This is a genomic window from Streptomyces sp. NPDC107471 (assembly GCF_055582845.1).
On the sequence record NZ_JBVJPC010000006.1, the window covers coordinates 55,459 to 110,455 of the forward strand.

The following is a 54,997-nucleotide window of genomic DNA, read 5'->3' on the forward strand; positions in this document are numbered from 1 at the left end:
CCGCGGTGACGGCCCCGCCACAGGGGCGGCCGGGTCCGGGATGCGGCCGGTGAGCGCCTACGCGGCCGTCGGGCCCGTCACCGTCCAGCCGGGGGCCTGCGGGTGGGACGTCAGGTCGTCGTGCACCACCGTGTCGCGGCAGGCGGAGCAGACGACGACGGGCTCCAGTTCATGGCCGCAGGCGTGCTCCAGGACCATCGGCCGGTCGCCGTCCGTGCGCAGGTGCCGGTCGCCCCACGCCATGAGCGTCAGCAGCACCGGCTCCAGTTCCAGCCCCGCTTGGGTGGGCCGGTACTCGAAGCGCTGCGGCCGCTCGCTGTAGACCCGCTTGGTCAGGATCCCGGCGTCGACCAGCCGCCGCAGCCGGGTGGCCAGGATGTCGCGCGGGGCCCCGATGTTGCGCACGAGCTGGTCGAAGCGGCCGTTGCCCAGGCAGACCTCGCGCAGCACGAGCAGGGAGTACTTCTCGCCGACGAGCGCCAGGGCGTCGGCGATGGAGCAGGGGCGCGGGTCTCGGGTGGCGGCCATGATGCCCAGTCTAGGGGAGGGTTTGGTTCTCCAACTCAAGGGTTTGATTTTCCAACTTACGAGGCTATGGTGAGTTCGGATTTCCTACTCACCAGTAGCAGCCCTCACTGATGGAGGCCCGCACCATGCGTGACGCAGTCATCGTCGAAGCCGTACGCACCCCCGTGGGCAAGGGCAAGCCGAAGGGCTCCCTCGCGCACGTGCACCCCGTCGAACTCCTCGCCCACACCCTGCGCACCCTCGTGGAGCGCTCCGGCGTCGACCCGGCCCTCATCGACGACGTCATCGGCGGCACCGTCGACCAGGTCGGCGAGCAGGCCATGAACACCACCCGCTACGCGGCCCTGTCGGCCGGCTTCCCCGAGACGGTCCCGGCGACCACCGTGGACCGCCAGTGCGGCTCCTCCCAGCAGGCCGTGCACTTCGCCGCGCAGGGCGTGATCGCGGGCGCCTACGACATCGTCGTCGCCTGCGGCGTCGAGTCGATGAGCCGCGTGCCGATGTGGTCGAACGTCCCCGAGGGCAAGGACCCCTTCGGCCCCGGGATCGCCGCACGCTACGAGGAGGGCCTGGTCCCGCAGGGCATCAGCGCCGAGCTCATCGCCGCCAAGTGGTCGATCACGCGGGAGCAGATGGACGCGTTCGCCGTCCGTTCGCACCGGAAGGCCGCGGACGCCTGGGAGCGGGGCCTGTTCGACGCCGAGGTCGCGCCCCTGGAGGGCGTCACGCGCGACGAGTGCGTACGCCCGGGCAGCACCCCCGAGATCCTCGCCGGCCTCAAGCCCGCCTACTACGACCCGCACTTCGCCGAGCGCTTCCCCCAGATCGAGTGGAACGTCACCGCGGGCAACGCCAGCCCCGTCAACGACGGCGCCTCGGCGGTCCTCATAATGGCGGGCGAGACCGCCGAACGGCTGGGTCTGCGCCCCCTGGCCCGCCTGCACAGCTTCGCCGTCACCGGCTCCGACCCCGTCCTCATGCTCACCGGAGTCGTGCCGGCCACGGAACTGGTCCTGCGCCGGGCCCGCCTCACCCTCGACGACATCGACCTGTTCGAGGTCAACGAGGCGTTCTCCAGCGTGGTCCTGGCCTGGCAGCAGGAGACGGGCGCCGACCTGGCCAAGGTCAACGTGCACGGGGGCGCGATCGCGATCGGCCACCCCCTGGGCGCGAGCGGCACCCGTCTGACGACGACGCTGGTGCACGCGATGCGGGAACGCGGGGCCCGGTACGCCCTGCAGACCATGTGCGAGGCGGGCGGGCTGGCCAACGCGGTGATCCTCGAAAGGGTGTGAGGAGCGCGCCCGGCCCCCTCCGGTCAGGCGCTCATCGGGGTCCGAGCCGGTGCCGCTTGCGCCATGCCACGATCGCCCCCGCCAGACCCGGCAGGGCGATCGCGGCCATGGCGATCACGAACGCCGGAGAGGTGGGCGCCGAGGCGCGCGCCCCGGCGACGACGTACGCGGCGGTGTTCGGGATCGACCCGAGCGCCGTCGCGGCGAGGAACGGGACACAGCCCATCCGGGAGACGGCGGCGCAGTAGTTCGCCGCGGCGAAGGGCACCCCGGGAAACAGCCGGGCCGCCAGCATCGAGCGGAAGCCGTGCCGGCTCAACTGCCCGTCGGCCGCCTTCAGCCACCGCCCCCGCAGCAGCGGCCGCAGCGCGTCCTGCCCGAGCACCCGGCCCAGGCCGAAGGCGATGCCCGCCCCGAGGACCGTGCCGGCGAGCGCCGAGGCGAGCCCTAGCTGCGACCCGAAGAGCGCGCCGGCGGCGAGGTTGAGCAGCGGTCGCGGCACGAACGCCACCGTGCACAGCCCGTACGCCACCCCGAAGACGACCGCGGCCGCGAGCCCGCCGAGCTGGGGCGGCCAGCCGTCCGAGAGCAGTCTCTGCGGCTCGAACAGCAGCACCGTGGACGCGGCGCCCGCGAGGAGCGCGACCAGCAGGGAGAGCCGGAACCACGGCGACAGCAGCACTCTCGTGCAGCGGGCGGTGAGACGCACCGGAGCGGGGACGGGGAGAACGAGCTCCGTGGCGAGGGCCGGGGGAGTGGCCGTGGCGGTGCCCCCAGAGCGGGTGGTGGCATCGAGCATCCTGTGACGGTAACCGACACGGAGGGGTGATCGCCGTACGGATGCCGCCGGTTGTGCGGACGTACGGTGACGGGTGGCCGCAAAAAACCGTTCGACGTGGGACGACGCGTCGGACATGATCTGCGTCATGTTCCGGTACGCCTTCGCTCTCGCAGCATCCGCAGTCGCGGATGCGCCGAAGGCTGCCGTTCCCGTTTTCCCGGCCGCCGCAGACGGCGCCCGAAGCTGACCCTTCCCGGATCGTCCGGCGGACCCCGCAGGGGGAGGGTCGGCGAGTCCTCGGGGTCCCCGTTCTTCAGCGAACACGAAGAGGCTTCGAGGTACAGCCATGTCCAAAACCGCTTACGTGCGCACCAAGCCGCACCTGAACATCGGCACGATGGGACACGTCGACCACGGCAAGACCACCCTGACCGCCGCCATCACCAAGGTCCTCGCCGAGCGCGGCAGCGGCACCTTCGTGCCGTTCGACCGCATCGACCGGGCTCCGGAGGAGGCCGCGCGCGGGATCACCATCAACATCGCGCACGTCGAGTACGAGACCGACACCCGGCACTACGCGCACGTGGACATGCCGGGCCACGCCGACTACGTCAAGAACATGGTCACCGGGGCCGCGCAGCTCGACGGGGCGATCCTCGTCGTCTCCGCGCTCGACGGGATCATGCCGCAGACCGCCGAACACGTGCTGCTCGCGCGGCAGGTGGGCGTCGACCACGTGGTGGTCGCCCTCAACAAGGCGGACGCGGCCGACGAGGAACTGGTCGAGCTCGTCGAGCTGGAGGTCCGTGAGCTGCTCACCGCGCACGGCTACGGCGGCGACGCCGTGCCCGTCGTACGGGTCTCGGGGCTCAGGGCCCTGGAGGGGGACCCGCGTTGGACGGCGTCGATCGAGGCGCTGCTGGACGCGGTGGACACGTACGTGCCCATCCCCGAGCGGTATCTGGACGCGCCCTTCCTGATGCCCGTCGAGAACGTGCTGACCATCACCGGCCGGGGGACCGTGGTGACCGGCGCGGTCGAGCGGGGCACCGTGCGGGTCGGTGACCGGGTCGAGGTGCTCGGGGCCGCCGTGGAGACGGTGGTGACCGGCGTCGAGACCTTCGGCAAGCCGATGGAGGAGGGGCAGGCCGGGGACAACGTGGCGCTGCTGCTGCGGGGTGTTCCCCGGGACGCCGTACGCCGCGGGCATGTCGTGGCCGCGCCGGGCAGCGTGGTGCCCAGTCGTCGCTTCACCGCGCAGGTCTACGTGCTGTCGGCGCGGGAGGGCGGGCGTACGACGCCGGTCGCCACCGGGTACCGGCCGCAGTTCTACATCCGTACCGCGGACGTGGTGGGCGACGTGGACCTCGGTGAGGTCGCCGTCGCGCGGCCCGGGGAGAAGGTCGTCATGACCGTGGAGCTGGGCCGGGACGTGCCGCTCGAGGCCGGGCTCGGGTTCGCCATCCGCGAGGGCGGGCGGACCGTGGGCGCGGGCACGGTGACGGCCGTCGGCTAGGCGGCGGAGTGGGTGGGGGACCGCGGGCCGGTGGTGGCCGGTCGCGCGGTTCCCCGCGCAGGCACAATTGCCGGATGACCGAGTCTCGTCCCGTCGCCCGTGCCGTCGACCACGGGTTCGCCAAGCTGATGCCCGACGTCGATCGGGACCGGGCCTGGCTGCTGACCGTGGACGGGGCTCCGCAGTCGTACGTCGACCTGGACGAGCCGACACATCTGGAGTTCGAGTACGCGCGGCGGCTCGGGCACGTCCTGGACGGCGTCGGGGAGCCGGGCCGGGCCCTGGACGTCGTCCATCTCGGCGGGGGCGCGCTGACCTTGCCGCGCTATCTGGCGGCCACCCGGCCGGGGTCGCGGCAGGACGTCGTCGAGTTCGACCGGGGGCTGCTGGAGCTGGTCGCCGAGCATCTGCCGCTGCCGGAGTCGGCGGGGATCGCGCTGCACGCGGCCGATGCGCGGACGTGGCTGGAGAACGCCCCGGCCGAAAGCGCGGACGTGCTGGTCGCCGACGTCTTCGGCGGCTCGCGGGTCCCGGCGCACCTGACGTCGCTGGAGTACGCCCGCGAGGTCGCGCGGGTGCTCCGGAGCGACGGCGTCTATCTCGCGAACCTCGCCGACGGGGCGCCCTTCGCCTTTCTGCGGTCCCAACTCGCCAACTTCGCCGAGGTGTTCGAGGAACTCCTGCTGATCGCCGAGCCGGGGGTGCTGCGCGGGCGGCGGTTCGGGAACGCGGTGCTCGTCGCCGCGCGCCGACCGCTCGACACGGCGGCACTGTCCCGTCGTACGGCGGCCGACGCGTTCCCCGCCCGGGTCGAACACGGCGAGGGCCTGAGCAGATTCATCGGCCCGGCCCGCCCGGTACGCGACGAGGAGTCCGTGCCATCACCGGAGCCCCCTGAGGGGGCGTTCGGGGTCGGCTGAGTGGGTCCGTCGAGGGGGCTGGCACGGTGGAGCCGGGCTCCCTGACCGGGCGGTCGGGATCGGCTGAGGCGGTGGGTTATGGAGGGCCCCGGAGGCGTAGGGCCTTGAGCCGGGCTTCCCGGTGGGGCGGTCGGGATCGGCTGGGGCGGTCGGGCGGTGGCGGTGGCCAGCCCGCGGCGCGGGTGAGTCGCAGGTGTCCGGGGTGCGTGAAACCGTCAGCCGGGGTCTGGGGTGGGGTGGTCGGACTGGGGTGACGTGGTTGGGGACTTGGTGATCTGTTTGGTGTTGCGGCGCAGGTTGCGGACGTCCGGGACGCACAGGACGGCTGCCGTGACGGCCGCGATCAGGCCGGAGCAGCCCCACAGCGCGGTGTCGCGGCCGAACGCCGACTCCGCGGGGCCGGCCAGCGCGGCCGCGAGTGGCATGAGGGCGACCGAGCCGAACCAGTCGTAGGCCGAGACCCGGGACAGCTTGTCCTCCGGTATCTCCTGGTGCAGGGCGGTCATCCAGGAGACGCCGAACACCTCGACGGTCGCGCCGGCCACGAACATCGCCGTGCACAGGAGGGGCACCGAGACCGGCACGGCCAGCGCGGCGGACGGCAGGGCCAGCGGGAACACGCACAGGATGCCCGTGAACAGCAGGCGCCGCGGCTTCCAGCGGGTCATGAGGAGGGCCCCCATGACCGTGCCCGCGCCGAAGAAGCCGAGGGCCACACCCCAGGGGCCCGCCCCGCCCAGGTCGTCCCGGGCGACGAGCGGGCCGTAGACGGCGTCGGCGGCGCCCAGGACCGCGTTGGCGACCGAGAACTGGACGACGATGCCCCACAGCCACGGCCGCCCCGCGACCTCCCGCCAGCCGTCGCGGAGGTCGGCGAGGAGGCCGGCACCCGGTGCGCGGGCCGGAATGTGGCTGACGTCGAGGAACGCGCGCAGCGAACCGGCCGCCGCGAAGGCGACGGCGTCCGCCGCCAGCACCCAGCCGGGGCCGACGGCCGCGACCATCGCCCCGCCGAGCGCGGCACCGCCCAGCGCCGCGCCCTGCATCGCCATCCGGAACACCGCGAAGGCCCGGCCGGCCTGTTCGCCGCTCACCGAGGACAGCAGCATGCCCTCGGCCGCCGGGCTGAAGAACGCGTGGCCCGTTCCGCCGAGCGCGGTGAGCAGCATCATCTGCCACAACTGGGGCTCACCGGTCAGGACGAGGACGGCGAACGCGCCCTGCGACAGGCAGTTGAGGGAGTTGGCCGCGACCATCACGCGGTGCCGGGGCAGACGGTCCGCCACGGCCCCGCCGATCAGCAGGAACACCACCAGCGGGAGGGTGCGCGCGGCGGCCACCAGACCCACGTCGGCGCTGTCGCCGCCCGCCTCCAGCACGGCGAACGCGGCGGCGATCAGGGCGCCGTTGCTGCCGAGGTTGGTCACGAAGGCGGCCGCGGTCAGCAGGCCGTAGTTGCGGCTGGCCCAGGCGGGTCTGCGGGAGCGGGGGGAAGCGGCGGAGGGGGTCACCGGCCGACTATCGCCGCCCGGGTGCCGCCTTGCCAAACCGTTTGCAGGCCGGACCGGGCGAACCGGCCGCCGGTGCCGACCTCGTCCGCGTCCGTCGCGAGGAGACGCCGATCACTGGCGCCGGACCTGGTCAGCGCGATCTACTGACGGGTAACCTCCGAGCATGAGCGCAGACCAGATGTCCGTCGGCGAGATGCTCGCCGCCACCGTGCCCATGGTGCGGACCCTGAACCTCGAGTTCCTGGAGACCGGCCCGGAGAAGGTCGTGGTCGCCCTTCCCGACCAGGGGGAGTTCCACAACCACGTGGGCGGACCGCACGCCGGGGCGATGTTCACGCTCGCCGAGTCGGCCAGCGGGGCGGTCGTCCTGGCCGCGTTCGGCGACCAGCTCTCGCGCGCGGTACCCCTTGCCGTCAACGCCGAGATCGCCTACCGCAAGCTCGCGATGGGCCCGGTGACCGCCACCGCGACCCTGGGCCGCCCGGCCTCCGAGGTCGTCGCCGAGCTCGACGCCGGCAAGCGCCCCGAGTTCCCGGTCACGATCGAGATCCGCCGCGGGGACGGGGCGGTCACGGGCGAGATGACGGTCGTGTGGACACTGCGGCCGAACGGCTGAGCAAGACAGCCGAGTTGGGGTGACCGGTGTGCACGGGGCGGCAGGCCCGCCCCGGCCCGGTCACCGCCGTCCTTCGTTGCTCAGTGCACCGGCCGCCCGCTTCCTCCGTCGTTCAGGCCGCCAGCCGCCGCCGTACGACCCCTTCGCCGCTCTCCAGTTCCGCCACGAACCCCTTGAGCCAGTCGGTGAACTCCGGGCCCAGGTCGGGGCGGGCGCAGGCCAGGCGGACCACGGTGCGCAGGTAGTCCGCCTTGTCGCCGGTGTCGTAGCGGAGGCCGTCGAAGACGACGCCGTGGACCGTGCCGTCGGCCGCGAGGGTCTGGAGGGCGTCGGTGAGCTGGATCTCGCCGCCGCGGCCGGGCGGAGTGTGTTCGAGGACGCCGAAGACGGCGGGGTCGAGGACGTAGCGGCCGATGACCGCGTAGGCGCTCGGCGCGTCCTCGGGGGAGGGCTTCTCGACCAGGCCGGTCACGCGGACCACGCCCTCCTCCGCAGTCGGCTCCACCGCCGCGCAGCCGTAGAGGTGGATCTGCTCGCGCGGCACCTCCATGAGGGCGACCACGCTCCCGGAGTGCCGTTCGCGGACGTCGAGCATCGTGCTGAGCAGGGTCTCGCGCGGGTCGATCAGGTCGTCGCCGAGGAGCACGGCGAACGGCTGGTCGCCGACATGGCGGCGGGCGCACAGCACCGCGTGGCCGAGGCCGAGCGGTTCGCGCTGCCGGATGTGGTGGATGGCGGCGAGGCGGGCCGGGTCGCGCACCGCGTCGAGGCGCACCGCGTCGCCCTTGGCCGCCAGGGCCTGCTCCAGCTCGAAGGCGTTGTCGAAGTGGTCCTCGATGGCCCGCTTGTGGCGGCCGGTGACCATCAGGACGTCGTCGAGCCCGGCCGCGGCGGCCTCCTCGACGACGTACTGGATGGCCGGCTTGTCGACGACCGGGAGCATCTCCTTCGGCGTCGCCTTGGTCGCCGGCAGGAACCGGGTGCCGAGCCCGGCGGCCGGGACGACCGCCTTGCGGACGGTACGGGCGGGGGCGTCTGTCGTGTGGGGGACGATCATGCCGGACATGCTGCGTCACGGGGATGAGAGCGCCCCGGGAGAAGCCTGGGAGCCCGCTGTGGGCCCGGCGTTGCGGACCCGGCCGGAAGGGGAACTTTCGCGTGCCGGGCATCGGACCGCCGGGCCCAACTCGACGCCCGACTCCCGCTTATTTCGAATGCGGGTGCGGATACCGGCGGTAACTTTTCTGAACTCGCCTCTTTTTGAACATGGGTCACCCCATCTTCTTGTTTGCTGTGCGTTCATTGTGCGAAGGTGAGCGCCCCCCGACCGCCGGGTCTCATCAGACGCGGCAAAGGTACGCACCAATCAGGCGCCTGCTTTCCGAGGACGCGCATATTCCATGCGGTCCTGCGGCTTGGAAGGAATTGGTCCCGTGCAATCCGCTCACCCCCCACGACCCCCTTACCCGCCACGCCCCGGATCCCTTCCGGCGGAGTCCGACCGCAATCTCCTGGCGAGGCTGGGGGAGAACCGCGTGGACGGCCATGCCGTCGCGCTGCTGATGGCGCGCCACTGGCAGGCGACGTACGAGTACTCGGTCATCTGCCTGGCCTCTTGGTCGGGTTCGGCCTCGATGGCGGCCGCCGCGGCTTTCCACCGTGTGCTCGGTCGGGCGGGCCACGGCGCACTGCGACCTCAACTTCTCGTCGCCGTCCGGGAGTTCGTCAAGGAGTGGGCCGCGGACGATGAAATCGCCGCCGTGCTGCCGGAACTTCGCAAGACGATCGGCGGCCGCGGTCTGCGCGCCGCGAGGTCCGTCACCCCCGAAAGGCGACTGCTCGCCGAGCGCGCATTCCGGGCCCTTCCCGGTGCTTCCCAATGTCTTCTGTGGCATGCCGAGGTCGAGGCCGAACCCATATCCGTACCGGCTGGTCTGCTGGGAGTGGACACGGCCCGCGCGACGGCCGCCCTGGAACAGGCGCGCGAGCAATTCCGCAGCGGCTGCGTCCGCGCCCACCGCGAACTCGCACCCACCAGTGAATGCCGTTTCTACAATCGTCTCCTGGATGTCCCGATTCGTCGGGGCGGGGACCTTCTGCCCGATGTCCGCAAGCATCTGGCGGAATGCCGTTACTGCCGTCATGCCGCCGAACAGCTCAGCCATTTCGAGAGCGGCCTCGACGTGCTGCTCGCCGAGACGGTCCTCGGCTGGGGCGCCCACCGCTATCTCGACTCACGGCCCGCGCGTGCCGCCGGACGTCCGGCCCCGGCACCGTCCGGCGCGGCCCGTGCCAAGCCCGGCGGACGGCACCGCCCCGTCCCGGCGGGCCTCCTCTCGCAGCCGCGCAGGAGCACCCGGGCCGTGCTCGTGGGCGCCGGACTGACCTCCCTGGTCCTGCTCGCGACGGTGCTGGCCACCAAGGGCTGGTCCGACGACGGCGGTGTTCCCGGGCCCGGCGCCACCTGGGGCGCGGTGAGCGGCAACACCGTACGGCCGAGCCCGTCGCAGGTCTCGCGGGACGCCGGTTCCCCGTCCGCCGCCTCCATGGGCAACCCCGTCGAGGTCGGTCACGGCACGCTCCGCAACGCCGACGACGGCCGGTGCCTGGACGCCCGGGACGCGGGGAGCGCGGACGGCACACGGGCCGTGCTCGCGGAGTGCTCCTCCGCCGCGACCCAGCAGTGGACCTACCAGCAGGACGGACTGCTGCGCAGCGCGGCCGACCCCCGGCTCTGCCTCGACTCGGACACCGGGAAGCGGTCGGTCGTGGTCGCCGACTGTCTCACCGGGAGGGGAGAGGTCCGCTACGACCTCACCGTGCGCGGCGAACTGCTGCTGCGCCGCGGGAAGGGGCTCCTGGTCGCGCCCGGCAAGGGGGAGACCGTCATCGTCACCGAGCGCGACGGGTCGCGGGGGCAGAGCTGGCTGCTGGAGTCCGCCGACGCGGGCGCGCCGGACCGGCGGGGCACGCGCTCGCCGCAGGACACGGGGCCGGGCCTGACCCCGGGAGGGCCGGGCGGGAACCCGGACGCACCCGGTCTCGCCCCGTCGGCGCCGCAGTCCCCGCCCGCCGGTTCCGACGCCCACCGGGACGAGGACTCCGGCCGGCCGCCGGAGCAGCACGAGGGCCCGCCCGACCAGCACGAGAGCCCGCCCGAGCAGTACGGGACCCGGGTCGCCCAGGTCGGCCACAGCGACGCCGGACCGGCCGTCCCGGTCGAGCGGGCCGGAGCGGCGGTGGGCGCGGTCCTGGACACCACGGCGTCGGTGACGGGGTCCGGAGCGTCGGCCCTCGGCGCGCTCGCCACCGGTGCGGGGGCTGCCATCGGCGGGTGAGTCCGTGCCCCCGACGCCGGTTCTCCCGAACCGGTAGGCTTCCCGGGCGTGCGTCGGAAGGTGACGCACGCCGGGAACGCGACTTGGGAGGAACCGGCGTTGCACGTCCAGGAATGGCTCGACACCGTGCCCCCGGCCGCCGTCTACGCCCTGGTGGGCCTGGTCATCGGCCTGGAGAGCCTGGGCATCCCGCTGCCCGGCGAGATCATCCTGGTCTCCGCCGCGCTGCTGTCCTCACAGCACGCCGGCATCAACCCGGTGGTCCTCGGCGCGTGCGCCAGCGTCGGTGCGGTGGTCGGCGACTCCATCGGCTATGCGATCGGACGCAAGGGCGGACGGCCGCTGCTCACCTGGCTGGGCAACAAGTTCCCCCGGCACTTCAGCGAGGGCCATGTCGCCACGGCGGAGCGGTCCTTCGAGAAGTGGGGCATGTGGGCGGTCTTCTTCGGCCGCTTCGTCGCACTGCTGAGGATCTTCGCCGGACCGCTCGCCGGTGTGCTGCGGATGCCGTACTGGAAGTTCCTGATCGCCAACGTCCTCGGCGGGATCGTCTGGGCCGGCGGCACGACCGCGGTCATCTACTACGTCGGCATCGTCGCGGAGTCCTGGCTGAAGCGGTTCTCGTGGCTCGGGCTCGTTTTGGCCGTGCTCATCGGGCTGACCTCGATGCTGGTGCTCAAGCGCAAGGCGGCCAGGGCCACGGCGACGGCGGCGGCCCAGAGGCAGGCGGCCGAGCCGGAAACCGTCCCGGCCGCCGACTGATCCTCACGGCGTCTCGTGCACCTCGTGGTGGGCCTTGGCCAGGTCCGCGTAGAGCGTGCCGTTCAGGGTGACGCCCTGCCGCTCCTCCTCAGTCAGCTCCCGCCGCACCTTCGCCGGTACGCCCGCGACCAGTGAACCCGGCGGCACCCGCATGCCCTGCGGCACCAGGGCCTGGGCCGCGACGAGGGAACCCGCCCCGATCACCGCGCCGTTCAGCACCGTCGCGCCCATGCCGATGAGGCAGTCGTCCTCGACCGTGGCACCGTGGACGACCGCGTTGTGCCCCACGGACACGCGCTCGCCGATCGTCACCGGGAAGCCGGGATCGGCGTGCAGCGTGCAGTTGTCCTGGATGTTGCTCCGGGCGCCGACTGAGATGCGTTCTACGTCGCCGCGGGCCACCGCGCCGTACCAGAGGCTCGCCCCCGCCCGCAGCGTCACGTCTCCGATCACCGACGCCGTGGGGGCCACGAAGGCCTCCTCGTCGATCTGCGGTTCCCTTCCGCCGATGCCCGTGATCAACGCCTTGTGCGCCATTCCGCCTCCTGGTTCGTGATATCCCGCACCGTACGCCACCCGGTTGGGGCGAAGATCACAAGCCCGCGGTCTCATGCGGACGGCGTGCGCTCAGTACGGTGAGCTCGTGCCGAAGAGCAAGAACACGTTCTCATCCTGGCGGGGCCGCCTCGTGCAGCGTGCCGTCCACGCGGGCTGGGCCTGGGTGCAGCGCACCGGCTCCGTCACCGCCGAGCGCCCGGGGCGCTTCCGCTTCGGCGCGCTGGGGGCGCACACCCGGCTGGCCTTTCCGCTCGGCACGGTGTTCGGCGAGCCGTGGATCCACGTGGGCTCCCACTGCATCGTCGGCGAACAGGTCACCCTGACCGCGGGACTGATGCCCGACCTGGACCTCGGCCCGGAGCCGATCCTGCGCATCGGCGACGGGGTCGTGCTGGGGCGCGGCAGCCATGTCATCGCCGACACCACGGTCACCATCGGCAGCGACTGCTACTTCGGGCCGTACGTCTACGTGACCTCGACGAATCACTCCTACGACGATCCCCACGAGCCCATCGGCAAGCAGTGGCCGCGGATGGAGGCGGTGGAGATCGGATCGGGCTGCTGGATCGGGACCGGCGCGGTGATCCTGCCCGGCGCGCGGATCGGGCGGAACGTCGTCGTGGCCGCCGGTGCCGTCGTACGGGGAGTCGTGCCGGACCACGCAGTGGTCGCGGGGGCGCCCGCCCGGGTCGTCCGGCGATGGACGGCCGACGAGGGGTGGCAGCCGCCGCTGCGCACGCCGGCTCCGGTTCCGATCCCTCCGGGGGCGACGGCGGAGGAGCTGAGCGCGTTGGCGGGGTTGGACGAGGAGACGGTGGCGAGGTTGGCTGAGCTGGACTGAGGGTGCCCACGGGGGTGTCGCGGAGGGTGGTCGGGGGGCAGTCGGCCGGTGGGGGCTTGTCGCGCAGTTCCTCGCGCCCCTGTGGGAGCGTGCCGGGGCGTTACCCCGTTGACAGGAGCAGCGTGGGCGTCCGGTGCCTGGAGGGTGCCCACGGGGCTGTAGCGGAGGGTGGTCGGCGGCAGTCGGCCGGTGGGGGCTTGTCGCGCAGTTCCCCGCGCCCCTGCGGGAGCGTGCCGGAGTGTCACCCTGTTGCCGGGAGCAGCGTGCCCAGGGGGCCAGGCCGGCGCCCGGTGCCCACGGGGGTGTCGCGGAGGGTGGTCGGGCGGCAGCCGGTCGTTGGGGGCTTGTCGCGCAGTTCCCCGCGCCCCTGAGGAGCGCGGTGCGGTACTAGCCCGTTGCCAGGAGCAGCGTGCCCAGGAGGGCCAGGCCGGCGCCCGCGGCCTGGAGGGTGCGCAGGCGTTCGCTGAGGAAGCCCCGGGCGGCCAGGGCCGTCACCACCGGGTAGAGGGAGGCGAGGACGGCGGCCACCGTGACCGGGCCGTGCTGGGCGGCCACCGAGTACGTGCCGTTGGCCGCCACGTCCGCGAGGCCGACGAAGGCGAGGGCGGGCAGGGACGGCCAGGGGAAACCGGGCGTCGGCAGGGCGGGGGTGCCCCGTCGCACCGCGCCGTACAGCGCGGCGCCCCCCACCACCACGCTGACCAGGCGCTGCACGAACAGGGCCAGGAACAGGCCGGTGACCGTCGTGGACGCCTCCGCGATCAGGGCGAAGACCGTGCCGAAACCGAGGGCCGCGATCAGGGTGAGGACGATCGCCTCGCGCTGCACCGGGGCTCCGCGCAACTGCGGGCCGCCCGCCAGGATCACACCGGTGACGGCCACCGCGATCCCCGCGGCCTGCACCGGCCCGGGCCGCTCGCCGAGGAAGAGGCCCACGCCGACCGGGACCGCCACGCTGAGCGTGCCCAGCGGGGAGACGACTCCCATCGGGCCCAGCGCGAGCGCCTTGTAGAAGCAGATGAGGGCGACCGGCCCGGCCAGCCCCGCGGCGAACGCGAACCACAGCCGGGGGCCCGCCTCGCTCCAGCCGCCCGTCGCCACCACGATCGCGCCGAGCACCCCCGCCGCGATCGCCTGCGAGACCACCACCACCGTGAGCGCCGGGAGCCGCCGGGTCAGCACCCCGCCGCCGAAGTCGGCCAGGCCCCACAGCAGGCTGGTGGCCAGGGCGAAGAATGCTGTCACGGCTCGCCTCGCAGTACAGTTCGGTGAACGATCGGGTGCACCCCACCGTAGTTCATTCAGTTGCACGGTGTCATACAGAATATTGGACGTGACGTGTCGGACCTCGACCTGCTGACCCAGTCCCTCGCGCGCAACGTCAAGCGCTGGCGGACCGAGCGCGGCTTCACCCTGGACGCCCTCGCCGCCCGGGCCGGAGTCAGCCGCGGCATGCTGATCCAGATCGAGCAGGCCCGCACCAACCCCAGCCTCGGCACCGTCGTGAAGATCGGCGACGCCCTCGGCATCAGCATCACCACGCTGCTCGACTACGAGCAGGGCCCCAAGGTGCGGGTCGTCCCGCCCGAGCAGGTGGTGCGGCTGTGGAGCACGGACGCGGGAAGCTGGAGCCGGCTCCTCGCGGGCGCGGAGGCCCCCGGGCCCCTGGAGATGTGGGAGTGGCGGATGATGCCGGGGGAGAGCAGCAGGTCGGATCCGCACCCCGCCGGGACGGTCGAGATCCTGCACGTCACCGAGGGCGAGATGACCCTGACCGTCGACGGCGTCGAGCACCGGGTCCCCGCCGGGGCGAGCGTCACCTTCGAGGCCAACGCCGAGCACGTCTACGCCAACCAGGGCGACGTCCCCGCGCGGTGGATGCTGGCGGTCTCGGTGCCGGCCGTGCCCTGAGCGGCTGTTAGCGTGCCGCCATGGACGCACCCATCGGACACTTCGACCACGCCACCCCCGCCCCCGCCGCCCTCGACGAGCTGATCCGCCCGGTCGCCGACGCCGTACGCCACTGGAGCGGCAGCGTCCCCGCCGAGCAGATCGTGTACGTCGACACCGACCCGCGATGGGCCGACACCGCGGTCTTCGTCGAGCACTACGGCCAGGAGCTCCTGGAGCGGTCGGCGAACTGTGTCGTGGTGGCCGGCAAGCGCGGCGGCGAGACCACGCTGGCCGCGTGCGTGGTGCTGTCCACCACCCGGGCCGACGTCAACGGAGTCGTCCGCCGCCAACTCGGCGCGCGTAAGGCGTCCTTCGCCCCGATGGACACGGCGACCGGGGAGAGCGGCATGGAGTACGGCGGCATCACCCCGATCGGACTCCCCGCCGCCTGGCCGCTGTTGGTCGACTCGGCCGTGGTCGACCTGCCCTACGTCCTGGTCGGCAGCGGGCGGCGGCGCGGGAAACTGCTGGTGCCGGGCAAGGCGTTCGCGGAACTGCCGGGGGCCGTCGTGCTGGAGGGGCTCGGCGTCGCCTGAGCTCAGACCGGCGCGTGGTGGGCGAGGACGTGATGCGGGTCGGCCTCGCCCGGCACCGGCGCCGGATCGGCGTGCACCAGGGCCGCCGTGAGCCGCGGCACCGCGTGCAGCAGGGCGTGCTCGGCCGCCACGGCCACCGCGTGCGACTGACGTACCGTCATCTCCCCGTCCACGACGACGGCCACCTCCGCGCGCAGCCGGTGCCCGATCCAGCGCAGCCGCAACTCGCCCACCGCGCGCACCCCTTCGACGTGACGCAGCGCGACCTCCGCACGGTCCACGAGCTCCGGGTCGACGGCGTCGAGCACCCGCCGGAACACCTCGCGGGCCGCGTCCCGCAGCACCAGCGTGATCGCCGCCGTGATCGCCAACCCCACGATGGGGTCGGCCAGTTGCCAGCCCAGCGCCGAGCCACCGGCCCCGACGAGCACGGCCAGTGACGTGAACCCGTCGGTGCGGGCGTGCAGTCCGTCCGCCACCAGTGCGGCCGAGCCGATGTCCCGGCCCACCCGGATGCGGTAGCGGGCCACCCACTCGTTGCCCGCGAAGCCCACCAGCGCGGCCGCGGCGACCGCCGGGACATGCGCCACGGGGCGCGGATCGAGCAGCCGGTCGAGCGCCGCCCACCCCGCGAAGGCCGCGCTCGCGGCGATCGTCAGCACGATCACGATGCCCGCGAGGTCCTCGGCCCGGCCGTAGCCGTACGTGAACCGTCGGGTGGCCGCACGCCGGCCCAGCACGAAGGCGATGCCCAGCGGTACGGCGGTCAGCGCGTCCGCCGCGTTGTGCACCGTGTCCCCGAGCAGTGCGACGGACCCGGACACGGCCACGACGACCGCCTGAGCCAGGGCCGTCACCCCCAGCACCGCCAGCGAGACCCACAGGGCGCGCATGCCGCGGGCCGAGGACTCCAGGGCGGAGTCGAGCTTGTCGGCGCTCTCGTGGGAGTGCGGGGCGAGAAGGTGCCCCAGGCGGTGACGGAGGCCACGGCGTCCGTGCTCATGCCTGTGCGCGTGCGGATGTTCGTGGCCGTGCTCATGTCCGTGCCCGTGCGGATGGTCGTGCCCGTGCTCGTGCCCGTGCCCGTGCGGATGGTCGTGCCCGTGCTCGTGGTGGCTCACGTGCTGCCCCTTCCGGTGCGCGCGATGGTGGACGTACCGCGTCCACCCCGCCATTATGTGCGTATGAGCGCACGCATGCACCTATCACCTGCGCACGATGCGCACCCGCGCACCCCCGGCGAGGAGCAGTTCGCCCTCGCCGCCGAGATCCTCGCCCTGCTCGGCGACCGCACCCGCCTCGCCCTGCTGCACGCCCTGGCCGGGGGAGAGGCAGACGTCACGACGCTCACGGAGGCGTGCGGGGCGGCCCGGCCGGCGGTGAGCCAGCACCTGGCGCGGCTCAGGCTGGCCGGGCTGGTGAGCACGCGCAAGGAGAGCCGCCGGGTGATCTACGCACTGCGCGACGGCCATCTGCGCAGGCTCGTGGACGAGGCGCTGAACGTCGCCGACCACCGGCTCAGCGACGACCCGGTGCACGACTGAGCGCTCAGTACGCGGCCGACGTGCCGAGGTACTGCTCCGCGAAGGCCGTCGCGGCGGCCGGGGAGGTGAACAGGCGGCGGAGGCGGGCGAAGGTGGTGCCCGCGCGGTACTCGTCGCCCGACGAGGTGCCGTGGTAGACCTCGGAGAGCCACTGGGAGAACTCCTGGTAGTCCCACACGCGCCGCAGACAGGCCTCCGAGTAGCCGTCGAGGCCGCTCCCGTCGTCCTTGCCGAGGTAGGCCACGAGCGCGTCGCCGAGCAGGAAGGCGTCGTGCAGGGCGAGGTTCATGCCCTTCGCCGCTATGGGCGCGGTGAGGTGGGCGGCGTCGCCCGCGAGGAACAGACGGCCGAACGTCATGGGCTCGACCACGTAGTTGTGCATGTCTAGGACGCGCTTCTCGATCAGCGGGCCCTCGGTGAGCGGCGGGACGCCGTCCGCCGCCAGCCGCTGCTGGAGTTCGGCCCAGACGCGGTCGTGCGGCCAGTTCCCGGGGTCGTCCCCCGGCGGGCACTCCAGGTAGTAGCGGGTGACCTCGGGGCTGCGGGCCATGTGCCCGGCGAAACCGTTCGGATGGATGCCGAACAGGACGCAGTCGGAGGACGGCGGCGCCTCGGCGAGCAGCGCCAGCCAGCCGACGCCGTAGTCGTGCCGGGCGATGCTCGCGGTGTCCGGCAGGATCGTGCGGGTCACCCCGCGGGCCCCGTCGCAGCCGGCCACGAACTCGCACTCCACCAGGTGCCGTTCACCCGTGTCCGCGTCGGTGTACGACACGGACGGCCGCGGTGACTCCAGGTCGTGCAGGTTCACGTCCCGGACGCCGAAGCGGATCTCGCCGCCCCGCACGTCGGCGTACTCGCGGACCAGGTCCGTGACCAGCAGGGGCTGCGGGTAGACGAAGTGGTGCTGTCCCGTCAGCTCGCCGTAGGCGAAGCGGAAGCGGTCGCCCGCGAAGCGGAACTCGCACTCGGTGTGCGACTGGGCGCCCTCCAGCAGGCTGCCGGCGAGGCCGCGCTGCTCCAGACCCCGTACCGCCCATTCCTCGATGACGCCCGCGCGGGGCCGCTGTTCGATGAACGCGCGCGTCTCCACTTCCAGCACCAGGCAGTCGACACCCGCGGCCCGCAGGATGTTGCCGATGGTCAGTCCGGCGGGTCCGGCACCCACGATGACGACCGGAAAGCGCTGTGGGGCAACGGAGTTGGGGTGGGAGGTCACCCGCTCATTATGTCGGCCCGCGGCGAGGGCGGGGAGGGCCGGGTGCCCCGGCGGGCGGAGGCACCCGGACCGCCGGTGTCAGTGCGCGGGCGCGTCGGCGACGACGACCTCGTCGATGCTGCGCTCGATCTCCGCGGCCGGGGACGCGGTGGCCCGGGCCCAGTAGTAGATCACCAGGGAGAAGGCGGCGATCAGCAGGATGTCCCACCACAGGGCGATCCGGCCCGAGCCGCCGCCGAAGCCGCCCTGCCACGAGATCAGGCCCATGCCGACCAGGTACGCGGGCAGCCACTGCGCGGCCCGCCAGTCCAGGCGGGGCGCGTCGGGAAGTCCCTTGACGACGGCATAGCGCGCGTAACCGCCGAGGAGCACATAGCCGAGGACGATCGCCACTCCGAGCCGCCACAGGGTGTGCCAACCGGCCCAGTAGATGATGAGGTTGGCCACCACGAAGGACACCGGGGACAGGACCGAGCCCGCGGGCAGCCGGTAGGGGCGCTCGTAGTGGGGCAGCCGGTCGGCGAAGACGCCGTACGCCAGCGGGGCACCGGCGTACATCAGGACGCTCGCCGAGGTGATGAAGCTGACCAACTGCTGCCAGCTCGGGAAGGGCAGGAAGCAGATCACACCGGTCACGAAGGAGACGGCGAGGCCGAACCAGGGCACGCCCCTGCGGTCGGTGCGCTCGAACAGCCTGGGCGCGTAGCCGTTCCTGGACAGACCGTAGGAGACCCGGGAGGTCGCGGTCGTGTAGATGAGCCCGGTGCCGCCCGGCGAGATCACGGCGTCCAGGTAGAGCACCACGCTCAGCCAGCCCAGGCCGACGAGGGTCGCCAGACCGGCCCAGGGGCCGCTGATCCCCGGGTAGTCGAGCTTCGCCCAGCCGTGCGCGAACGTGCCGTGCGGCAGCGCGCCGATGAAGACGACCTGGAGCAGCACGTAGATGACCGCGCCGATCGCGACCGAGCCGATCGTCGCGCGCGGCAGGTCGCGGCGCGGGTTGCGGCTCTCGCCCGCCAGTTGGATGGCCTGCTCGAAGCCCAGCAGGGCGAAGATGATGCCGCTGGTGCTGATCGCGCTCAGGACGCCCTTGGCACCGAAGGGCGCGAAGCCCTGCGAGTGGAAGTTGCCCGGGTGGAAGTTGCCGACCGCGATGATGAAGATGGCCGCCAGCGGCACCGCGATCTTCCACCAGGTGGCGGCGCTGTTGGTGTGGGCGAGCGCCCGTACGCCGAGGAAGTTGACGACCACGAAGACGGCCATGAGGAGCACGGCGACGAGGAGACCGCTCGTGGTGAGCGTCTTGTCCGCGTGCTGGAGTCCCTGCGCCCACGACCAGTGACCGGCGTAACCGATCATCGCCTCGACCTCGATGGGCGCCACGGTCGCCGCCTGGAGCCAGGAGAACCAGCCGAAGCTCATTCCGGCGAGGCCGCCGAAGGCGTAGTGCGGATATCGGGCGGTGCCGCCCGCCACCGGGAACATACCGCCGAGTTCCGCGTGGACCAGGGCGAGCAGCACGATGGCCACCGCGCCGATCACCCACGAGATCACGGCCGCGGGGCCGGCCACGACGACGGCTTCCTGGGCTCCGTAGAGCCAGCCCGAACCGATGATGGAACCCACCGAGGCCCACATGAGCCCGATCAGCCCCACGTCCCGCCGCAGCCCGCCGCCCGGTGTCCCCTTCGTCCCAGGTGCTGAATCGACGCTTACCATAAATTAAGGGGCCTCTCACGAATTACTTGCACTTAGTGTGCGAGCGGCCCCAGAATACGAATCAACCGCCTTTGGGTTAAAGGCGGTTGTCGCATATTTGACGTCTTTGACTTCGTTGCGGGGAATTCCTTGCGAGGGCTTCAGGAATTCGGGAGGGAATTCAGCCCAGACGGGGGATCTCGATCGCCGGGCACCGGTCCATGACCATGTCGAGGCCGGCCGCACGGGTGCGCTCGTACGCGGACTCGTCGACGACGTCGAGCTGGAACCACACCGCCTTCGCCCCCTTGGCCACGGCCTCGTCGGCGACGGCCCCGGCGAGGTCGCTGTTCACGAACACGTCGACCACGTCCACGTCGAACGGGATGTCCGCGAGGGAGGCGTACCCCTGCTCGCCGTGCACGGTCTCCGCCTTGGGGTGGACCGGCACGATCCGCTTGCCGTGGCGCTGGAGCACCTCGGCGACGCGGTAGGCCGCACGTCCCTGGTTCGAGGACAGGCCCACGACGGCCCAGGTGTCGCCGAGTTCGGTGAGGATCTTGCGGATCGTGGCTGAATCGCCGTACACGTCGGGTCTCCTAGGGGAGCGGGAACTGGTGCATGGGAGGGAACACCGGCCGCCCTCCGGGTCTTCCCGGCGTCCCGGGCACGCCCGTCCCCGTCCCGCGGGACCGGTCGGCCCCGGCCTCCGGCGTGCGCGGCCCGGCGCCGGAAAGTACGGTGGCGGCCAGGTGTTCGGCCCCGGGCGCGGGACGGCTGTCCCGGCGGTCGTCGGAGGGTGGAGGCGGCATGACCGAGAAGGGCGCGGAGAAACTGCCGCGCAAGACCTACGAGAAGGAACTGCTGCGTCTTCAGACGGAGTTGGTCAAGCTCCAGGAGTGGGTGCGCGCGGAGGGCGCCCGGGTGGTCGTCGTCTTCGAGGGCCGGGACGCGGCGGGCAAGGGCGGCACCATCAAGCGGGTCGCCGAGCACCTCAACCCCCGTGTCGCCCGGATCGCGGCCCTGCCGAAGCCGACCGAGCGGGAACGCGGCCAGTGGTACTTCCAGCGCTACGTCGAGCATCTGCCGGCGCCCGGCGAGATCGTGCTGTTCGACCGGTCCTGGTACAACCGCGCCGGCGTCGAGCACGTCATGGGCTTCTGCACCGAGGCGGAGTACCGGCTGTTCCTGCGCCAGTGCCCGATCTTCGAGCGGATGCTCGTCGAGGCGGGGATCGTGCTGCGCAAGTACTGGTTCTCGGTGAGCGACACCGAGCAGCAGGAGCGGTTCCGCAAGCGCTTGGAGGACCCGCTGCGGCGCTGGAAGCTGTCGCCGATGGACCTGGAGTCCATCACCCACTGGGAGGCGTACTCCCGCGCCAAGGACGAGATGATGGTGCACACCGACATCTCCGAGGCGCCCTGGTTCGTCGTGGAGAGCGACGACAAGCGCCGGGCCCGGCTGAACATGATCGCCCACCTGCTCGGGTCGGTGCCGTACCGCGAGGTGCCGCCACCGGTCCTGGAACTGCCCGAGCGGCCGAGGACGACGGGGTACGAGCGCCCGCCGCGCGATCTGCAGACCTACGTCCCCGACCACGCGGCGAGCCTCTGAGCGGTCACCCCTCCTCGGGCACGATCGCCACCGGGCAGTCCGAGTGGTGCAGCACCCGGTGTGCCACCCGGCCGAGCTGGAGCCCGAAGTGCCGTGCGTGCCGCCGGGCGCCGATGACCAGGAGGTCGGCGTGGTGCGAGGCCCCAACCAGCACCGTCCCGGCCGGGCCCTCAAGGGTGCGGCGGTGCAGTTCGACCTCGGCCGGCGCGTCCCGGAGCGCCGCCTCCAGGGCGTCCACCGCCTGCTGCTCGTGCAGCCGGGCGGGCTCCCCGGCCGGCATCGGATGGTCGGTGCTCTCGTGCGCCGGGCACCGCCAGGCCCGTATCGCCTCCACCGGCACCTTGCGCCGCGCGGCCTCGGCGAAGGCGAAGTCCACGGTCGACCTCGCGCCGACCCCGACCACGACACGGCCGTGCCGCCCGGACCGTGCCTGGTTGTCGTGGCTGCCCCGGACGACGATCACCGGGCAGTGCGCATGCCCGGCCACCGTCAGGCTCACCGAACCGAGCAGTGCCTCGGCCATGCCACCGCGGCCACGGGTGCCCGTGACCAGCACGGACGCGCCGCGACTCTCCCGCACCAGGGCGTACTCGGGCTCCTCGAAGACCACCTCCGAGGTCACCTTCAGGTCCGGACGCCGGGCGCCGGCGCGCCGGACGGCGGCCCGGACGAGGTCCTGCGGCAGGTCCCGCTCCCGGGGCTCGCCGAGGTCATGGGCGAGGGCGGCGCCCTCGTAGCGCTCCCACAGACAGGCGTTGACGATCCGCAGCGGCACACCTCGCAGGGCGGCCTCGTCGGACGCCCAGTCGACGGCCCGCAGACCGGGCTCGGACCCGTCGACGCCGACCACGACCGGAAGCTCCATCACGCTCACCTTCCCGCACTCGGGTCGAGCCAGGGCACGGCGACCCGCTGTCCGACCGACAGGTGGGTGACCCCCTCGCCCAGCCTCTCGACGAGGCCGACGTCCTCGTGGCCCGGCACGTAGGACGGACTCGGCTTGACGGGCCGGTCGCCGCGGGTGGCGTGGATGTCCGTGCGGCAGAGCCCGGAGGCCTCGACGCGCACCCGGACCCGGCCGGGCTCGGGGGCGTTCCGCGAGGGGCTCGCCGCAGGCTCGTACGACCGCTGCCTTCATGGTGCAACTCCTTGGCACTGTCGCGTCAGTCGTGCGGGACGACGGCGACGGGGGCGAGGGAGTGGTGCAGGACAGCGTGGGTGACGGGGCCGATGTGGGCGCCGAGCGGGCCACGGCGGATCCGGCGGCCCACGACGACCAGGGAGGCCGCCCGGGAGGCGTCGACGAGGTGGTTCGCGGGGGTGCCGTAGAACGACTCCTCGGCGACCTCGGTGTCCGGGAACGCCTTGCGCCACGGGGCAAGCACCTCGGCCAGTGCGACGGTTGCGCGTCGGGCCAGGTCCGCGTGGAGTTCCAGGTCCACGGCGAGGCCGTAGGCGTAGTACGGGGGCGGGTTCCAGCCGTGCACGACCCGCACGGAGGTGCCGCGGCGGACGGCGGCGGCGAACGCGAAGGAGATCAGCTCCTCGTCCGGGCTCTCGATGTCGAGGCCGAGGACGACGGGCCGGAACGGCGTGGCGGCGGATGGGATGCCGACGGGATCCTTCTCGTGCTCGTCGGCGGCCTGCTGGTCGGCGCGGACCAGGACGACCGGCCGCTCGGCGTGCGCCAGGACGGAGAGTCCGACCGAGCCGACCATGAACCCGCCGATCCCGCTCAGTCCGCGCGAGCCGAGCACCAGCAGTTCGGCGTCCTTCGCCGCGCCCAGCAGTTCCTCGGCGGGGCGGCCGGTCAACTGCACGGTGCCCACCTCAAGGCCGGGGTGACGCGACCGGACGCCCTCGGCTGCCTCCCGGGGTATCCGCTCGGTCCAGTGCTGCCGGGTCTCCACTCCGAGGAGGGGCGCCTGCGCGACGGGTTCGGGCACCGGCTCCCAGACGTGCGCCAGCCGCAACGGCAGACCCAGCAGTGCTGCCTCCCGGGCGGCCCACTCGGCCGCCGCGCGGCTCTCGCGCGAGCCGTCGAGACCGGCGATGACGATACGGACCATGATCTCCACCTCCTGATACGAGCGTCGTCCTCGGAACGGGCCCGGTGCAGGGGTCGTACGTCCCTGCCGGGGCCGACCGGCCCGGGTCAGTGCGTGCGGGCCGGTGCGTGCGGGCCGGTGCGTGCGGTTCGGTGCGTGCGGTTCGGTGCGTGCGGTTCGGTGCGGCGGGCCCGCCTTCCCGGGGGCCCGCCGCGCCTCCCGCGGTCAGCGCAGCCAGCGGTGGCGGCTGACGAACGGGAGCCCGGCCCAGAGCTTGCCGAGGCCGAGGGCGTCGCCCGCGGAGCCGGCGGCCAGGACGATCAGGACGAGGGCGTAGACGAGGTGGTAGTCGGCGAAGGGGTTCGTCGACATGCTCGGCGAGCCGTCGGAGAGGTGCTGGGCGGGCGGCCACTCGGCGACCCACATCAGCGCCATCATCACGGTGCCCGCGACCGCCGCGAACCGGAGCGTCACACCGGTGATCAGGGCGACGCCGACGCCGAGCAGACCGAGCATGAACAGCCAGTCCGCCCAGGCGTCCCCGGCCCAGGAGTGGAAGGTGGACTCCATCGGTCCCGCGGCCACTGCGCCCAGGAAGCCCTTGGTGGGCGAGCCGCCGTCGATCCAGCCCTTGCCCGCCTGGGTGGCGTAGCCGAGTCCGAACGTCTTGTCGAGGAAGGCCCACAGGAAGACGAACCCGGTGAGCACCCGCAGCGACGCGAAGGCGTAGGCCCGTGCGCCGGTGCGTGCCGACACGGCGGGCTCCGCCGCGGGGGTGGCCCGGTCCCCGCGGAAGGACGGCAGGTGGAGGCCTGGGCTCCGGTGAGGGTGCTCGTGCACGGCCATGGTGGTGATCCCTTCGAGGAGCTCCGGTCGGTGCTTGACGTCCCTCATGCTGCTCGGGGCGCGGCCCCGACCGCCGGGTGCCGAAGGTCGGTGGCCGTGGGGCTGAACGGCCCTGGTTCGAGGGCCGGTTGGGGGCCGTCGGTGCTCGCGGGGACGGGAGGTGGCGCGCGGACCGGTTCGCGGGGCGGAGCCGTTCGTCGTCGTGTCGGAGCCGTGTGGCCCGGCGCGGGGGCCGGTCGGCCCATGGGGCGGAGCCCGCGGTGGGAGGACGGTGGCGGTAGCAGTTCCCCCACCCGTCGGGAGGCACGCCATGATCACCACGCCCACGCCCAGCATGCTGCGCGCCCTGCCCGTCGAGCACCGGCACCGGCTGATGCGCGTCGCCCGTGAGGTGTCCTTCGCGCAGGGGACGCGGCTGTTCGAGGAGGGGAGCCGGGCCGACCGGTTCTGGATCGTCCGCACGGGCACCGTCGAGCTCGACATGCGGGTACCGGGCCGCCGGCCGGCCGTCATCGAGACCCTGCGCCACAACGAACTCGTCGGCTGGTCCTGGCTGTTCACCCCGCACACCTGGCACCTCGGCGCCGAGGCGACGAGCCCGGTGCGGGCGTACGAGTTCGACGCCACGGCCGTCCGCCTGATGTGCCGGGAGGACCCGGCCATGGGCAGCGCCGTGGCCCAGTGGGTCGGGGACGTGCTCGCCCACCGGCTGCACTCCGCGCGCATCCGGCTCCTGGACCTGTACGCCCCGTACGGCTCCGGCAGCATCGTCTGAGGGCGGGAGTCGTCATGCACGGCACTCCGCGCATCGTCGGCGACGTCATGACCGGCACCGTCGCCGCGCTCGGCCGCACGGCCGGCTTCAAGGAGATCGTGCGGCTGATGCGGGACCGGGGGAGCAGCGCCCTGCCGGTCCTCGACGGCGGGGGCCGGGTCGTCGGGGTCGTCTCCGAGGCCGATCCGCTGCCCAAGGAGGAGTTCCGCGACAGCGACCCGGACCGGCGCACCCGGGTGCGGCGCCTGCCCGACCTGGCGAAGGCGGGGGCGCTCACCGCTGACGAGCTGATGACCTTCCCGGCGCTCACCACCCGGCCGGACGCGACGCTCGCCGAGGCCGCCCGGATCATGGCCCGCGCCAGGGTCGAGCGGCTGCCCGTGGTGGACGAACTCGGCCTGCTCCAGGGCGTCGTCAGCAGAGCAGACCTGCTCACGGTGTTCCTGCGCGACGACGAGGAGATCGCCGAGGAGGTACGGCGCGAGGTGGTGGCGTACCTCTTCCCGCCCCCGGCCTCGTCGGTCCGCGTACGGGTGGACGACGGTGCGGTACGGCTCGCCGGCCGGGTCCGGGATCCGTCGCTGCTCCCCGTGGCCGCCCGGCTGGTGCGTGCCGTCGAGGGCGTGGTGGACGTGGAGTTCGAGCCGGAGGGGCAGGGGCCGCCGGACCCCGTGTCCGCCGCCCGGCCCTCCTGAGCACCGGCATGCGGTGACCCCGGTGTCTGCCGAATCTTGGGCCGGTCGGCCCTAGTCGATCGGCCCTAGTCCGCGCGACGATCGACCTCACGGGCCGCCCGCTGCCCGTCCAGCAACCGGCGAACGAGGGGACGTCATGTCCGAGCCAGGCACCTTCACGGAGCAGAACCCGATCCGTGTCTTCCTGCTGGACGACCACGAGGTCGTACGCCGGGGCCTGACCGACCTGCTCGACGCCGAACCGGACATCTCGGTGGTCGGCGACGCCGGCACCGTCGAGCACGCCCTGGTGCGCGGTCCGGCGCTGCGCCCCCACGTGGCCGTGCTCGACGTACGCCTCCCGGACGGCGACGGCATCACCGTCTGCCGCGAACTGCGCAGCCAGATGCCGGAGCTGGCCTGTCTGATGCTGACGTCCTTCGACGACGAGGACGCCCTGCTCGACGCCATCATGGCCGGGGCCTCGGGCTATGTCCTCAAGCAGATCCGGGGCTCGGACCTGGTCTCCGCGGTCCGCACGGTCGCCTCCGGCCAGTCCATGCTGGACCCGGCGACCACCGCCCGCCTGATGCGCTCCCTGCGCGCCGACCCCGCCGAGACCCCGGCGGTCGCGCCCGAACTGGCGAGCCTGTCGCCGCGGGAGCGGGACATCCTCGCGCTGATCGGGGACGGACTGACCAACCGCGAGATCGGCAAGAAGCTCTACCTCTCCGAGAAGACGGTCAAGAACCACATCTCCCGGCTGCTGGCCAAGCTCGGCGTCCAGCGCCGCGTCCAGGCCGCGGTCCTGGCCTCGCAACTGGAGCAGCCGGAACCGGACGACCGATCGGGCAGGTGAGGAAGCCCACGCGCGCCGCGCGCACGGCTCCGGAACCCCTGGCCCGCACCCCCGGCGGGGAGTAGCTTGCGCGACAACCGCACGGCAGGGGGTGGCCGATGTCCGGGTACGACACGCCCGCCGGACGTCTCACCGTCCATCTCGACGCCGCGCAGCTCTGGCACCACCGGCCCGCCTATGCCGAGCTCGTCCACCGCGCACACCGCGCGGGGCTGGCCGGCGCGAGCGTCTTCCAGGGCGTCACCGGGTTCGGGACGGGCGATCCCCGGTCCGCCAAGGGCCCCTGCGCGGTGGTCCTGGTCGACGAGGAGCCGCGGCTGCGCTCGTTCCTGCCGCTGGTGGCCGACGTCCTGGGCGAGACGTCCGCGGTCGCCGTACTGGACCGCGTCAGCATCCACTCCCCGCACACCGACGAGTGAGTCGCCGGACGAAGAGGCAGGGCCGGCGTGGTCGAGGAGGGGCCGGCGCGTCCGGCCGTATCCCGTGACCTTGTCCGGAATACCGGTCAGTCACCTGCGTCGGGCTCTCCGTCCGCCTACGCTCGCCCCGTGCTGCGCATCACCGACGCCCGAACCGGCGAGCCCGTCGACGCCGTCCCCGCCCGCCGGGGCCTGACCCGAGTCGAGGCCCATGTGCCGGGCTACGACACCTCCGCCCTGCGCGTCCTGCTCGTCGCCGACCTCCTCGTCCGGGCCCTGGAGATCGGCGGTACACCCGTGTGGGCGCTGCTCACCGGCGACCGCGAACAGGCGGAGCTGCAGGCGGGCGCCGCCGCCCTGGGCATCCGGCCCTTCGAGGACCGCAGGGACGTCGGCCCCGGCTGGGGCGAGTCGCAGGCCGTCCACGTGGTGGGAGAGGACGGCGCCGCCCCCGACGGGGTCCGGGTCGCCGTCGCCCCGGTGGGGACGCCGGACCTCCCGCAGGACGCCGACCCCGCCGCGGTCCGGCTGGCCCTGCTCACCCCGCCCCGGAGCACGCCCGCACGGCTCGACGAGGCGGCCCTGGCCGAGGCGCACGGCACCCTCGTGCGCTGGCGCCGGGCCGTCGCCGCCTGGGCCCGGCATCCGTCACGGCCCGTGCCCGACAAGGTGCGCGGACAGCTCCGTACCGCCTGGGAGGACGACTTGGACGTACCCGAGGTGCTGCGCGTGCTGCGCCGGGTCGAGGAGTCGGACCTGCCGGAGGGGGCCCGCTTCGAGACGTACGCCTACGCGGACCGCCTGCTCGGCCTCGACCTCACCCGCGACCTGGGATCCCCGGCATGATCGAGCGTCCCGGAGCGGGCCCGCTGCGCCGCCTGGTCGTGCTGAGACACGCCAAGTCCGCGTGGCCGGAGGGCGTCCCGGACCACGAACGCCCCCTCGGGCCCCGCGGCCTCCGGGACGCGCCGGAGGCGGGCCGTGTCCTCGCCGCCTCCGACCTGCTGCCCGACCTCGCCCTGTGCTCCACCGCCGTACGCGCCCGGCACACCTGGGAGCTGGCGTCCGCCCAGTGGGGCACCCCGCCGCCGGTACGCCTCGACCCCGAGCTGTACGCGGCCGACGTACCGGAACTGCTCGCGACCGTGCACGGGACGCCCCCCGAGGTCGTGACCCTGCTCCTCGTCGGGCACAACCCCGGTCTGGAGGAGCTCGTCCTGACGCTGGCCGGGGACGGCCTCGACGACGCGCTGGACGAGGTCCGGGTGAAGTTCCCGACGTCGGCGATCGCCGTGCTGGCCTGGCACGGCACGTCCTGGCGGGCCCTGGAGCCGGGGACGGCGCTGCTCACGTCCGTGATGGTGCCGCGCGGGAGGAAGTGACCGGGGCGGGCCCGCTCAGCCACGGACTAGGGTGGCCGGATGCAGGACGAGTACCGCACAGTGGCCCGCGCGGGCGTGCACGAGACCGAGGTCAACCGCTCCCGCTTCCTGTGCGCCCTCGCCCCGGCCGCCACCGAGCAGGAGGCCCAGGTCTTCGTCGCCGCCGTCCGCAAGGAGCACGCCGACGCCACCCACAACTGCTACGCGTACGTCATCGGCGCCGACGCGGCGATCCAGAAGGCGAGCGACGACGGCGAACCCGGCGGCACCGCCGGCGTCCCCATGCTCCAGATGCTGCTGCGCCGCGACATGCGGTACGTCGTCGCCGTCGTCACCCGCTACTACGGCGGCGTCAAGCTCGGCGCGGGCGGACTCATCCGGGCGTACGGCGGCGCGGTCGGCGAGGCCCTGGACACCCTCGGCACCCTCACGCGCCGCCGGTTCCGCCTCGCCACGGTGACCGTCGACCACCAGCGCGCGGGCAAGGTGCAGAACGACCTCCGGTCGACCGGCCGCGCGGTGCGGGACGTCCGCTACGGCGAGGCGGTCACGATCGAGATCGGGCTGCCGGACGCGGACGTGGAGGCGTTCCGCGGGTGGCTGGCGGACGTGACGGCGGGGACGGCGGGGTTCGAGCTCGGGGGAGAGGCGTACGGGGACGCCTAGTTGGGCTTTCGGGACATAACGGGCTTTCCGGGGTCAGGTCATGACGGGTCGATACGGGAGTAACCGCCCGTGATGTCAGACCCTGCCGTTAGGGTCGGGGATCATGAGACTGCTGCACACGTCCGACTGGCATCTCGGCCGCGCTTTCCACCGGGTCAACATGCTCGGGGCCCAGGCCGAGTTCATCGGGCACCTCGTCGCGACCGTGCGGGAGCACGCCGTGGACGCGGTGGTCGTGTCGGGGGACGTGTACGACCGCGCGGTGCCGCCGCTCGCCGCGGTCGAGCTGTTCGACGACGCCCTGCACCGGCTCGCCGACCTCGGCGTGCCGACGGTGATGATCTCCGGGAACCACGACTCCGCCCGCCGCCTCGGGGTCGGTGCCGGACTCATCGGGCGCGCCGGCATCCATCTGCGGACCGAGCCGGCGGCGTGCGGAACTCCCGTGGTGCTCCCCGACTCCCACGGCGACGTCGCCTTCTACGGCCTTCCCTATCTCGAACCCGCCCTGGTGAAGGACGAGTTCGGCGTGAAGAAGGCGGGCCACGAGGCCGTTCTCGCCGCAGCCATGGACCGGGTCCGCGCCGACCTCGCGACACGCGCGCCCGGGACGCGGTCCGTCGTCCTCGCGCACGCCTTCGTCACCGGCGGCGAGGCCAGCGACAGCGAGCGCGACATCACCGTGGGAGGCGTGGCCGCCGTCCCCGCCGGTGTCTTCGACGGCGTCGACTACGCGGCCCTCGGACATCTGCACGGCAGCCAGACCATCACCGAGCGCGTGCGCTACTCCGGTTCCCCGCTGCCGTACTCCTTCTCGGAGACCGACCACCGCAAGAGCATGTGGCTGGTGGACCTGGACGCCGGGGGCGCGGTCACCGCCGAGCGCGTCGACTGCCCGGTGCCGCGGCCCCTGGCCCGGATCCGGGGGACGCTGGAGGAACTCCTCGCCGACCCCCGGCTCGTCCCGCAGGAGGAGGCCTGGATCGAGGCGACCCTCACCGACCCGGTCCGCCCGGCCGAACCCATGGCCCGGCTGTGCGAGCGCTTCCCGCACACCCTCAGCCTCGTCTTCGACCCCGAGCGGTCACCGGACGACCCCGACGTGTCGTACGCCCGGCGGCTGGCCGGGCGCAGCGACCAGGAGATCGCCGAGGACTTCGTGGCCCACGTGCGGGGCGCCGGACCCGACGAGCGGGAACAGGACGTCCTGCGGGACGCGTTCGACGCCGTGCGCGCGGACGACGCCGTGCGGGAGGTGGCCCGGTGAGGCTGCACCGGCTGGACATCACCGCGTTCGGACCGTTCGGCGGCTCCCAGACCGTCGACTTCGACGAGCTGTCGGCGGCCGGCCTGTTCCTCCTGCACGGACCGACGGGCGCCGGGAAGACCTCCGTGCTCGACGCCGTCTGCTTCGCGCTGTACGGCTCGGTGCCCGGGGCCCGGCAGAGCGGCCAGGGCACCGCCCTGCGCAGCGATCACGCGGCCCCCGCCACCCGCACCGAGATCCGTCTCGAACTGACCGTCGCGGGACGCCGGTTGGAGATCACCCGGCAACCCCCGTGGGAGCGCCCCAAGAAGCGCGGCACCGGTACGACACTCGACAAGGCGCAGAGCTGGCTGCGCGAGCACGACGGGTCCACCGGGGCCTGGAAGGACCTGAGCCGGTCCCACCAGGAGATCGGCGAGGAGATCACCCAGCTCCTCGGCATGAGCCGCGAACAGTTCTGCCAGGTCGTGCTGTTGCCCCAGGGCGACTTCGCGCGCTTCCTGCGGGCCGACGCCGAGGCGCGCGGCAAACTGCTGGGACGCCTCTTCGACACCCACCGGTTCGCCGAGGTCGAGAAGCGGCTGGCCGAGCGCCGCCGCGCCGCCGAGGCACAGGTCCGCGAGGGCGACGCCGCGCTGCTGGCCGACGCGCACCGCATGCAGCAGGCGGCCGGCGACGCCATGGAACTGCCCGGGCTCGCGCCCGGTGAGCCGGGCCTGGCCGAGGCCGTCCTGGGCGCGGCCGCCGTCGCCCGCAGCACCGCCCGCGAACAGGTGACGATCGCCCACTGCGGCCTCGCTGCTGCCGAGTCCGCCCAGGCCGCCGCCGAGCGCGCCCTGGCCGACGTACGCGAAGTGGACCGGCTGCAGCGCCGGTTCACGCAGGCGCGGGAGCGGGCCGCGCTGCTGGCCGAGCGGGCCGACGGCTACCACCAGGCGCAGGCCCGGATGGAGCGGGCCCGCAAGGCGGAGGCGGTGGCGCCCGCGCTGGAGCTGCGGGAGGCGGCCGAGGCCGAGCACCGGAGGGCGGCCGCGGCCGAGACACGCGCGCGTGGGCTGCTGCCGGAGACCTTCGCCGGGGCGGGCGCCGCCGGACTCGCCGCCGCCGCACGCCGGGCCGCCGAGGAGCTGGGCGGCCTGGACGCGGCCCGGCGCGCCGAGCAGCGACTCGCCGGACTCGTCCGCGAACGCGCCGACCTGGACAGCGAGGAACGCTCCGACGAGGACGTCCTCCAGGAGGCCGAGGCATGGCTCGCCGGCTGGGAGGAGGCCCGCGCGGATCTCCAGCACGCCGTCGAGTCGGCCCAGGAGGCGGCCACCCGCGCCGAACAGCTCGACGTGCAGCGGGAGCCCGCCCGCAGGCGCCTCGCCGCCGCACGCCAGCGCGACGAGTTCGCCCGGGACACCGACGACGCCCAGCAGCAGGTCATCGACGCGACGGACCGGGCGCAGAAGGCCCGCGCCGACTGGCTGGACGTCAAGGAGCGGCGACTGAACGGCATCGCCGCCGAGCTGGCCGCACAGCTCACCGACGGCGCGCCCTGCGCGGTCTGCGGCGCCACCGAGCATCCCGCCCCCGCCCGCAAGGACGCCGGACACGTCGACCGGGAGACCGAGGAGCGCGCGCTCGCCGCCTCGCAGCACGCCGACGAGCAGCGGGCCGAGGCCGAGCGGCGCCTCGCCTTCGTCCAGCGGGCGCTGGCCGCCGCCCAGGGCGAGGCCGGTGACACCTCCACCGAGGACCTCGCCGTCCAGGTGGACGAGCTGGAGCGCGAGTACGCCCGGGTCCGCACCCTCGCCTCGGCGCTGCACACCGCCACGGAACAGCTCCGGCAGGCCGAGCGGGAACGCGAACGCCGCTTGACCGCCCAGCAGGAGGCCGCCGTGCGCACCGCCTCCCGCGGCGCCCGCCGGGACGCCCTGGACCGCGAACGCACCACCCTGGAAGCGGAGTTGACCGAAGCGCGCGGGGCCGCCGACAGCGTGGCCGACCGCGCCGCCCAGCTCGAACGGCAGGCCGCGCTGCTCACCGACGCCGCCGACTCCGCGCGCGTCGCCGAGGACACCGCCCAGCGGCTCAAGGACGCCGACGCCCGCCTCGCCGACGCCGCCTTCCGGGCCGGCTTCGACACCCCGCAGGCCGCGGCCGCCGCGCTCCTCGACGAGGCGGCCCACCGCGACCTCCAGCACCGGCTGGACGCCTGGCAGGCCGAGGAGGCCGCCGTACGCGCGGTTCTCGCCGAGGCCGAGACCGCCGAGGCGGCCCAGCAGCCGCCCGCCGACGTCCTCGCGGCCGAGCGGGCCGCCGCCGACGCGGGGCGCCGGGTCCGCGAGGCCGCCTCCGCACTCGACGCGGCCACCCGGCGCTGCGCGGAACTGGACCGGCTCTCCGCCCGCTCGGCCACCGGCCTCAGGCGGCTGGCGCCGCTGCGCGAGGAGTACGACCGGGTGGCCCGCCTGTCCGCGCTCGCCGCGGGCACCTCCGCGGACAACGAACGCAAGATGCGTCTGGAGTCCTATGTGCTCGCGGCCCGTCTGGAGCAGGTGGCGGCCGCCGCGACCGTGCGCCTGCAACGGATGTCGTCCGGCCGCTACACCCTCGTCCACTCCGACGACCGCACCGGCCGCGGCCGCAGCGGCCTCGGGCTGCACGTCGTCGACGCCTGGACGGGACGCGAGCGGGACACGGCCACCCTGTCGGGCGGCGAGACCTTCTTCGCCTCCCTCGCCCTGGCCCTCGGTCTCGCGGACGTCGTCACCGACGAGGCGGGCGGCGTCCGGCTCGACACGCTCTTCATCGACGAGGGCTTCGGCAGCCTCGACGACCAGACCCTGGACGAGGTCCTCGACGTCCTGGACTCCCTGCGGGAGCGCGACCGCAGCGTGGGCATCGTGAGCCATGTCGCCGATCTGCGCCGCCGCGTCCACGCGCAACTGGAGGTCGTGAAGGGCCGGTCGGGGTCGGTGCTGAGACAGCGCGGCGGCGCCTGAGGTCAGCGTCCCAGGGGCCGCCGGGGGAGCGGGGAGGAGTAGACGACGCTCGTGGTCACCGAGCCCAGCGTGCCGATCTTGCCCGACACCTCCTCCAGGTGCCGCATCGAGCGCGCGGCGACCTTGATGACGAAGCAGTCGTCGCCGGTCACGTGGTGCGCCTCCAGGATCTCGGGCGTCACGGCGACCAGGTCGTGGAAGGGCTTGTAGTTGCCGTTGGGGTACCGGAGGCGGACGAACGCGAGGATTGGCAGGCCGAGCCGGTCGGGGTCCACGACGGCCGCGTACCCCTGGATGACGCCCGCCTCCTCCAGCCGCCGCACCCGCTCGGTGACCGCGCTCGCGGACATCGAGACGGCGCGGGCGAGCTCGGCGAAACTGGCCCGGCCCTCCCGTTGGAGGACGTCGAGGATGCGCCAGTCGGTGGCGTCCGGGGAATACGCGGTCATGTCCGAGAGATAGCAGGGGATTCCCCGGCCGGGCAAGGTTCACGCCGGGGAATCGCCCTTCAGACAGGGGATCACGGACCGTAGATTTCCGGGCATGACGACAACCGCCTCGCTCGCCTCGAACCCCGTCCTGCGCGTCGCCCCCGCCGCTCCGGCCGAGGCCGCCGCCTACTTCCGCGCCAGTCTGGTCTTCCACGCCGACGTCTCCGACGTCGCCGCCGCGCTCGCCGCGGACGGTGATCCCGGCTTCGTGGTCCTCGACTCCCGCTCCACCGCCGCCTGGGACCAGGGCCATGTCCCGGGCGCGGTCCACCTGCCCACCGCCCTCGTCCCCGAGCAGGCCGAACAGCTCCTCGACCGGTCGGTACCGGTGGTGACGTACTGCTGGGGCCCGGGCTGCAACGGCGCCACCCGCGCCGCCTTGGCCCTCGCCGAACTCGGCTACCAGGTCAAGGAGATGCTCGGCGGATTCGAGTACTGGGTGCGGGAGGGCTTCGCGTTCGAGACCTGGGAGGGCCAGGAGCGGCGCGCCGCCGACCCGTTGACCGCACCGGCCGACTCCGAGGACTGCGGCTGTTGAGTCCTGGGGATTCCCGTGGGGTTCCTGTGCAGGCGCAACCCTGAGGTTGCGGTGCGTGTAGGTTCTGGCCCATGGTGCGATACGCGGAGCCGGGCGCGGCGGAGTGGGTGGAGTCGGGCGGCGGGCCGCTCATAGCGGTGCCGGAGACGGTGCTGCCGTTCTGGGCGGGCGCCGACGGCGACGAGACGGCCTCCGACTACGACCGGGCCTGTGAAGTCGAGGGCTGCGTGGGCCTGTTGCCGGTCGGCGACGCCGCGGCCCTGGTCCTCGGGGACGAGCCCGCCTCGACCACCTATCTCGCCGACCACGACACCTTCGTACGGTGGTGCGCCGCCGACTCCGAGGACGAACTCCTCGCCGAGGTCCCGAACGCCCTCGCCACCGCCGTCTGGGAGGACGAGGTGAGCTGGACGGTGCCCGGCCCGGTCGTCCTCTTCGACGCGGCCTGGCCCGGCAACGACTCGGTCGGCACCGACCACCTGAAGGTCTCGCTCGCCCCCGGCCGGTACGCGGTGCGCGCCGCCGACGTCCGCCCCGGGCCGGAGACCTGGCTCGGCCTCGTCCACCTGCGGCGGCTCCCGGACTGACGGCCGCACCGGTACGGACCTGCGCAACCGGCCCGCCCCACCGCTCCGTTGAGGACGGCGAGGCGGGCCGATGCCGGTCAGGCGACCGGCTCGCGGGGCCGGATCCGGGACCCGCGATTCCCGTCAGGTGACCGGGTCGCGGGGCCGGATCCGGCGCCCGTCGGCCGCGGGGATCACAGCCGGGCCAGCTCGTCCACCAGGTCGTCGAGGCCCAGCGAGCCCTGCGACAGGGCCGCCATGTGCCAGGCCTTGAGGTCGAAGGCGTCGCCCTGCCGCGCCCGGGCCTTCTCCCGGCCCAGCAGCCAGGCCCGTTCGCCGAGCTTGTAGCCGATCGCCTGGCCGGGGATCGTGAGGTAGCGGGTCAGCTCGCTCTCCACGAAGTCCGCCGGACGGCTGCTGTGCGCGCCGAAGAACTCCTGCGCCAGCTCGGGCGTCCAGCGCTCACCGGGGTGGAAGGGGGAGTCCGCCGGGATCTCCAGCTCCAGGTGCATGCCGATGTCGACGATGACCCGGGCGGCCCGCATCATCTGCGCGTCGAGGTAGCCGAGCCGCTGCTCCGGGTCGGTCAGGAAGCCCAGCTCGTCCATCAGCCGCTCCGCGTACAGCGCCCAGCCCTCGGCGTTGGCGCTGACCCCGCCGACCACCGCCTGGTAGCGGGAGAGGTTCTCCGCCACATGCGCCCACTGGGCGAGCTGGAGGTGATGACCGGGGACACCCTCGTGGTACCAGGTCGAGACGAGGTCGTAGACCGGGAAACGGGTCTGGCCCATCGTCGGCAGCCAGGTGCGGCCGGGACGCGAGAAGTCCTCCGACGGCGGCGTGTAGTACGGGGCCGCGGCACCGCCGGGCGGCGCGATGCAGGACTCCACCTTCCGGACCCGCTCGGCGAGTTCGAAGTGGGTGCCGTCCAGCGCGTCGATCGCCTGGTCCATCAGGCCCTGGAGCCAGTCGCGGACCTCGTCGACGCCCTCGATGTGCTTGCCGTGCTCGTCGAGGTGCGCGAGCGCCACCCACGGCGTCGCGGCACCGGGCAGGATCTTCTCGGCCTCCTGCCGCATCTCGCCGAGCAGCCGGTGGTACTCCGACCAGCCGTACGCGTACGCCTCGTCGAGGTCGAGGTCCGTGCCGTTGAAGTAGCGGGCCCAGCGGGCGTACCGCTCCCGGCCCACGGTGTTCGGGGCGCCCTCGATGGTCGGCGTGTACACGTCCCGCATCCAGTCGCGCAGCTCCACCACGGAGGCGGTCGCGGCACGGGCGGCCTCGTCCAGCTCGGCCCGCAGCGAGTCGGGACCCGCCGAGACGAAGTCCTCGAACCAGCCGCGGCCGTCGCCGTCGGTGTCCGCCCACTCGGTGAGCTGCTCGACGAAGGTGGCCGTCGGGCGCGGAGCCGCGTACAGCTTGCGCTCCAGACCGAGGGCGAGGGACTCGCGGTAGCCCGCGTACGCCGTGGGCACGGCACGCAACCGCTCGGCGATCGCCGCCCAGTCCTCCTCGGTCCGGTTCGGCGTCACGGTGAAGACCTCGCGGACCGAGTGCGCGGGCGTGGCCATGTTGCCGACCGCACGCAGCCCCTCGTCGGCCTCGTGCACCGCGAGTTCGGCCATCAGCCGCTCCCGCAGCAGCCGGCCGCACCGGCGCTCGATGTCGCTGTCCGCGCCGGGCCGCCGCTCGGCCTCGTCGAGCCGGGCGAGCGTGGCCCGCTGGAGTTCCGCCAGCGCCTCCTGGCCCGCCGGCGACGTGTCGGGCAGTTTGCTCGAACTCTCCTTCACACCCAGGTAGGTGCCGGTGACCGGATCGAGGGCGATGAGCTCGTCGACGTAGGTGTCGGCGACCTGACGGGGCAGCGGGCTCTGAGTCTCAGACATGCGGTCCATCCTCGTACGCGGACCTCGCGGGAGTCACCCCGATTCCGCTGTGGGCGTGGCCGGCGGAAGGAGCGGCCCGCACTCCCACTGCTGGAAGATCAACCGGGTCTCCACCCGGGCCACCTCGCGCCGGGACGTGAACTCGTCCAGCACCAGCCGTTGCAGGTCCGTCATGTCCGCCACGGCCACGTGCACGAGGTAGTCGTCGGGGCCGGTCAGATGGAAGACGGTCCGTGACTCCGGCAGCGCCCGGATCCGCTCCACGAACGGCCCCACCAGCTCCCGCCGATGCGGTCTGACCTGCACCGACAGCAGCGCCTCAAGACCTCGGCCGAGCTTCGCCGGATCCAGCCGGAGCTGGTGCCCGAGGATGACGCCCGAGCGGCGCAGCCGGGTCACCCGGTCCAGGCAGGTCGACGGGGCGACGCCGACCTGCGCGGCGAGATCGCGGTAGGTGGTCCGGGCGTCGTTCTGCAGCAACCGCAGCAGATGCAGGTCCACCGGGTCCAGTACGACAGATTCGGCCATCGGCCGAACGTAGCACGGGCTTGCCCCCGCAAAGGCCGGTCAGTGTTCACTCTTGCGGCCATGGACTCAGCGCGCACCGCCACCGCCTCCCGTACGCCGCTCAGAGCACTGGCCACCGAGGCCGTCCACGCCGGCCGCGACGACCTCGCCCGGCAGGGACTGCACGCCCCGCCCATCGACCTGTCGACGACCTACCCCTCCTACGACAGCCGCGGCGAGGCCGCCCGGATCGACGCCTTCGCCAAGACCGGCGCCGAACCGCAGGGCCCGCCGGTGTACGGGCGCCTCGGCAACCCGACCGTCGCCCGCTTCGAGACCGCCCTGGCCCGTCTGGAGAACACCGAGGCCGCGGTCGCCTTCGCCAGCGGCATGGCCGCGCTCACGGCGGTCCTCCTCGTACGGGCCTCCCTCGGCCTGCGCCACGTCGTGGCCGTACGCCCCCTGTACGGGTGCAGCGACCACCTGCTGACCGCCGGACTCCTCGGCACGGAGGTCACCTGGACCGATCCGGCGGGGGTCGCCGACGCCCTGCGCCCGGACACCGGCCTGGTCCTGGTCGAGTCCCCGGCCAACCCCACCCTCGCCGAACTCGACCTGCGCGCCCTGGCCCACTCCTGCGGCTCCGTGCCCCTCCTCGCGGACAACACCTTCGCCACACCGGTGCTCCAGCGTCCCGCGGAACAGGGCGCCCGGCTGGTCCTGCACAGCGCGACCAAGTACCTCGGCGGCCACGGGGACGTCATGGCGGGCGTGGTGGCCTGCGACGAGGAGTTCGCCGGGCGGTTGCGGCAGGTGCGGTTCGCCACCGGCGGTGTCCTGCACCCCCTCGCCGGCTATCTCCTCCTGCGCGGTCTGTCCACCCTCCCGGTCCGGGTCCGTGCCGCCTCCGCGACCGCCGCGGAACTGGCCCGCCGCCTCGCCGTGGACCCCCGCGTCACACGGGTCCACTATCCGCGCATCGGCGGCGCGATGATCGCCTTCGAGGTCGACGGCGACCCGCACGAGGTGATCGACCGGGTCCGTCTGGTCACCCCGGCGGTGAGCCTGGGCAGCGTTGACACCCTTATCCAGCACCCGGCCTCCATCAGCCACCGCATCGTGGCCGCGGACGACCGGCGCGACGCCGGCGTGAGCGACCGCCTGCTACGCCTGTCGGTGGGCCTGGAGGACGTGGAGGACCTGTGGGGGGACCTGGACGAGGCGCTGGGGTAGACGGGGTGGGGCCTCGTAGTCCGCGGCTGGGGGGGCTTGGGCTGGGGCCTCGGGTGGAGTGGGGTTGGGGGGACTTGGGCGGCGTCCTCGGGTGGAGCGGGGTCGGGGGTGGGCCGGGTCCTCGGGCGGAGTGCGACCGGGCGGACTTGGTTCAGGTCTTCCACTGGGCCCCGGTTGAGCGGACTTGGGCCGGGTTTTCGGGGGCCCCGACCGGGCGGTCTTGGTTCAGGTCCTCGGGGGTCCCCAGGGGGACGGATCTGGGCCAGGTCCTTGGGTGGGCCGCGGTCAGGAGGGTCCCGGGTGGGCCCCGGTCGGGCGGACTTGGATCAGGCCCTCGGCTGGACCCTGGCCGGACGAACCTGGATCGGTCATCGGGTAGAGCCCGGCCGGGCGGGCCTGGACCAGGTCCTCGGGTAGACCCCGGTCGGACGGACCCGGACCAGACCGCGGCCGGACCGGCCCGGACCCGTCCCTCCGGCAGGCCGCAGCCGGACCGGCCCGGGCCAGTCCCGCCAGAGGCCCCCGCCCCTACAACGTCTCGATGCCCGTGACTTCCGCGCGCTCCGGTTCCGCCTGCGGGGCGAGGCGGGCCGTGATCACCAGGGTTCCCTCCTCGATCTGGTAGTCGAGGGGGAGTCCCAGCCCCCGCATCGCGGCGACCATCCCGGTGTTGGACGACTGCGTGACGGCGTACACGCTCTCGCAGCCGGCCTCGGCGGCCAGGGCGACCAGCCGCTCCAGCAGCTCGCCCCCGATCCCGCGCCGCTGCCACGCGTCCTCGACGAGCAGCGCCACCTCGGTCTCGTCGCCGTCCCACAGCAGGTGGCCGAGCCCGACGATCCGCCCGGAGGCGGTCTGCACGGCGAGCGTGCGCCCGAACCGCGGACTGAGCAGGTGGTTCAGATAGCGGTCGGCGTCCCCGACGGGCCCGTGGTACCGCATGCCCAACGTCCGTGGCGAGCACCGCTCGTGCATCGCCACCGCGGCCGCCAGATCACCGGTGTCGGCCCGCCGTACGACGATGTCGTGGCCCTTCGGCAACGTCAGGACGTCCTGGCCGCGCGGCACCCGCGGACCGAGCCGGGTGTCCAGCTCGACCAGGGCCCGGGCCCGGGCGAACTCCGTGGGCGTGAACGGCAGATACGGCCGCTCCACGGTGATCACGCCGCCTTCGGGGGCCCGCAACCGCATCACGGTGTCCTCCAGAGCCCCTTCCACGGGCACCCCCTCCGGCCCGCGACCGCCGCCCACCGGCGCGGCCGGCAGGGAGCGGATCGTGCACCGGCCCAACAACTGCCGCAGTGCGAGCGGCAGTTCCGCCGCGTCCAGCGCGGTACGGGTGGCGAGGCCGAGCACCCGGGTCGGGGCGTCGACCAGATCGTGGGCGTCGGCCCGCTCGATCCAGGTGTCGGCGCCGCCGGCCCGCGCGACGGCACGGGTGATCACGGAGCCCTCCAGCGTGCCGGGAGCGCGCAGCAGGAACTCGTCGACCGTGCCCTCGGCCAACGGGTGGGTCTGCAGGCTGAGGATGTCGATCCGCTGCCCGGCGAGGACCGTGCACAGGGCGGCCAGCGAGCCCGGTTCGTCCTTCACCGTGGTCCGCATCCGCCACAGCGTGCTCTCCGCTGCCGCGGGGTCCGAGCCCCGCGACGGCTGTTCGGACGGCCCGGCCGGCTCCCCCTCGGGCAGCGGCCGGGCGCCGGTATCGCCCGTCGGGGGAGCGTGGCCGTGGCGCCGTGCCCACCAGGTGTGGAATCCCGCCGTGGCGGCCAGGGCCACCGCCGAGATCACCAGCAGCGCGGTCCCGTCGGGGCCGTGCCCGATCAGGTTCGCCACGGTGTCGGCCACCGCGACGGCCGTGAACAGGGCCGCGAGTTCGATCACGTCGCGCCGCCAGTGGTGCACGGGGCGACCGTGTTTCGCACGGGTCACATCAGACATGTCTCGAGTCATGCGACCACTGTGGAGGAATCGTGTTGCGTGATCACGAACGCATTGTGACTGATCGGTAAAGTGTGGTCCGTGTACTTTGTGCCGTTTTCAACGGTTCACGGGTCGCGCACCGGGGGATGACGCCGATACGCGACCCGCCGTACAGCGTACGGGAGTTACTGCCCCACGCGGCCCGGCTGGAGCACCTTGGTGAACAGCACCGTGCCGTCCTGCTCGCGCAGCCGTACCGTCAACTCACCGCTGTGGCCGTCGATGTCGACCTCGCCGAAGAACTGGTAGCCGCCCGCGGGGGAGACGTTCGAGGCGGTCGGCGCCTTCACGAACACCCGCTCCGGGCCGAAGGTCCCGTCGAGCGCGCTGGCCGGGAAGGCACCCGCGTTCAACGGGCCCGACACGAACTCCCAGAACGGCTCGAAGTCGGTGAACGTGGCCCGCGACGGCTGGTAGTGCTGGGCCGAGGTGTGGTGGACGTCGGCGGTCAGCCACACCGTGCCGGTGATCCTGCGGTGCTTGATGTACCGCAGCAGCTCGGCGATCTGGAGCTCACGCCCGAGCGGGGCGCCCGGGTCGCCCTGCGCGACGGCCTCGATGTTCGTCCTGCCCTCCGTGGCGTCGGGCACGACCAGGCCGAGCGGCATGTCGGAGGCGATCACCTTCCACACCGCCCGCGAGCGCGACAGCTCCCGCTTGAGCCACTCCAACTGCTCCCGGCCGAGGATGCCCTGCGGGTCCACGGTCTGGTCGTCGGGGGAGTTGGCGTTGCGGTACGTACGCATGTCCAGCACGAACACGTCGAGCAGCGGCCCCTGCCGCAGCACCCGGTACACCCGGCCGTCCCGCGCGCCGGGCCGGAGCGTGGAGATCGGGAAGTACTCGCTGAACGCGCGCCGCGCCCGGCCCGCGAGCACGTCGACGCGCTTCTCGGTGTAGCGGGTGTCGGAGTCCAGGATCGTCTGGCCCGGGTACCAGTTGTTGCGCACCTCGTGGTCGTCCCACTGGATGATCGACGGCACCTGGGCGTTGAAGGCCCTGAGATTCTGGTCGAGCAGGTTGTAGCGGAAGTTGCCGCGGAACTCGGCCAGGGTCTCGGCGACCTTGGACTTCTCCTCGGTGGTGATGTTCCGCCAGGTGCTGCCGTCCGGCAGGGCGGCGGTGGCCGCGATCGGACCGTCGGCGTAGATGTTGTCGCCGCTGCACAGGAAGAAGTCCGGGTCGCGCTCGGCCATCGCCCGGTAGATCGTGTAGCCGCCGAAGTCGGGATTGATGCCCCAGCCCTGTCCCGCGAGGTCGCCGGACCACAGGAACCGCACCCCGTCACGGCGTTTGTGGGACACCGTACGGAAGGTGCCGGTGACCGGCTCGCCGGTGCGGCGCGGGTCGTCGGGGTCGGCCAGCAGCACCCGGTAGTGGATCTGCTCGCCCGACGGCAGCCCGCGCAGTCGGGTCGTCCCCGTGAAGTCGGTGTCCGCGCCGAGCAGCGGGCCGTGCCATCTGCGCGGGTTGCGGAACGACTCGGTCGACGACGTCTCCACGATCATCCGGGCCGGGCGGTCCGAACGCACCCACACCAGGCCCGAGTCGGAGGTCACGTCGCCCGTCTGCACACCCCAGCCCGCCCCGGGACGTCCGGACAGGGCGAAGGCCGGCGCGGCCCCGGAGACGGCGGGCAGGGTGAGGGCCGCCGATGCGGCGAGGGAGCCGCGCAGGACGCTGCGGCGGCCGGGGAGCGGACGGTGGGACATGGAGGCGCCTCCAGGGACGGGATCCGGCCGGTGTGCGATGCCACAACTACTGGGGCACCGCAGCGCCCACGCAAACCGCAGGTGAACAACCGACCGCGGGAACAAGAGTCTCGACGTCAGCCGGTTCAGGCTGGGGACGCTCTCGACGGTCGGCCGGTTCGGTGCCGCACGGTCTCGTTCGGTCTCGACGGTCAACCAGTTCAGGCCGGGGACGGTCTCGACGGTCAACCGGTTCAGCCGGCGCCGTCTCGTCAGTCTCGCGCGGCCTCGGCCATCAGCCGCACGCCCTCCCGGATCCGCGTCGGAGGCAGGTGCGCGTATCCCAGGACCAGCCGCACGTCCCCCTGGTCCTCGGGCTCGGCACGCGCGTGGGCGTAGTCCGTCAGGGGCCGCACGGCCACCCCGGCCGCGCCGAGGCGCGCGAGGAGTCGCTCCTGGGGGCCGTACCGGGGCGGGAGCGCGGCGATGACATGCAGCCCGGCCGCGATCCCGGACACCCGTGTGCCGGGGAGGTGTTCGTCCAGCGCGGCGACCAGCGCGTCGCGCCGCTCCCGGTAGGCGCGCTGGCAGCGGCGGAGTTGGCGGTCGTAGTCGCCGCGCTCCACGAACCGGGCGAACAGCGCCTGGTCGACGGTGGGATGGCCGAGGTCCATGGTCCGCTTGCGCTCGACGACCTCCTCGGCCAGCGTCTCCGGTACCAGCAGCCAGCCCAGGCGCAGTCCGGGCGCGAGGGACTTGCTGACCGATCCCGTGTAGGCGACGCGGTCGGGGTCGAGCCCCTGGAGCGCGCCCACGGGGGCCCGGTCGTAGCGGAAGTCGCCGTCGTAGTCGTCCTCCAGCACGATGCCGTCCACGGCACGCGCCCAGTCGAGGAGTTCCGCGCGCCGCCGCGCCGAGTAGGCGATGCCGGTGGGGAACTGGTGGGAGGGGGTGGTGACCACGGCACGCAGGCCCGCGTCGCGCAGCGGCCCGAGCAGGATCCCGTCGTCGTCCAGCGGCACCGGAACGGTGGTGACGCCCGCCGCCGCGTACAGGGCGTCGTGCTGCGGGCTCCCCGGGTCCTCCACGCCGACGCTCGGCAACCCGCGCGCGTGGAGCGCGGATCCGAGCAGTGCCGACGCCTGGGCCACGCCGGAGACGACCACGATCCGCTCCGGGTCGGCGACCACGCCCCGGCGGCGCGTCAGCAGTTCGGCGAGGGCGGCCCGCAGCCGGGGCAGCCCGCGCGGGTCGGGATAGCCGAGGTCCTGGTGCGCCAGCTCCGCCAGCACGCCCCGGTGGGCGGTGACCCAGGCGGTGCGCGGGAACAACGACAGGTCGGGCGTTCCCGCGACGAAGTCCGCGCGGCTGCCCGGAGCACGCGGGGCCAGGTCACGCGCGCGTGGCCGGGCGGCTCGCACGGCACCGCCGACCCAGGTGCCCGCGCCCCGGCCGCTGCGCAGATAGCCCTCGGCCGTGAGCTGTTCGTACGCCTCGGTGACCAGACCGCGCGACACCCCGAGGTCGGCGGCCAGGTCCCGGCTCGACGGCAGCCGCGTGCCCGGCACGAGCCGCCCGGACCGGACCGCCTCCCTGAGCGCCGCCTGGAGGGAACGGCCACGCGTGCGTGCCGGCGCCGAGACGGCGGGCAGCAGCAGCTCCCAGGCGGCCGACCCGAGGGGATCGCCGTGCGGCCGCCGCTCCGGATTGGTCCCCGATGACGTCATGGCACTGGACCTTAAACCGGACCGCCGCGCTTCCTAGCGTCGTCACCATGAACGCCACCACCACGCGCGGCTCCCTCCTCGCCGCGCTCGCCTGCGTCCTCGTCGGCGCGTCCTTCACCGCCAACAGCCTCCTCGGCGACTACCCGTACGCGGGCGGCCAGGCCCTGCGCTACGCCCTCGCCGCGCTGCTGCTGCTCCCCCTGGCCGCGCGGGGCGCCGGGGCACGGCTGCGCGCGCTCGGGCCCCGTCAGTGGGCGCGGCTCGCGCTCCTCGCCGCCGTGGGCATGGTCGGCTTCAACCTCGCCGTCATCGCCGCCGAGCGCACCGCGGAACCGGCCGTCCCCGGGGTCCTCGTGGGCTGCGCGCCCGTGCTGGTGGCCGTCCTCGTCCCGCTGCTGGAGGGACGCCGGCCCCGGCGCCAGGTCCTGCGGGGCGCGCTGCTGGTGGCCCTCGGCGCCTTCGCGGTGCAGGGCTGGGGCCGCACCGACGGCGCGGGCCTCGCCTTCTCGGTGTGCGCGCTGGCCGGTGAGGTCGGCTTCGCTGTCCTGGCCGTACCGGTGCTGCGCCCCCTGGGGCCGCGGCTGCTGTCCGCCACCGTCTGCGCGGTCGCCGCCGTCGAGGCCGCGGCGGCCGGACTGCTTCTGGACGGCACCGCGTGGCTGCGCCGCCCCGACACCGCCGAGGCCGCCGCGCTGCTGTGGCAGGCGGCGGTCGTCACCGTCGTCGGGTTCGTGTGCTGGTACATGGGCATGCAGCGGATCGGCGCGGAGCGCGCCACGCTGTTCTCCGGCCTCATCCCGGTCGCGGCCGCCTGCACCGCGCCCCTCGTCGGCACGGGCTCCTACGGCGCCGCGCAGGTGGTGGGAAGTGCCCTGGTCGGCGCCGGAGTCGCCCTGGGATCCGGGGCGTTGGGACGGCGGAAGGGTTCAGCGGCTGCCGTCGAGGATGACCCGCGCGACCAGGGCCGGGTCGTCGTTCATCGGGCAGTGGCCGCAGCCGGGCAGCCGCACGAGCCGGGCCCGGGGGATGAGCTGCTTGGCCCGCACACCCTGGCGGCGCACGAGCAGCATGTCCCTGGTGCCCCAGGCGACCGTCACCGGCAGCCCCGGGACGTCGTCGCCGAACTGGACCGCGGTACCGGCCCGCAGCGTCTCGTCGAACCCGGTGGCCCGCGCCAGGGCGAGCGTCTCGGCGACCACGGCCTCGGGTGAACGGCGGCCGGGGCGGGCGTAGATGGTGCTCGTGAGCATGGTGCGGCCGGCCGCGCTGCGGGAGAGCCGCTCCACCAGTGGCAGCGGCAGCCGCCGGGCGATGCGCCGCATCGTGAGCAGCACCCCGAACGCGTAGCGCCGCTCGGCCTGCGACCAGAACCCGGCGGGAGACAGCGCGGTGACGGACCGTACGAGCCGCTCGCGGCCGAGCTCCAGGGCCAGCAGGCCGCCGAGGGAGTTGCCCGCCACGTGCGGGCGGTCCAGCTCCAGCGCCTCGCAGAACGCCCCGAACACGGACGTCGTGGTGGCCAGGTCGTACGACAGTCCCTCGGGCAGCCCCGGTGAGGTGCCGAACCCCGGCAGGTCCACGGCGATCACGTCGCGTTCGGTCGCCAGGATGTCCACCACCGGGTCCCAGGCCTGCCGGTGGTGACCTATGCCGTGCAGCAGGAGCAGCGGCTCACCGCGGCCCACGCGCGTGTAGGAGACGGTCACGGGCTGCGGCCCCTCAGCGGAGGGGACTTCGAAGGAGACGGTTTCGGACATGAGGGCTCCTTGACGGCGGCTCACGGGGCTGACGCGACGACGCGCGGCGGACACGTCGTAGACAGCTTGTCAGCAATTGCTACTCGCGGGTAGACCCCTTCGGTGGCCGGGGCGCGCCGCGCCTGATACCGCCTGGACACGAACCGGCGTCTGCGTTGGGATGAAGGCGTGGCCACTGACACCGACACCGACGTGTTCGAAGCACACCGTCCCGTCCTCCTGGGCGTCGCCTACCGCATGCTCGGGCGCGTCACGGACGCCGAGGACGTGGTGCAGGAAGCCTGGCTGCGCTGGTCGGCGGCGGACCGGAGCGAGGTGCGCGAGCCGCGCGCCTATCTGGTCCGCGTCACCACGCGCCTGGCGATCGACCGGCTGCGCCAGGTCAAGGCGCGCGGCGAGACCTACGTCGGACCCTGGCTGCCCGAGCCGTACGCGACCGACTTCGGCGACACCGTCCCCGACACCGCCGAGCAGGCCGTCCTCGCCGACTCCGTCTCCCTCGCGGTCCTGGTCGTCATGGAGTCGCTGTCGCCCCTGGAGCGCGCGGTGTTCGTCCTCCGGGAGGCCTTCGGATACCCCTACGCCGACATCGCCGCCATGCTCGACCGCGCCGAACCCGCCGTACGCCAGCTCGCGGGGCGGGCCCGCCGGCACGTCGACGAACGGCGGCCCCGTTACGACGTCGACCCGGTCCGGCGCCGTGATCTGACGGAGCGTTTCCTCGCCGCGGCGGGCGGCGGCGACCTGGAGGGGCTGATGGCGCTGCTCGCCCCGGACGTACGGCTCGTCGGGGACAGCGGCGGCAAGAGCAAGGCGCCGCTGCGGGTCCTGGAGTCGGCCGACCACGTGGGCCGCTTCATCGTCGGCGTGGCCGGAAAGGGCGTCCCGGACCTCTCCTGGCGCTTCCTGGAGCTCAACGGCGGGCCCGCGGTGCTCGTCCTGTCGGGCGGCAAGCCCGACTCCGTCTTCCAGATGGACGTCCTCGACGGGCGCATCCAGGCCGTCTACATCATCCGCAATCCCGACAAGCTGACCGCCCTGGCCGCCGCCTGAACGCCCCGTCCCCCTTGTGCGGCGGCGCGTCCGCGCGGCAGGCAGGGGATCGCGGATTGGTCTTGACCAAGGGTGGGGGCCGCCCTATGGTCGCAGATAAGTGCAACAACCTTTAATAAACAAGGGCGCTAAAACGCCGCCGGACCACGGCGATTGCGGAGGACAGGGTGGGGACCACGCAGCTCGAAACGGTGCCGGAACCGAAGTACTGGCATCTCAAAACCGTGCTCAGTGAGGCATTGGACTCCGAATTCACCGTGGGCGAGATCCTGCCCAACGAGCGCGACCTCGCCGCCCGTTTCGGCGTCGCCCGCGCCACGCTCCGCCAGGCCCTGGAGCAGCTCGAACTGGAGGGCAGGCTCCAGCGCCGCCGCGGTGTCGGCACGACCGTCGCCCCGCCGCGCGTGGGCGTGGCCGTCGGCACCGAGCAGCACGCCTGGCCCGGCGCGGCCGGCGACGACTGGCAGCCCGTCGACTGCGCCGCCGCGGTGCCGCCGGCCTCCGTCGCGGACGCCCTCGGCACCGACGGCGAGCAGACCGTGCACGTCGTGCGCCGCTCCCGGGTGACCCACGGCCAGCCCGTCGCGGCGGAGCTGCTGTACATCCCCGAGGCGTCGGTGCCGGAGCTGTCCGCCATAGACGCGCCGTCCGGAGCCGCACGCGCGCGTGCCGTACTGCGCGAACTGCAGCGCCTGGAGCTGGAGAGCCGGGAGAACGCCGTCGAGCTCGGCTCGGCCCGCGCGGACGACGCGAAGGAACTGGACCGCCTGCCCGGCGCCCCGGTGCTGGTCGTCACCACCCGCTACCTGGCCGCGGGCCGCACCGCCGCGGTCTCGGTGGCCACCTACCGCGCCGACACCTGCCGGCTGACCTTCGGGGACTCCGGCGCGGTGGAGATCCACGAGAGCCCCGAACGCCGGGCCTCCTGAGCGACACGGCGGTGCCCCGGACCCTCGTCCGGGGCACCGCCGTGCGTGGCCGGACCGCTCAGCGCCGTGCGGTGACCGTGCCCTCCACGGCGAACAACTGCTCCTCCACGTGGTCGAGGGCCAGGCGCAGCGCGCCCGTCGCCACGGCCGCCTCCCCGAGGAGCGACAGGGCCACCTTCGGCGGACGCAGACAGTAGCGGGACAACTCCCGCCGCAGCGGCTCCAGTACGCCGTCCAGGCCGGCCGCCCAGCCGCCCACCACGACGAGTTCGGGGTCGAGGGCCAGGACGAGCGCCGCCACGTCGTGCACCAGCCGCTGGATGAAGCGGTCCACGGCGGCCCGCGCCCGCTGGTCCCCCTCCCGCGCCTGTGCGAAGACCTCGGCGACGGCCTGCTCGTCGAGCGGGTGCAGGGGCTGGTCGGTGGTCGACAGCAGCGTCTCCGGGGTGACCTCGCGGCCCAGCAGATGCAGCGCGCCGATCTCCCCGGCCGCCCCGCCGTACCCCCGGTGCAGCCGCCCGCCGATCAGCGAACCGGCCCCCGGGCTCAGCCCGGCCAGCACGAACACCATGTCGTCGGACTCGGTCGCGGAGCCCTTCCAGTGCTCGGCGACCGCGGCCGCGTTGGCGTCGTTCTCGACCAGCACCGGGCACTTGAAGGAACGGCTGAGCCGCTCGCCCAGCCGCAGCCCCGTCCACTCGGGCAGCGCCGCGCACAGCCGTATGGTGCCGTCCGCCTCCACGATGCCCGGCGAGGCGACCCCCACCGCCCACAGGGAGTCGCGCGCGACCCCGGCCCGGCGCAGCAGGTCGGCGACCGCGGTGCGCAGCCGCTCCAGGCGTTCGTCGGCGGAGGCCGTCTCGTCGACGTCCTTGGAGACGGCGCCCATGACCCGGCCGTCGAGGTCGGACAGCAGCGCGGCGACCCGGTGCGGCCCGATGTCGAGGCCCAGCAGGTGCCCGGCCTCGGCCCGGAACCGGAACCGCCGCGCGGGCCGCCCCTGTCGTCGGGCGACGCTCTCGTCCGCCGCCTTCTCGACCACCAGGCCGCCCTCGATGAGCCCTTCGACGACCCCCTCGACCGTCGGCCGGGACAGCCCCGTCACGCGGGTGATCTCGGTCAGCGTCGCGCAGTCCGTGGCACGCAGCGCGTGCAGCACCACCGCGGAATTGATCCTTCGCAGGAGCGAGGGGTCCCCGCCGGTCAGTCGCCCCAACGTCCGTCCTCCCAGCTCGTGCGCGTGTTGGGCGGATCGTACTCGGCGGGACGCCCTGCGGGCAGTCCGGGTTCGCACAGACGGGCCCGCGCCCGGTCGGGACGCCCGGTTCATCCCGGCGCCACGAACCCCGACTCGTACGCCGCGATCACCGCCTGGGTGCGATCGCGCGCCCCGAGCTTCGCCAGCACGGCGCTGACGTGCGACTTCACGGTCTCGGTGCCGACGACCAACCGCGCGGCGATCTCCGCGTTGGACAGACCGCGCGCCATCAGCCGCAGCACCTCTTCCTCCCGCTCGGTGAGTCGGGCCCGCTCCAGCACGGCCCGGGCCGCAAGGTTGCCGCCCTCGTCGCCGTACCGGGCGGCGAGCTGCCGGACCGAGGCGGGGAACAGCAGGGACTCGCCCTCGGCGACCAGCCGCACCGCGTGCACGATCTCGGCCGGCCGGGCCCGCTTCAGCAGGAACCCGTCGGCGCCGGCCCGCAGCGCCTCGTAGACGTACTCGTCGTTCTCGAACGTCGTCACCACCAGGATCTTCGGCGGCTCCTCGACCGTGCGCAGCACCGCGCGCGTGGCCTCGATGCCGTCCAGCAGGGGCATCCGTACGTCCATGGCGACCACGTCGGGCCGCAGGCGCCGCACGAGGGGGATCACCGCCGCCCCGTCGGCCGCCTCGCCCACCACCTCGATGTCGGGCTGCGCCTCCAGCACCGCCCGCAGTCCGGCGCGTACGAGGGGTTCGTCGTCGACGAGGAGAACGGTGACGGGCATCCGGCCAGCGTAGATCAGCGCAGCGGCAGCTCGGCATGCACCTGCCAGTCACCGCCGTCGGGTCCGGTGTGCGCGCGGCCGCCGAGCAGGGCCGCCCGCTCGCGTATGCCGCGCAGCCCGCTGCCCCGCCCGGGGCCGGGTGCCCCGGCCGTCAGCGGGTTGCGGACCTCCAGCGCGAGGGCATCGCGCGTGACGTCGACGCGGACCCGCACCGGGACGGCCCCCGCGTGCCGCAGCACGTTGGTCAGCGCCTCCTGGAGGATGCGGTAGCCCTCGCGGGAGACCGGCCCCGGCACGGTGTCCACCGGCCCGGACAGCTCGGCGTCCACCTTGGCCCCGGACGCCCGCGCGGACTCCAGCAGCCGGTCGGCGTCCGTCAGCGTCGGACGGCTGCTCACCGGCCGCTCGGACTCGCGCAGGATGCCGAGGACGCGCTCCAGGTCCTCCAGCGCGGCCCGGCCCGTCTCCTCGATGGCGTCCAGCGCGCGGTCCGTGAAGGCCGGATCGCCGGCCGCCCGCGCGGCGCCCGCCTGGACGACGGCCACGGTCAGCGCGTGCCCGATGGAGTCGTGCAACTCACGCGCGATACGGGTGCGCTCCAGGAGCTGCTCGGTGCGCTCCTCCAGGGCGGCCAGGCGCTCGGCGGGGGAGGGGCCCAGCAGCCGCAGCGCGAGCGCGGTCACCAGCCGGCCCGAGACGACCACGATCGCCGCCAGCGCGGCCAGCGACAGGGGCGCGAGCAGGACGTGCCACCACCGGTGGCCGTCGAGGAGGAGCAGCGCCCCCTCGTCGACGTCCCGCCCGAAGGCCGACGCCACCAGGTCCACCGAGGTGACGAGCAGGTGCACGCTGAGCAGCGCCGTCGTGATGCCGAGCAGCAGCCGCGCCTCCAGCCACAGCACCAGCCGGCCCCGGTCGCTCCAGGACACCGAGGGCGCGACGACGATGTCGGTGCTCTCGCTGTTGTGCCGGTGACCGGTCAGCAGCAGCCTCGCCTGGAGCCCCTCCACGGTCCGCATCGCGGGCACCAGGCCGGCGGGCGCGAGCGTCACGGCCGCCACCGCCCAGGTCCACCACGCCTCCTCGACGAACAGCCACATGGCCGGCCACACGACGGCGATGAACAGATGCAGCCATCGTGTGTACGTCACCGCCCGTTTGAACGGGCGCAGCAGGCGGACCATCCGGCCATCGTGCCAGCCACCACCGACAACGGGCCTCCCCCGCCCGGGGGAGACGATCTCCCCGCGCGGGGGAGGCCCCGCCCCCGCGGCAGAGCCGAGGCTGGGGCCATGACCAGCATCGAAGTCCAGTCGCTCACCAAGGAGTTCGGCACCCGACGAGCCGTGGACGACCTCACCTTCCGTGTCCTGCCCGGCCGGGTCACCGGCTTCCTCGGCCCCAACGGCGCCGGCAAGTCCACCACCATGCGGCTCGTCCTCGGCCTCGACCGCCCGACCTCCGGGACGGCCACCATCGGCGGCCGCGCCTACGCAGGGCTCGACGAACCCCTGCGGCACGTGGGCGCCCTGCTCGACGCCCAGGCCGCGCACGGCTCCCGCACCGGCCGCGACCACCTGCGCGTCCTCGCGGCGAGCAACCGCGTCCCCGACCGCCGGGTCGACGAGCTGCTGGAACGGACGGGGCTCGCCGCGGTCGCCCGGCGCCGGGTGCGGACCTACTCCCTGGGCATGCGGCAGCGGCTCGGCATCGCCGCCGCCCTGCTCGGCGACCCCGGCGTGGTGATGCTGGACGAGCCCTCGAACGGCCTCGACCCCGAAGGCATCATCTGGATCCGCGCGTTGCTGCGGGGGCTGGCCGCGGAGGGGCGCACGGTCCTCGTCTCCAGCCACCTCATGAACGAGACCGCGTCCTTCGCCGACCATCTCGTCGTCCTGGGCCGGGGCCGCCTCCTCGCCGACACCCCGATGCGGGAGTTCATCCACGCGCGCGTGCGGCCCGGCGTCCGCGTCCGCACGACCGACCCGACCGCGCTCGGGAACGCCCTCGCCCGGCACGGTCATGACGCCGTGGAGCACGAGGACGGGCACTGGACCGTACGGCACGCACGCGTGGACGAGATCGGCGTCCTCGCCTCCGCCGCCGGCGCCCCCCTCCTCGAACTGACCACGGAGAAGGCCACCTTGGAGCAGGCCTACCTCGACCTCACCTCCGCCGAGACCGAGTTCACCGCACAGTCCCAGGAGGCCTGACATGCACTTCACGCCCGTACTCCGCTCCGAGTGGCTGAAGATCCGTACGCTGCGCTCCCTCCTCGGCGCGCTGCTCGCCCTGTTCGCGGCGACCACCGCGTTCTCCGCGATCGCCGGGGTCTCCGAGACCTCCGACCCCGAGTTCGACCCGCTGTTCATGGCGCTGTCCGGGGTCGCGCCGGGCCAGATCGCGGCCATCTCCTTCGGCGCCATGGCGGTGTCCTCGGAGTTCCACGGGGGTGGGCTCCGGCTGTCGCTGGCCGCGGTGCCGCGGCGCGGGCGGTGGTTCGCGGCCAAGGCGACGGCCATCGCGGTCCCCACCCTCGTGGTCGGACTGGTGACCGCCCTCGCCGCCCTTCTCGCGGCCCGTGCCGGACTCGGCGGGGCGGCGAGCGGCCTCAGCACCGGCGAACAGGCCCGCGGTGTCGGCGGCTGCGCCCTCTACCTCACCCTGATGGCACTGCTGGCGGCCGGTCTCGCGGCGGTGCTGCGCAGCGGGGTGGCGGCACTCTCGCTGCTCATCCCGTTCGTCCTGGTCGTCTCGTTCGTGATCGGCGACGTGGCCGGCGGCGTCACCGACTTCATGCCGGACCGGGCGGGACAGATCGTCCTGTACGAGACGCACGACGGGCCCCTGGGGCCGTGGACCGGCCTCGCGGTGACCGCAGCCTGGACGGCCGCCGCCCTGGTCGCGGGGGCCTGGAGCGTGCGACACCGGGACGCCTGAACCCCGTATCGCCTGACGCCCCGCCAAATGTCAGTGGCGGCCGGTTTACTGGATCACATGGACAGTGCGAAGTACCTCGCCGCGATCGAATCGCTGTGCGCCCGCGACCTGAGCGCGGCGGACGGCGAGCCGGTCCCCTACGGGGCGGGACCCGGTTACCGCATCGAGTCGTTAGAGGTGAGCCACGGGACGCGGACCGGTGACGCGACGCTGCGCATGGCGGCCGTGGCGGACTTCTACGCCCTGCGGAGCTCCATAGCGCAGCAGTTGGACGACCGCTGGGGCAGGCAGCAGCCGCTCTGGGGGATGGGCACGCTCCGGGTGCACGGCGAGCGAGGCGACGACATCCCCGAACCCTGGGCCACGGCGAGTTCCGTGGCGGACGACCTGGACCTGTGGCAGCTCCCGGGCTCGGACCGCTGGATAGCCCTCGGCGTCGGCTACCGGGACGAGACCGACGAGGTCCATGTCCTCGCCGTGGCCTCGGACATCGACCCGGTCTGACCCGCTAGTCCCGCTCCGCCGCCACCCGCAGCCGGGCGAACTCCTCCGCCATGGTCGCCGCGGTCCAGTGCGCGTTGAGACCGCTCGGATTGGGCAGCACCCACACGCGCGCCCCCCCGATCGTCCGCTCCTGCGGCCCGACCTTCGCCTTCTTGTCGTCGAAGGCCGCCCGGTAGGCGGTGACCCCCACCACGGCCAGCCGGCGGGGCCCGAGCCGCGCCACCTTCTCCGCCAGCAGCCGCCCGCCCTCGCGGTACTCCTCGGCGGTCAGCTCGTCCGCCCGCGCCGTCGCCCGGGCCACGACATTGGTGATCCCGAGCCCGTACGACAGCAACTCCTGCTGCTCCGACGGCTTGAGCAGCCTCGGTGTGAAGCCGGACAGATGCAGTACCGGCCAGAACCGGTTGCCCGGCCGGGCGAAGTGATGGCCCGTCGCGGCCGTCATCAGCCCGGGGTTGATACCGCAGAACAGCACATGGAGACCGTCCGCGACCACGTCCGGCACCAGCCGGTCGCGGGCGGCCTCCAGCTCCTCGGGGGTGAAGCGCGTCATCGCGTGCGGAGGGTCACAGGATCGCCCCGGGCGAGTAGCCCGCGGCCGCCGGGTGCTGCTTGACGATCTCCTCGATGCGGCCCACGACGGCGGCGACCTGGTCGGCGGCGGCGCCCGTGAAGGACAGCTTGTCGGCCATCAGCGCGTCGAGCTGCGCCCGGTCGAGCGGGATGCGCTCGTCGGCGGCCAGCTTGTCGAGGAGTTCGTTGCGCTCGGCGCCCTGCTCGCGCATCGCGAGGGCCGAGGCGACGGCGTTCTCCTTGATCGCCTCGTGCGCCACCTCACGGCCGACGCCCGCGCGCACCGCGCCCATCAGCACCTTGGTGGTGGCGAGGAACGGCAGGTAGCGGTCCAGCTCGCGCGCGACCACGGCCGGGAAGGCACCGAACTCGTCGAGCACGGTGAGGAAGGTCTCCAGGAGGCCGTCGAGCGCGAAGAACGCGTCCGGCAGCGCGACCCGGCGCACCACCGAGCAGGACACGTCGCCCTCGTTCCACTGGTCGCCCGCCAGCTCGCCGGTCATCGAGGCGTAGCCGCGCAGGATCACCATCAGGCCGTTGACGCGCTCGCAGGAGCGGGTGTTCATCTTGTGCGGCATCGCCGAGGAGCCGACCTGGCCCGGCTTGAAGCCCTCGGTCACCAGCTCGTGCCCGGCCATCAGGCGGATCGTCTTCGCCAGCGAGGAGGGGGCCGCCGCCACCTGCACCAGCGCGGTGACGACCTCGTAGTCCAGGGAGCGCGGGTAGACCTGGCCGACCGAGGTGAAGGCCTGCGAGAAGCCCAGGTGACCGGCGATCCGCTGCTCCAGCTCCGCCAGCTTCGACGCGTCCCCGCCCAGCAGGTCCAGCATGTCCTGCGCGGTGCCGACCGGGCCCTTGATGCCGCGCAGCGGGTAGCGGGCGAGGAGCTCCTCGACCCGGCCGTACGCCACCAGCAGCTCGTCCGCGGCGGTCGCGAAGCGCTTGCCGAGGGTGGTGGCCTGCGCGGCCACGTTGTGGGAGCGGCCGGCCATGACCAGCTCGCCGTACTCGCCGGCCAGCTTGCCGAGGCGGGCCAGGACGGCCACACCGCGGTCGCGGATCAGCTCCAGGGAGAGCCGGATCTGGAGCTGCTCGACGTTCTCCGTCAGGTCCCGGGAGGTCATGCCCTTGTGGACCTGCTCGTGCCCGGCGAGGTCGTTGAACTCCTCGATCCGCGCCTTCACGTCGTGCCGCGTGACCTTCTCGCGCTCGGCGATGGAGGCCAGGTCGACGGTGTCGAGGACCCGCTCGTAGTCGGCGAGGGCCTGCTCCGGGACCTCGATCCCGAGGTCCTTCTGGGCCCGCAGCACGGCGAGCCAGAGCTGACGCTCGAGCCTCACCTTCTGCTCGGGCGACCAGAGCGTGGCGAGCTCGGCGGAGGCGTAGCGTCCGGCGAGGACGTTGGGGATGCGGGGCTTGGCGGGAGCGGAAGTCACGTGTACGGATTCTACTGGCGATTCGTGCAGGCCAGCGCCGG

At 73.5% G+C, this 54,997-nt stretch carries 53 protein-coding genes and 2 pseudogenes; 29 read left to right on the forward strand and 26 right to left on the reverse strand.

Annotated features, from left to right (window positions below):
- Window positions 1-57 precede the first annotated feature (57 nt).
- Window positions 58-528, reverse strand: coding sequence for a winged helix-turn-helix transcriptional regulator (locus ACZ66S_RS21395; protein ID WP_469903094.1), 471 nt, complete (start codon window positions 526-528; stop codon window positions 58-60).
- 125 nt (window positions 529-653) lie between these two features.
- On the opposite strand from ACZ66S_RS21395, the gene ACZ66S_RS21400 reads away from it, so the two are divergent.
- Window positions 654-1,823 (forward strand): thiolase family protein, encoded by a 1,170-nt coding sequence (locus ACZ66S_RS21400; protein WP_469903095.1) that lies wholly within the window; start codon window positions 654-656, stop codon window positions 1,821-1,823.
- A 31-nt stretch (window positions 1,824-1,854) separates the two neighbouring features.
- Here the strand turns inward: ACZ66S_RS21400 and ACZ66S_RS21405 are convergent, their stop codons facing one another.
- Entirely contained in the window at window positions 1,855-2,622 is a 768-nt protein-coding gene (locus ACZ66S_RS21405) for a TVP38/TMEM64 family protein (RefSeq protein WP_469903096.1), read from the reverse strand.
- A gap of 328 nt (window positions 2,623-2,950) precedes the next feature.
- Between ACZ66S_RS21405 and tuf the strand changes: the two genes are divergently transcribed.
- A complete protein-coding gene (gene tuf, locus ACZ66S_RS21410) occupies window positions 2,951-4,120 on the forward strand; it encodes an elongation factor Tu (protein WP_469903097.1) in 1,170 nt (389 codons plus the stop codon).
- Window positions 4,121-4,194: 74 nt separating this feature from the next.
- Window positions 4,195-5,040: a spermidine synthase gene (locus ACZ66S_RS21415; protein ID WP_469903098.1), complete on the forward strand. Its 846-nt coding sequence runs from the start codon at window positions 4,195-4,197 to the stop codon at window positions 5,038-5,040.
- A gap of 215 nt (window positions 5,041-5,255) precedes the next feature.
- Here the strand turns inward: ACZ66S_RS21415 and ACZ66S_RS21420 are convergent, their stop codons facing one another.
- The gene (locus ACZ66S_RS21420; RefSeq protein WP_469903099.1) at window positions 5,256-6,551 is read right to left on the reverse strand and encodes an MFS transporter; all 1,296 of its coding nucleotides are present in this window, start codon (window positions 6,549-6,551) and stop codon (window positions 5,256-5,258) included.
- Between the two features lie 178 nt (window positions 6,552-6,729).
- On the opposite strand from ACZ66S_RS21420, the gene ACZ66S_RS21425 reads away from it, so the two are divergent.
- Complete coding sequence (locus tag ACZ66S_RS21425; RefSeq protein WP_053849789.1) at window positions 6,730-7,167, forward strand: DUF4442 domain-containing protein; 438 nt, start codon at window positions 6,730-6,732, stop codon at window positions 7,165-7,167.
- 112 nt (window positions 7,168-7,279) lie between these two features.
- Here the strand turns inward: ACZ66S_RS21425 and galU are convergent, their stop codons facing one another.
- On the reverse strand, window positions 7,280-8,224 hold the full coding sequence (gene galU / locus ACZ66S_RS21430) for a UTP--glucose-1-phosphate uridylyltransferase GalU (protein ID WP_469903100.1): 945 nt from the start codon (window positions 8,222-8,224) through the stop codon (window positions 7,280-7,282).
- A 478-nt stretch (window positions 8,225-8,702) separates the two neighbouring features.
- Between galU and ACZ66S_RS21435 the strand changes: the two genes are divergently transcribed.
- Both ACZ66S_RS21435 and ACZ66S_RS21440 read left to right on the forward strand, forming a co-directional pair.
- Complete coding sequence (locus ACZ66S_RS21435) at window positions 8,703-10,505, forward strand: RICIN domain-containing protein (protein ID WP_469903101.1); 1,803 nt, start codon at window positions 8,703-8,705, stop codon at window positions 10,503-10,505.
- 99 nt (window positions 10,506-10,604) lie between these two features.
- Entirely contained in the window at window positions 10,605-11,267 is a 663-nt protein-coding gene (locus ACZ66S_RS21440) for a DedA family protein (protein ID WP_469903102.1), read from the forward strand.
- A gap of 3 nt (window positions 11,268-11,270) precedes the next feature.
- Here the strand turns inward: ACZ66S_RS21440 and ACZ66S_RS21445 are convergent, their stop codons facing one another.
- Window positions 11,271-11,804: a gamma carbonic anhydrase family protein gene (locus ACZ66S_RS21445; protein WP_469903103.1), complete on the reverse strand. Its 534-nt coding sequence runs from the start codon at window positions 11,802-11,804 to the stop codon at window positions 11,271-11,273.
- 106 nt (window positions 11,805-11,910) lie between these two features.
- On the opposite strand from ACZ66S_RS21445, the gene ACZ66S_RS21450 reads away from it, so the two are divergent.
- On the forward strand, window positions 11,911-12,666 hold the full coding sequence (locus ACZ66S_RS21450; protein ID WP_469903104.1) for an acyltransferase: 756 nt from the start codon (window positions 11,911-11,913) through the stop codon (window positions 12,664-12,666).
- 387 nt (window positions 12,667-13,053) lie between these two features.
- On the opposite strand, the gene ACZ66S_RS21455 is transcribed toward ACZ66S_RS21450, so the two are convergent.
- Complete coding sequence (locus ACZ66S_RS21455) at window positions 13,054-13,911, reverse strand: EamA family transporter (RefSeq protein ID WP_469903105.1); 858 nt, start codon at window positions 13,909-13,911, stop codon at window positions 13,054-13,056.
- A gap of 93 nt (window positions 13,912-14,004) precedes the next feature.
- Between ACZ66S_RS21455 and ACZ66S_RS21460 the strand changes: the two genes are divergently transcribed.
- Together ACZ66S_RS21460 and ACZ66S_RS21465 are read left to right on the forward strand one after the other, a co-directional pair.
- Window positions 14,005-14,577 (forward strand): helix-turn-helix domain-containing protein, encoded by a 573-nt coding sequence (locus ACZ66S_RS21460; protein WP_469903106.1) that lies wholly within the window; start codon window positions 14,005-14,007, stop codon window positions 14,575-14,577.
- Window positions 14,578-14,597: 20 nt separating this feature from the next.
- Window positions 14,598-15,155 carry a YbaK/EbsC family protein gene (locus tag ACZ66S_RS21465; protein WP_469903107.1) on the forward strand — a complete coding sequence of 186 codons (558 nt, stop codon included), beginning with the start codon at window positions 14,598-14,600 and terminating at the stop codon, window positions 15,153-15,155.
- 2 nt (window positions 15,156-15,157) lie between these two features.
- Here the strand turns inward: ACZ66S_RS21465 and ACZ66S_RS21470 are convergent, their stop codons facing one another.
- Entirely contained in the window at window positions 15,158-16,357 is a 1,200-nt protein-coding gene (locus tag ACZ66S_RS21470; RefSeq protein WP_469903108.1) for a cation diffusion facilitator family transporter, read from the reverse strand.
- On the opposite strand from ACZ66S_RS21470, the gene ACZ66S_RS21475 reads away from it, so the two are divergent.
- Window positions 16,340-16,699 (forward strand): ArsR/SmtB family transcription factor, encoded by a 360-nt coding sequence (locus ACZ66S_RS21475; protein WP_469903109.1) that lies wholly within the window; start codon window positions 16,340-16,342, stop codon window positions 16,697-16,699. The genes ACZ66S_RS21470 and ACZ66S_RS21475 overlap by 18 nt on opposite strands.
- Before the next feature lie 4 nt (window positions 16,700-16,703).
- Here ACZ66S_RS21475 and ACZ66S_RS21480 read toward each other — a convergent pair whose 3' ends face one another.
- The 3 genes from ACZ66S_RS21480 to ACZ66S_RS21490 all read right to left on the reverse strand — a co-directional run bounded on the left by ACZ66S_RS21480 (window position 16,704) and on the right by ACZ66S_RS21490 (window position 20,202).
- Window positions 16,704-17,915 carry a 4-hydroxybenzoate 3-monooxygenase gene (locus tag ACZ66S_RS21480; protein ID WP_469903110.1) on the reverse strand — a complete coding sequence of 404 codons (1,212 nt, stop codon included), beginning with the start codon at window positions 17,913-17,915 and terminating at the stop codon, window positions 16,704-16,706.
- A 78-nt stretch (window positions 17,916-17,993) separates the two neighbouring features.
- Entirely contained in the window at window positions 17,994-19,634 is a 1,641-nt protein-coding gene (locus ACZ66S_RS21485) for an APC family permease (RefSeq protein WP_469903111.1), read from the reverse strand.
- Window positions 19,635-19,794: 160 nt separating this feature from the next.
- Window positions 19,795-20,202 (reverse strand): CoA-binding protein, encoded by a 408-nt coding sequence (locus ACZ66S_RS21490; protein WP_469903112.1) that lies wholly within the window; start codon window positions 20,200-20,202, stop codon window positions 19,795-19,797.
- Between the two features lie 221 nt (window positions 20,203-20,423).
- Between ACZ66S_RS21490 and ppk2 the strand changes: the two genes are divergently transcribed.
- The gene (gene ppk2, locus ACZ66S_RS21495; protein WP_469903113.1) at window positions 20,424-21,227 is read left to right on the forward strand and encodes a polyphosphate kinase 2; all 804 of its coding nucleotides are present in this window, start codon (window positions 20,424-20,426) and stop codon (window positions 21,225-21,227) included.
- 4 nt (window positions 21,228-21,231) lie between these two features.
- Here the strand turns inward: ppk2 and ACZ66S_RS21500 are convergent, their stop codons facing one another.
- The 4 genes and pseudogenes from ACZ66S_RS21500 to ACZ66S_RS21515 form a co-directional block, all read right to left on the reverse strand.
- On the reverse strand, window positions 21,232-22,092 hold the full coding sequence (locus ACZ66S_RS21500; RefSeq protein ID WP_469903114.1) for a universal stress protein: 861 nt from the start codon (window positions 22,090-22,092) through the stop codon (window positions 21,232-21,234).
- A gap of 8 nt (window positions 22,093-22,100) precedes the next feature.
- Window positions 22,101-22,365: pseudogene (locus ACZ66S_RS21505) on the reverse strand (alcohol dehydrogenase catalytic domain-containing protein); the annotation flags it as partial.
- A gap of 25 nt (window positions 22,366-22,390) precedes the next feature.
- Complete coding sequence (locus ACZ66S_RS21510; protein WP_469903115.1) at window positions 22,391-23,296, reverse strand: universal stress protein; 906 nt, start codon at window positions 23,294-23,296, stop codon at window positions 22,391-22,393.
- 204 nt (window positions 23,297-23,500) lie between these two features.
- Complete coding sequence (locus ACZ66S_RS21515) at window positions 23,501-24,121, reverse strand: hypothetical protein (RefSeq protein WP_469903481.1); 621 nt, start codon at window positions 24,119-24,121, stop codon at window positions 23,501-23,503.
- A gap of 310 nt (window positions 24,122-24,431) precedes the next feature.
- Here ACZ66S_RS21515 and ACZ66S_RS21520 point away from each other — a divergent pair, with 310 nt between their 5' ends.
- From ACZ66S_RS21520 to ACZ66S_RS21560, 9 genes are all read left to right on the forward strand, one after another.
- Window positions 24,432-24,896 carry a cyclic nucleotide-binding domain-containing protein gene (locus tag ACZ66S_RS21520; RefSeq protein ID WP_469903116.1) on the forward strand — a complete coding sequence of 155 codons (465 nt, stop codon included), beginning with the start codon at window positions 24,432-24,434 and terminating at the stop codon, window positions 24,894-24,896.
- A 14-nt stretch (window positions 24,897-24,910) separates the two neighbouring features.
- Window positions 24,911-25,591 (forward strand): CBS domain-containing protein, encoded by a 681-nt coding sequence (locus ACZ66S_RS21525; protein ID WP_469903117.1) that lies wholly within the window; start codon window positions 24,911-24,913, stop codon window positions 25,589-25,591.
- Between the two features lie 136 nt (window positions 25,592-25,727).
- A complete protein-coding gene (locus ACZ66S_RS21530; RefSeq protein WP_469903118.1) occupies window positions 25,728-26,429 on the forward strand; it encodes a response regulator in 702 nt (233 codons plus the stop codon).
- Window positions 26,430-26,527: 98 nt separating this feature from the next.
- Window positions 26,528-26,848, forward strand: a complete 321-nt coding sequence (locus ACZ66S_RS21535) for a DUF190 domain-containing protein (RefSeq protein WP_469903119.1) — start codon at window positions 26,528-26,530, stop codon at window positions 26,846-26,848.
- A gap of 129 nt (window positions 26,849-26,977) precedes the next feature.
- Window positions 26,978-27,694 (forward strand): hypothetical protein, encoded by a 717-nt coding sequence (locus ACZ66S_RS21540; RefSeq protein ID WP_469903120.1) that lies wholly within the window; start codon window positions 26,978-26,980, stop codon window positions 27,692-27,694.
- Window positions 27,691-28,230 carry a SixA phosphatase family protein gene (locus ACZ66S_RS21545; RefSeq protein WP_469903121.1) on the forward strand — a complete coding sequence of 180 codons (540 nt, stop codon included), beginning with the start codon at window positions 27,691-27,693 and terminating at the stop codon, window positions 28,228-28,230. The genes ACZ66S_RS21540 and ACZ66S_RS21545 overlap by 4 nt, the downstream gene beginning before the upstream one ends.
- Window positions 28,231-28,269: 39 nt before the next feature.
- A complete protein-coding gene (locus ACZ66S_RS21550; protein WP_469903122.1) occupies window positions 28,270-28,896 on the forward strand; it encodes a YigZ family protein in 627 nt (208 codons plus the stop codon).
- Window positions 28,897-28,999: 103 nt separating this feature from the next.
- On the forward strand, window positions 29,000-30,163 hold the full coding sequence (locus tag ACZ66S_RS21555; protein ID WP_469903123.1) for an exonuclease SbcCD subunit D: 1,164 nt from the start codon (window positions 29,000-29,002) through the stop codon (window positions 30,161-30,163).
- The gene (locus tag ACZ66S_RS21560; RefSeq protein ID WP_469903124.1) at window positions 30,160-33,153 is read left to right on the forward strand and encodes an AAA family ATPase; all 2,994 of its coding nucleotides are present in this window, start codon (window positions 30,160-30,162) and stop codon (window positions 33,151-33,153) included. Before ACZ66S_RS21555 ends, ACZ66S_RS21560 begins: the two co-directional genes overlap by 4 nt.
- A 2-nt stretch (window positions 33,154-33,155) precedes the next feature.
- On the opposite strand, the gene ACZ66S_RS21565 is transcribed toward ACZ66S_RS21560, so the two are convergent.
- Complete coding sequence (locus tag ACZ66S_RS21565) at window positions 33,156-33,602, reverse strand: Lrp/AsnC family transcriptional regulator (RefSeq protein ID WP_123987747.1); 447 nt, start codon at window positions 33,600-33,602, stop codon at window positions 33,156-33,158.
- Between the two features lie 94 nt (window positions 33,603-33,696).
- Between ACZ66S_RS21565 and ACZ66S_RS21570 the strand changes: the two genes are divergently transcribed.
- Entirely contained in the window at window positions 33,697-34,182 is a 486-nt protein-coding gene (locus tag ACZ66S_RS21570; RefSeq protein ID WP_469903125.1) for a rhodanese-like domain-containing protein, read from the forward strand.
- Window positions 34,183-34,253: 71 nt separating this feature from the next.
- Window positions 34,254-34,769 (forward strand): immunity 21 family protein, encoded by a 516-nt coding sequence (locus ACZ66S_RS21575; protein ID WP_469903126.1) that lies wholly within the window; start codon window positions 34,254-34,256, stop codon window positions 34,767-34,769.
- Between the two features lie 173 nt (window positions 34,770-34,942).
- On the opposite strand, the gene ACZ66S_RS21580 is transcribed toward ACZ66S_RS21575, so the two are convergent.
- Together ACZ66S_RS21580 and ACZ66S_RS21585 are read right to left on the reverse strand one after the other, a co-directional pair.
- The gene (locus ACZ66S_RS21580) at window positions 34,943-36,634 is read right to left on the reverse strand and encodes a DUF885 domain-containing protein (protein ID WP_469903127.1); all 1,692 of its coding nucleotides are present in this window, start codon (window positions 36,632-36,634) and stop codon (window positions 34,943-34,945) included.
- Window positions 36,635-36,667: 33 nt separating this feature from the next.
- The gene (locus ACZ66S_RS21585) at window positions 36,668-37,162 is read right to left on the reverse strand and encodes an Lrp/AsnC family transcriptional regulator (protein ID WP_053847631.1); all 495 of its coding nucleotides are present in this window, start codon (window positions 37,160-37,162) and stop codon (window positions 36,668-36,670) included.
- A 60-nt stretch (window positions 37,163-37,222) separates the two neighbouring features.
- Between ACZ66S_RS21585 and ACZ66S_RS21590 the strand changes: the two genes are divergently transcribed.
- The gene (locus ACZ66S_RS21590; RefSeq protein ID WP_469903128.1) at window positions 37,223-38,374 is read left to right on the forward strand and encodes a trans-sulfuration enzyme family protein; all 1,152 of its coding nucleotides are present in this window, start codon (window positions 37,223-37,225) and stop codon (window positions 38,372-38,374) included.
- A gap of 528 nt (window positions 38,375-38,902) precedes the next feature.
- Here the strand turns inward: ACZ66S_RS21590 and ACZ66S_RS21595 are convergent.
- From ACZ66S_RS21595 to pdxR, 3 genes are all read right to left on the reverse strand, one after another.
- Window positions 38,903-40,279, reverse strand: a complete 1,377-nt coding sequence (locus ACZ66S_RS21595) for a GNAT family N-acetyltransferase (protein WP_469903129.1) — start codon at window positions 40,277-40,279, stop codon at window positions 38,903-38,905.
- 203 nt (window positions 40,280-40,482) lie between these two features.
- Window positions 40,483-42,069, reverse strand: coding sequence for an alkaline phosphatase D family protein (locus ACZ66S_RS21600; RefSeq protein WP_469903130.1), 1,587 nt, complete (start codon window positions 42,067-42,069; stop codon window positions 40,483-40,485).
- A gap of 251 nt (window positions 42,070-42,320) precedes the next feature.
- Window positions 42,321-43,775 carry a MocR-like pyridoxine biosynthesis transcription factor PdxR gene (gene pdxR, locus ACZ66S_RS21605; RefSeq protein ID WP_469903131.1) on the reverse strand — a complete coding sequence of 485 codons (1,455 nt, stop codon included), beginning with the start codon at window positions 43,773-43,775 and terminating at the stop codon, window positions 42,321-42,323.
- A gap of 47 nt (window positions 43,776-43,822) precedes the next feature.
- Here pdxR and ACZ66S_RS21610 point away from each other — a divergent pair.
- A pseudogene (locus ACZ66S_RS21610) lies at window positions 43,823-44,659 on the forward strand (EamA family transporter); the annotation flags it as partial.
- 42 nt (window positions 44,660-44,701) lie between these two features.
- On the opposite strand, the gene ACZ66S_RS21615 reads toward ACZ66S_RS21610, so the two are convergent.
- The gene (locus ACZ66S_RS21615; protein WP_469903132.1) at window positions 44,702-45,532 is read right to left on the reverse strand and encodes an alpha/beta fold hydrolase; all 831 of its coding nucleotides are present in this window, start codon (window positions 45,530-45,532) and stop codon (window positions 44,702-44,704) included.
- Window positions 45,533-45,700: 168 nt separating this feature from the next.
- Between ACZ66S_RS21615 and ACZ66S_RS21620 the strand changes: the two genes are divergently transcribed.
- Window positions 45,701-46,585, forward strand: a complete 885-nt coding sequence (locus tag ACZ66S_RS21620; RefSeq protein WP_469903133.1) for an RNA polymerase sigma-70 factor — start codon at window positions 45,701-45,703, stop codon at window positions 46,583-46,585.
- 167 nt (window positions 46,586-46,752) lie between these two features.
- Window positions 46,753-47,514: a GntR family transcriptional regulator gene (locus ACZ66S_RS21625; RefSeq protein WP_469903134.1), complete on the forward strand. Its 762-nt coding sequence runs from the start codon at window positions 46,753-46,755 to the stop codon at window positions 47,512-47,514.
- Between the two features lie 58 nt (window positions 47,515-47,572).
- Here the strand turns inward: ACZ66S_RS21625 and ACZ66S_RS21630 are convergent, their stop codons facing one another.
- From ACZ66S_RS21630 to ACZ66S_RS21640, 3 genes are all read right to left on the reverse strand, one after another.
- Window positions 47,573-48,730 (reverse strand): ROK family transcriptional regulator, encoded by a 1,158-nt coding sequence (locus tag ACZ66S_RS21630; RefSeq protein ID WP_469903135.1) that lies wholly within the window; start codon window positions 48,728-48,730, stop codon window positions 47,573-47,575.
- A 110-nt stretch (window positions 48,731-48,840) separates the two neighbouring features.
- The gene (locus tag ACZ66S_RS21635) at window positions 48,841-49,503 is read right to left on the reverse strand and encodes a response regulator transcription factor (RefSeq protein ID WP_469903136.1); all 663 of its coding nucleotides are present in this window, start codon (window positions 49,501-49,503) and stop codon (window positions 48,841-48,843) included.
- A gap of 14 nt (window positions 49,504-49,517) precedes the next feature.
- Window positions 49,518-50,687, reverse strand: coding sequence for a sensor histidine kinase (locus tag ACZ66S_RS21640; RefSeq protein ID WP_469903137.1), 1,170 nt, complete (start codon window positions 50,685-50,687; stop codon window positions 49,518-49,520).
- Between the two features lie 108 nt (window positions 50,688-50,795).
- Here ACZ66S_RS21640 and ACZ66S_RS21645 point away from each other — a divergent pair, with 108 nt between their 5' ends.
- From ACZ66S_RS21645 to ACZ66S_RS21655, 3 genes are read left to right on the forward strand one after another with little or no spacing between them, the layout of a single operon-like run.
- Window positions 50,796-51,716, forward strand: a complete 921-nt coding sequence (locus ACZ66S_RS21645; RefSeq protein ID WP_469903138.1) for an ABC transporter ATP-binding protein — start codon at window positions 50,796-50,798, stop codon at window positions 51,714-51,716.
- Between the two features lies 1 nt (window position 51,717).
- The gene (locus ACZ66S_RS21650) at window positions 51,718-52,443 is read left to right on the forward strand and encodes an ABC transporter permease (RefSeq protein WP_469903139.1); all 726 of its coding nucleotides are present in this window, start codon (window positions 51,718-51,720) and stop codon (window positions 52,441-52,443) included.
- Window positions 52,444-52,500: 57 nt separating this feature from the next.
- Window positions 52,501-52,947: a hypothetical protein gene (locus tag ACZ66S_RS21655; RefSeq protein WP_469903140.1), complete on the forward strand. Its 447-nt coding sequence runs from the start codon at window positions 52,501-52,503 to the stop codon at window positions 52,945-52,947.
- A gap of 4 nt (window positions 52,948-52,951) precedes the next feature.
- Here ACZ66S_RS21655 and mug read toward each other — a convergent pair whose 3' ends face one another.
- Window positions 52,952-53,500, reverse strand: coding sequence for a G/U mismatch-specific DNA glycosylase (gene mug / locus ACZ66S_RS21660; protein ID WP_469903141.1), 549 nt, complete (start codon window positions 53,498-53,500; stop codon window positions 52,952-52,954).
- A 13-nt stretch (window positions 53,501-53,513) separates the two neighbouring features.
- Window positions 53,514-54,956, reverse strand: a complete 1,443-nt coding sequence (purB, locus tag ACZ66S_RS21665) for an adenylosuccinate lyase (RefSeq protein WP_469903142.1) — start codon at window positions 54,954-54,956, stop codon at window positions 53,514-53,516.
- Between the last annotated feature and the right edge of the window lie 41 nt (window positions 54,957-54,997).

What these genes read in the sequence shown, in the direction of transcription:
- ACZ66S_RS21515 (WP_469903481.1), bottom strand. Translation starts at nt 24,121, where the DNA reads ATGGCCGTGCACGAGCACCCTCACCGGAGCCCAGGCCTCCACCTGCCG.
- ACZ66S_RS21445 (WP_469903103.1), bottom strand. Translation starts at nt 11,804, where the DNA reads ATGGCGCACAAGGCGTTGATCACGGGCATCGGCGGAAGGGAACCGCAG.
- ACZ66S_RS21590 (WP_469903128.1), top strand. Translation starts at nt 37,223, where the DNA reads ATGGACTCAGCGCGCACCGCCACCGCCTCCCGTACGCCGCTCAGAGCA.
- ACZ66S_RS21545 (WP_469903121.1), top strand. Translation starts at nt 27,691, where the DNA reads ATGATCGAGCGTCCCGGAGCGGGCCCGCTGCGCCGCCTGGTCGTGCTG.
- ACZ66S_RS21475 (WP_469903109.1), top strand. Translation starts at nt 16,340, where the DNA reads ATGAGCGCACGCATGCACCTATCACCTGCGCACGATGCGCACCCGCGC.
- ACZ66S_RS21600 (WP_469903130.1), bottom strand. Translation starts at nt 42,069, where the DNA reads ATGTCCCACCGTCCGCTCCCCGGCCGCCGCAGCGTCCTGCGCGGCTCC.
- tuf (WP_469903097.1), top strand. Translation starts at nt 2,951, where the DNA reads ATGTCCAAAACCGCTTACGTGCGCACCAAGCCGCACCTGAACATCGGC.
- ACZ66S_RS21520 (WP_469903116.1), top strand. Translation starts at nt 24,432, where the DNA reads ATGATCACCACGCCCACGCCCAGCATGCTGCGCGCCCTGCCCGTCGAG.
- ACZ66S_RS21465 (WP_469903107.1), top strand. Translation starts at nt 14,598, where the DNA reads ATGGACGCACCCATCGGACACTTCGACCACGCCACCCCCGCCCCCGCC.
- ACZ66S_RS21485 (WP_469903111.1), bottom strand. Translation starts at nt 19,634, where the DNA reads ATGGTAAGCGTCGATTCAGCACCTGGGACGAAGGGGACACCGGGCGGC.
- ACZ66S_RS21575 (WP_469903126.1), top strand. Translation starts at nt 34,254, where the DNA reads ATGGTGCGATACGCGGAGCCGGGCGCGGCGGAGTGGGTGGAGTCGGGC.
- galU (WP_469903100.1), bottom strand. Translation starts at nt 8,224, where the DNA reads ATGATCGTCCCCCACACGACAGACGCCCCCGCCCGTACCGTCCGCAAG.
- ACZ66S_RS21585 (WP_053847631.1), bottom strand. Translation starts at nt 37,162, where the DNA reads ATGGCCGAATCTGTCGTACTGGACCCGGTGGACCTGCATCTGCTGCGG.
- ACZ66S_RS21500 (WP_469903114.1), bottom strand. Translation starts at nt 22,092, where the DNA reads ATGGAGCTTCCGGTCGTGGTCGGCGTCGACGGGTCCGAGCCCGGTCTG.
- ACZ66S_RS21650 (WP_469903139.1), top strand. Translation starts at nt 51,718, where the DNA reads ATGCACTTCACGCCCGTACTCCGCTCCGAGTGGCTGAAGATCCGTACG.
- ACZ66S_RS21635 (WP_469903136.1), bottom strand. Translation starts at nt 49,503, where the DNA reads ATGCCCGTCACCGTTCTCCTCGTCGACGACGAACCCCTCGTACGCGCC.
- ACZ66S_RS21550 (WP_469903122.1), top strand. Translation starts at nt 28,270, where the DNA reads ATGCAGGACGAGTACCGCACAGTGGCCCGCGCGGGCGTGCACGAGACC.
- ACZ66S_RS21655 (WP_469903140.1), top strand. Translation starts at nt 52,501, where the DNA reads ATGGACAGTGCGAAGTACCTCGCCGCGATCGAATCGCTGTGCGCCCGC.
- ACZ66S_RS21570 (WP_469903125.1), top strand. Translation starts at nt 33,697, where the DNA reads ATGACGACAACCGCCTCGCTCGCCTCGAACCCCGTCCTGCGCGTCGCC.
- ACZ66S_RS21400 (WP_469903095.1), top strand. Translation starts at nt 654, where the DNA reads ATGCGTGACGCAGTCATCGTCGAAGCCGTACGCACCCCCGTGGGCAAG.
- pdxR (WP_469903131.1), bottom strand. Translation starts at nt 43,775, where the DNA reads ATGACGTCATCGGGGACCAATCCGGAGCGGCGGCCGCACGGCGATCCC.
- ACZ66S_RS21555 (WP_469903123.1), top strand. Translation starts at nt 29,000, where the DNA reads ATGAGACTGCTGCACACGTCCGACTGGCATCTCGGCCGCGCTTTCCAC.
- ACZ66S_RS21525 (WP_469903117.1), top strand. Translation starts at nt 24,911, where the DNA reads ATGCACGGCACTCCGCGCATCGTCGGCGACGTCATGACCGGCACCGTC.
- ACZ66S_RS21395 (WP_469903094.1), bottom strand. Translation starts at nt 528, where the DNA reads ATGGCCGCCACCCGAGACCCGCGCCCCTGCTCCATCGCCGACGCCCTG.
- ACZ66S_RS21565 (WP_123987747.1), bottom strand. Translation starts at nt 33,602, where the DNA reads ATGACCGCGTATTCCCCGGACGCCACCGACTGGCGCATCCTCGACGTC.
- ACZ66S_RS21415 (WP_469903098.1), top strand. Translation starts at nt 4,195, where the DNA reads ATGACCGAGTCTCGTCCCGTCGCCCGTGCCGTCGACCACGGGTTCGCC.
- ACZ66S_RS21580 (WP_469903127.1), bottom strand. Translation starts at nt 36,634, where the DNA reads ATGTCTGAGACTCAGAGCCCGCTGCCCCGTCAGGTCGCCGACACCTAC.
- ACZ66S_RS21640 (WP_469903137.1), bottom strand. Translation starts at nt 50,687, where the DNA reads ATGGTCCGCCTGCTGCGCCCGTTCAAACGGGCGGTGACGTACACACGA.
- ppk2 (WP_469903113.1), top strand. Translation starts at nt 20,424, where the DNA reads ATGACCGAGAAGGGCGCGGAGAAACTGCCGCGCAAGACCTACGAGAAG.
- ACZ66S_RS21405 (WP_469903096.1), bottom strand. Translation starts at nt 2,622, where the DNA reads ATGCTCGATGCCACCACCCGCTCTGGGGGCACCGCCACGGCCACTCCC.
- mug (WP_469903141.1), bottom strand. Translation starts at nt 53,500, where the DNA reads ATGACGCGCTTCACCCCCGAGGAGCTGGAGGCCGCCCGCGACCGGCTG.
- ACZ66S_RS21425 (WP_053849789.1), top strand. Translation starts at nt 6,730, where the DNA reads ATGTCCGTCGGCGAGATGCTCGCCGCCACCGTGCCCATGGTGCGGACC.
- ACZ66S_RS21535 (WP_469903119.1), top strand. Translation starts at nt 26,528, where the DNA reads ATGTCCGGGTACGACACGCCCGCCGGACGTCTCACCGTCCATCTCGAC.
- ACZ66S_RS21615 (WP_469903132.1), bottom strand. Translation starts at nt 45,532, where the DNA reads ATGTCCGAAACCGTCTCCTTCGAAGTCCCCTCCGCTGAGGGGCCGCAG.
- ACZ66S_RS21645 (WP_469903138.1), top strand. Translation starts at nt 50,796, where the DNA reads ATGACCAGCATCGAAGTCCAGTCGCTCACCAAGGAGTTCGGCACCCGA.
- ACZ66S_RS21530 (WP_469903118.1), top strand. Translation starts at nt 25,728, where the DNA reads ATGTCCGAGCCAGGCACCTTCACGGAGCAGAACCCGATCCGTGTCTTC.
- ACZ66S_RS21510 (WP_469903115.1), bottom strand. Translation starts at nt 23,296, where the DNA reads ATGGTCCGTATCGTCATCGCCGGTCTCGACGGCTCGCGCGAGAGCCGC.